A 41,354-nucleotide genomic window follows, 5' to 3' on the forward strand; every position below is an offset into this window, starting at 1 on the left:
ATTCGAACCTCTGACCCTCTGGTCCCAAACCAGATGCGCTACCAAGCTGCGCTAATCACCGAGTTGTAATTTACAGTTTACTTCTGTTTGTTTAAATGGTGCGGAAAGAGAGACTTGAACTCTCACATCTTACGATACTAGAACCTAAATCTAGCGCGTCTACCAATTCCGCCACTTCCGCAACTACTTAAACAGGTCAAACTTAAGATTTAAAAAGATGGGGCGAATGACGGGGTTTGAACCCGCGACAACCGGAATCACAATCCGGGGCTCTACCAACTGAGCTACATCCGCCACTAAACTTTTTAAAAATGGTACGCCCTACAGGATTCGAACCTGTGGCCTACGGCTTAGAAGGCCGTTGCTCTATCCAGCTGAGCTAAGGGCGCAAAAGCAGGATTAATAACTTATAACTATTTGCTGTCTAATTACTAACAACAAATAAAATGTGGTCGGTGATAGAGGATTCGAACCTCTGACCCTCTGGTCCCAAACCAGATGCGCTACCAAGCTGCGCTAATCACCGAAATTTTTGTTTGTGCTTTAGGATCAAGGGTCAGAACCCTCTGGTCCAACTCTCTTCCAAAACACTGGAGATGCGCTACCAAGCTGCGCTAATCACCGAGCATTTAGTATATAGCACTTTTACTGTGTTATTTACTAAAATGTTAATAGGCGAAATGTTTAATGCTTATCAACGAGGCGAGATATTACTGAGTTGCTCTGTTATCGTCAAACTTTATTTACATATAATGTGTTAGCTGCTGAATAATTAGTCGCATTGTCTAATATTACTTCAAGCGATTGGAGTATTTTTGGAATATAACCAGTTTTTAACTCACAATAGATTTATTATATAGTACTATGCCCTTTTATTAGAACAGATACTTACCAATTCAAATGGAGCAAATTTTCCATGGCTAACCCAGATAAAAATCAAGATAGTTCTTTTTCTTTACTTAATATCATCATTATTCTAATTGCTGTTATAACAGTTGGTTATATTGCTTATACTTATTTCAATCCTCAGGTGGATGGAAAAAACACTCGAACAGATTACTTCGACAACTTACTTGGCGACACGCCTGAAGTTGTCACTCAAGAAGTGCCTGATACAACAACGACTGAGGCGAGCCCCCTTGTTGTCGAAGAAGATAAACCTATAACTTTTTTCAATGATCAAAGCACCAATACGGATGTAGCACCAGAAGTCGTTGTAGATGAAAACTCTGAAAAATTAACGCCAGTATTATTAATTGATACCACTGAAGACATTGAAGATAATGACACTGATGTATTACAAGCTTCTGACCAACGTATCTATTCTACTCTTGCAGAATTTAGCCAACAAACGGCAGCTGTAAGAGCTTTATTGCATGATGATATGCTTAGAAACACGGTTGTGTTTGTTGAGAACTTTAGTAAAGGTTATTTTATTTCAAAATTTAGCCCTATGACGGCACCTGAGAAAAAATTTAGTGCGCGCCGCCAAGGCCGCAACCTGATTATTGATCCTCGTAGTTACCAACGTTATGACGACTATGCTGACTATATTTATTCAGTAGATAGTAAAGCGTTTGTTCAATACTACTTAAGCTTAAAACCTTCTATTGATGACTTTTATGCTGAAATAGCTCGCCCCAATACAACTTTTGATGATGCGCTAGATAAAGCAATTGCAGTCGTAATGGCGACGCCAGTTATCTATAAAGAAATTGAAGTGAACTCCCCTTCTGTTATGTACCTTTATAATGATCCAGCATTAGAAAACTTAAATGACGCACAGAAGTTATTGTTAAGAATGGGGCCACAAAATTTAGCAAAAATAAAACATAAGCTAAGAAGTATTCAAGCTGAGTTGGCGATTGCAAAAAACTAGTCCTTTTAATTATCATCCTTCCTATTAGCCACTTACCGTTATTAGCAATAAGTGGCTTTTTTTACTTTCCAATCAATATCTAACTAAAAGCAGTTATTTTAAAATGACTTATACTGATCCTTTTGTTACGTATTTAAGGTTGTCAGAAAGTGCATGTAAAGTTAATACCACTGGTTTTCATATTATTCATAAATACGAACGCGTTAGCGCTTTCACTTGAGTTAGCATTAGGCGAGACCGAACAAGCACCTCTGATTGCTGGAAACAGTGGGGAAAAAGTCACAGAGAACACATTTACCTTTAAAGCGTCTTATGAGTTTCATCCTACTTGGAATATTGAAACGGCTTATGAATATTATGCACAAGGAGCTGACACTTACCTTACCGACTCAGAAGGAATTATTAATGAGGCAGTCACCTCTTCTGCTATTTTTTTAGGGTTAAGGAAAAGCTATATACTCACGGATCGTTTTGCGGTTAATGTTCGCTTAGGTTATTCCACTTGGAATATTAATTACGATATTGAATTTGAAGATCATGCGGCAGATTTTTCTTACGCAGATAGTGGAAGTACTTTGTATTGGGGATTAGGCGCAGAATTTTATTTCACTCCACGGTTTTATATCACTGCAGGTTATACTCAATTAACCATGGAAATACGACAGCCAGAGGAAAGCATTCAAAGTGACAATATAAGTAATTTAGTGTTAAACGTGGACAGTGATAGAGAGAATGAAATTGGCAACCTGTCTTTTGGAATCGGTTATATTTTCTAACCTGTTTATTGAAAAAAGCCCATTAACATAGCAGTCATGGGCTAATAATTACGCTAAGTAGTTAATTATTCAATAATTCTATTGGTTAGCCATAATGTTTGATACGGTTTCATCATGATCGTTTCTTGATGCATTTCTAATTCAACACCTTCAATTAATTCAAACCAGTTATCCGTCATCACTAAGTTAAGATCGTTAATGGATAATTCCATGTCCTGATCGGTAATATTACTGACACAGAAAATACTTTGTTGTCTATCTTGACTTTGTCTCCAGAAACCGAAGAGTTGTAAACCTAAATGAAGCGTAAACTGTGTTGCATTGGGATGAAATGCGGGTTGTTTAATACGTAATTCAAGTAACTCTTTCAAGGATGCTAAAACGATAGCATGGTGATCTTTTGGTTTACCAAGATGTTTTTGTAGTTCATCGTAATCCCAACGATGACGATTGATAGAGCGATTTTGTTGCGTATTCGCCACCTTGTCATAGTCATTTTGCGTTCCAAGTAAACTATGAATATAAACACCTGGAATACCTTCTAAACCAAACATAATGGCATGAGCACAAATAAATCGTTGTAATCCTAACTCGTCTTTTCCGCGTGTTGTCCCCTGCAATGCATCAAACAAGGCAATATTAATTTCATAGGCTTTTTGCTGACCTAATTCAGTATTACGCCATGACACTTTACCGCCGAAGGTTTGCATTGTTTCAACTAAGGTTGTTAATTCGTAATCGTTTAATAAGCCTTCCGCAGGTCTTAAGCCAATACCATCATGCGAAGCAATAAAGTTAAAATAAGTGGTGCCGTTTTGTGAAGGAGGCATACTCATTAACCAACGTTTAAGATACAAACAATCTCCGGTTACCAAAGTATTAATTAATAATGGTGGTAATGAGAAATTATAAATAGCGTGAGCTTCGTTGGCATTACCTAAATAAGTCAAATTTTGAGAATTAGGAATATTGGTTTCGGTAATGATAATCGCGTCGGACTGTGCATGCTCAATAAGGGTTCTTAATAAACGTACTACTTCATGGGTCTCAGGCAAATTAATTGAGCTGCTATTTAGCTTTTTCCAAAGGAAAGCAACGGCATCAAAACGAAATATTTTTACCCCCATATCCAAGTACAAACGAATAATAGACACAAAGCTTTTTAATACTTCTGGATTTCTAAAATCAAAATCCACCTGATCATGACTAAAAGTACACCAAACGTGTTGTTTACCTTTACCGGTTTCAGTTTCTCTCAACAGATCTGACGTTCTTGGTCTTACTACTTCTGATAAATCATCTTCTGGTGAAGCGGTATAGAAAAAGTCGTGTCCAGGTCCTTCTCCGCGGATAAAGTTTTCAAACCAAGCACTTCGACTTGAACAATGGTTGATAACAAGATCTGACATTAAACGACGACTCGATGCGATTTCTTTTATTTCATCCCAACCGCCTAATGACTCATTCACACTTGAATAATCAATAACAGAAAAACCATCATCGGAACTGTAAGGGAAAAATGGCAAGATATGTACGCTATTCACACTTTTTTGAAGGTACTGATTCATAAAGTGCTGTAGTGTCACTAATGGTTTTTCATCGGCTTTTACAATACTGTCACCATAGGTGATCATTACAACATCTTTTTGTGTCCAATGGTTTTTGTGAGGCGCAGGAGATTGACAACTTTCCTCAATACGCATTAATGCTATCAACTCATCACTAAGCAGGTCAGAATTTGTCGATAACTCAACTTCGTTGTAAATGAAGTTGAGTTGCTGCATTACTTTATTTTTTAACACTAAAAAATCACTACTTCCGGCATTCAGATCTGTCATAAGATCCCCCTTTTGATTATTTTTTATCGACAAAATATGACATCAATTAATTGAATTTATTTACCTCAATGTAAAACCAATTAGCATGACTCGCTGAATTCTTGGTAATCAAGCTCAACCGCTTCTTTTAGTTGTTCTAACACGTCCGGCATTGCACTTATTACTCGATTCCATGATGGAATAAAAGGCGTATCCATTGGTTTATCTAAAAAGACTTGCCCTGCAGTCATTACATTTTCAGCAAACATTTCAATGGCTTTTTCTTCGTTATGAATATCTAAATCTAAACCATTCATTAATGCATCACCACGATACATTTCCAGATAATCTAACGCGATACGGTAGTAAGTTGCTTTTAAAGTACGGATGCTTTCTGTACTGAAAGTTTCACCTTGAGTTGCTAATTTTCGAATAAAAGCTTTGGTAATATCGATAGACATTTTAGACAAACCACCTTCCGTGTTATCTAAAGAAAGGTCTTGGTGTTTGTGATCATAAGCATCGGCAATATCAACCTGACAAGTACGGTTGCTTGCATAGTTACGATGCATTTCCGATAACACACCAATTTCTAATCCCCAATCACTAGGAATACGTAAATCGCTTAATACGTCTTTTCTAAAAGAAAATTCGCCCGCTAGTGGGTATAAAAAGCTATCAATGAACTCTAAGTATTCATTATGGCCAATGGTTTTTTTCAATGCTTTAACCAAAGGTGTTACTAATAAGCGAGAAACGCGGCCATTGATTTTTCCACCAGCAACACGTGCATAAAATCCTTTACAGAATTCGTAGTGAAGCATTGGGTTAGCAACAGGATAAATAAGACGCGCTAATAATGAACGGTCATAAGTTACTATGTCACAGTCGTGTAAAGCGACAGCTTCTGTTTTACCTGATGCTAAGGTGTAACCCATGCAGTACCAAACATTACGGCCTTTCCCTAACTCTTTAGGTGCCACGCCTAGCGCTTGTAGTTTTGCATCTAATGCTTTTAATCTTGGACCTTCATTCCATAATACACGATGATGTTGCGGCAGCTTTTTGAAAAATTTTAAAGCATGTCGATATTCATCTTCGTTTGCACGATCTAATCCGATAACCACTTCTGTCAAATAAGGCACTTCAGCGAGTTGATCAACAATTGCAGGTAATGCATCGCCTTGTAGTTCAGAAAAAAGTGACGGTAGAATCAATCCCATTGGTCTTGATTTAGAAAATGAATTAAGTTCAGATTCTAGATTCTCATTGCTACGTTGACCTAAATTATGCAAGGTTGTCACTATGCCATTCTGATAAAAATCAGCCATGATTTAATCTCCTATTTAACCTAATTTGTTATTAATTTTTGTTATTAATGCTTACGAATAATGTTTGCAATTAACGTTTTGCCGATAAAATATCGTCTAAGCATTCAGCCCAACCAGCTGGACCGTATTCTTCACTTTGATAAACATTGTTTGTTCTATTTAACTGCGGGAAGTCGTGCACCGGTGAACGCACTTGCACAGCAATCGAAGCTTGCTCCAACATGGCGATATCATTCTTTCCATCTCCTAATGCAATAGTTTCAGTCTCTGTAATATCAGGGTTCGATTCATTATGTAAATATTGTTCTGCTAACCAAGATTGTGCCTTGCCTTTATCACATGCACCACTGATATGAAGAAAACGCCCACCCTGTAAGACTTGCGCACCTAATAAATCCATTTTTTTAATAAATTCGTTTTTTAATGTTTCATCGCCTAGCCAGTTAATCGGTTCTCCATACTGACGTTGCTTTGCCATTGCTGCATTTTCAATACTTAACCCTGTTAACTCTGCAAGCTGAGAGTCACTCATTTCTGTGAAACCTTGAAAAGCATTGGTAAATAGCTCGCCAGAGTCGCTAAGTAGTTTTAACCAATGATCTTTATCTTTACAGAAAGCTTTAACCCAAAATCCATTTTCAAGATTGGTATCCTCGGGTTGTTGTTGGAAATAATTGACTGGGATATAAACGGCGGCGCCATTTTCGATAATGAAAGGAGTAGTTAACTTTAATTGTTCACGAATTAATAATATTTCGGGTAAGGTTTTGCTGCTGTTAGGGATAATGGGGATGTCATTTGACGCCAGCCTTTCGATCATCTTTTCTGCGGGGGCAGTTTGATAGTTGTAATGATCTAACAAGGTGCCATCTAAATCGGTAAAAATGAGAATTTTTTTGTTCATTTACATTCCGTTTCTTAATTCAAAGCGACTGTATCTGTTTTATTTTTCTATTTACTTCTTTATAAGTATTGCCTTTTAAACTCTCAAAAAACAAATAGTAAATCTGTTTCATGAAAATATGATGTTCCATTAACAATACGTTAATTAAAAGCATTTCGCTATAGGCATGTATCTTAAAATGAAAAAATCACACTAACCAAGTATCTGATTAATGTGATTTAAAATAAAGCAGTTAAATGGTGAGTTACTTATAAATCATAGTTTGATAATACACCCGCTACTTCATTTTTTTCCATTTCGTTATTGGTTAAAGGCTCATTACCTAATACAACAGTATCATTTATTGTTTGCTTATCTAATACCTTCGCACCAGTTGCTGAATCTAAAACAACAGATGTTTTTTCGTTGCTATTTTTGTCATTCTGTAATGAAAATTGAACTGTTTTTTCATCGCTTTGGTTATCAATGGATGCATCGTTTTTCACCTTATTGATTTTAGCTAGCTGCTCTTTATCAATGCGTTGTTGCTCTAATTTTTCAAAGCGTTTTTGTAATTTAACCGCTAATGCATCGACTTCAGGCTTATATTCTACAATTTCTACTCTTCTAAGCCCTTTATTGTAAGTGCTATTCGTTGCTACTTGAGTCGCTTCGTATTCACCAAGCGTAACTAGTTTAAGTTGCTTCTCATCCACACCTTGTTCGATGAGAAAATTAGCCACATTTTGAGCGCGTTTTTTTGCAAGCTGTAAGTTATATAAAACATGTCCTGATTTATCTGTGTGTCCTATTAACTGCCATGTTTTATTATTATCTTGGTTTTTAATTTGCTCAGCCATTTTAGACAGCGCTAATTTATATTCAGGTGTAATGGCTGCTGAAGATAAACCAAATAACACATCAACATTGGCTACTGTTGTAAGCGATTCAGGCTCTTTATTTTGCCCTTCAATAACTTGATTAACCGCTGAAGTCTCTTTTTGCGTTACAACAAGGATAGGCGAATCAACGGCGACATTATATTCGGCGATTTTTGCTAATTGCTCCGCATCCGTGTTAGAAAAGCTATTGTCTTCAGTATTAGCAAAGTAACCCTTTTGCTCTAGCGAATCACTGTAAGATTTAACGGGCGCTTTATAATGACTTAGCTCTTCGGTAAATTTAGCCACGGCTTGTTCTTTACGATAATTTTCTAATAAAACTAATCCCCCCGTTACTGCTGAAATAATAACAATACTTAACATTGTTTTGTTGTAGTTTGAAAGTTTACTTTTTGTGTTTGTGCTCATAATGTATTCTCCATTTAAATAGTCGTTTGTTTTGTGTGTTTGTTTTTGATGACGCTATTAAAACAAACCTAAATGGCAGGATGAGGGAGACAAAAGGGCAAACTACTTATCAATTATGTTCAAAAAATGGCAATTCTATATTTACCCTTTTAAGCTTTTTATTGAACGTAACTTCATATATTAGGTCTACTTTTAACAAACAATTCGAACATTAGTTAAAAGAGGAAGAGTGTAAGCATGAAGCGCATTGCAATCATTGAAGATGAGCAAACCATTAGAGAAAACTATATCGACCTAATGAAACGCTATGGCTATCACGTCGATGGTTATCAAGATCGTGAACAAGCAATCAAGGCTTTTTCTTTGCGTTTACCTGATTTAGCCATTATTGATGTGGGTTTGGGCCATGAGTACGATGGTGGCTTTTTATTATGCCAACAGTTACGTCAACTTTCCGCAACCGTTCCTATTATATTTTTAACTGCACGAGATAATGATTTCGACACGATTTCTGGATTACGTTTAGGTGCCGATGATTATTTAAGTAAAGAGATTGGACTTGAACATTTAATGGTGCGCATTAGCGCTCTATTTAGGCGTGCTGAATTAAGCCAAACAATGACAGCCTCTCAACTAGCAGTGATTGAACGAGGAGATTTAACCATTGATAACGACAAAATGCAGATCTGTTGGAAGAGTCAACTATTAGAAATTACTATCACGGAATTTTGGATCATTCATGCCCTAGCCAATAAATCAGGTGTAGTAAGAAGTAGACAACAATTGATGACAGATGCCAATATGGTGGTTGATGACAATACTATTACGTCACATATCAAACGTATTCGTAAAAAATTCTTACAAGTAGATCCGACTTTTGATGAAATAACGGCTATCTATGGAATGGGTTATCGTTGGGATATTCACTCAAACGAGCAGGTAGCCAAGCAAGCATGATCAAGATTAAATGGGGATTACGCAGCAAGGTATTAACCTTAAGCAGTTTATTATTACTTCTTCCTTGGTTTGCCTATCAATTCGTTAATGAAATGGAGAACTTCCTTCGTTTAGGCCAGCAACAAACTTTATTAGGTACCACCAGCGCAATTGCCACCGCACTACATGAAAGACCGACTTTATTTAACGAGCATGCAAGCTTTTTACCCGATGTAAAAAAAGGCCACGACTTGTATGTTTACGACCTAACAAACCCTATCGAATTAAACGGTGATAATAATGATTGGGGTGAGATAAAAAACTTTAAGAACAGTTATCCAGAAAATACAGCTCAAGCCGCTAACTCGTCGACGACTAATCAAGTTCATTTTAATCAGTTATTAGGTAAATACTCGGGTTATTTATATGCTCATTTTGAAGTCTTTGATCAACATCCAGTAAAACGCCCTATCAACAATCGCAAAGTAACACTAAATGATCACCTTATTTTTGCAATGACGGATCCTCAAGGTCACTTACAACGCTATATCATTTCAGTGACTGAAGATGGTTGGTTTAACGCCTATCAATATCCTAAGAATAGTCTCAAAGCTGAAAAGCTAACCCGCATTAAAACGATTCAAGGTATCTGGAAGACAACAGATCAAGGTTATAACATTGAGTTTCGAGTGCCATTAACGTTATTGGGTGACCGATTAGGTTTTCAGTTAAATACAACCTCTGACAGAGAGACAGGAAAAATAGACAATGTGATCAGTACTTCTAATTTATTAGATATCGATAAACTAGGCAGTGTTTTGGTTCCATCCCCTGAGATAGAAAAAATACTACAAGCGATGACCCATACTCGTTCAAGGCTTTGGGTTGTTGATAGACACCAACGCGTGATTGCTAAATCAGGTGATATTCATCAAGCAACCGGTGCTTGGCCTATTGAAACCTCTGAAGAGAATCCTTCTTCCAGCTTCTGGTCAAGTATTGAAGATACTTTGATAAGCCCTGTTTACAATTTTATATTAGACACCCCCGATAATTCTTTTAATGATGCAAATAAAAACATTACGCAACTCAATTACGCGTTGGTTGATCAGGCATTAACTGGTAAATCAGTCACTCAATGGCGTTTGAGTGACGATAAGAAAGTATCTATTTTAAGTGCTGCTCATCCTATTTTTATAAGCGATCCTGAAACGGGTGAGCAAGTAATGGGAGCCGTGGTTGCTGAAGAAACTAACCATGGAATTTTAACCTTACGCAATCAAGCGCTACAAAGTCTATTTAATGTTTTATTAGGCGTGATTTTAATTGCCGGTATTTTATTATTTATATTTCTTTCTTCTATGGTGAATCGTATTCGTAAATTACGCGATCAAAGTGAAAGAATTATTGATGAAAATGGACGTTTACATGGCAACTTTAAAGCCAGTGACAATACTGATGAAATTGGGGATTTGTCTCGCGGTATGGAGAATATGGTAAAACGTCTAGGACAATATCATCATTATATAGAGCAACTTTCTTCTCGCTTATCACACGAATTACGTACTCCTGTTGCAGTAGTCAGGTCCTCTTTAGAGAACTTGGCTTTGCTACCTGCTTCTACGGAGCAAGAAAAATATATTCAACGCTCTCAGCAAGGTATTCAACGACTTAATAAAATATTAACCAATATGAGTGATGCAAGTCGTATTGAACAAAGCTTACAGCAAGGTGATAAACAACCCATTCATTTAGGTGAATTGCTCAATAGATGCTTACAAGGTTATGAAATGATTTATCCGCAATCGAGTTTTAACCTGCAACTTGCAGACAAAACCATGAAAGTTAATGCCGATCCTGACTTTTTAGTACAATTGCTTGATAAAATTATGCATAACGCCATTGAATTTTCACTGCATGAAACGCCAATAACTGTAACGCTACGCAAGAATGGCAAAGATAATAGCGCAATATTAAGCATAGAAAATAAAGGCCCATTATTAAGTAATAACAATAACCAAGACCTATTCCAGTCAATGGTTTCTATCAGGCCGACTTCGCAACAACACGATACTCACTTAGGATTGGGGTTGTATATAGCCAAAATGATCTGTGATTATCATCAAGCACAATTATCCATAGCGAATAATAGAGACTTGACTGGCGTGGAAGTAACCATTACCTTCCCTCTACTCTCAGCTTAATTAATAAAATTTCATTTATTACAGGAAAGTTCATGCGCGTACTCGCTAGCTCTAACAAAGCACAATCTACTCTGACTCAGTTAACCCAAGTTCAGCATTATTTTGTCGATAAGTTAACTCACCTTACAACGGGGACTGAGTTTAAAAGCGTCGAATGGTTAAGAGACCAAGGTTTGCATGGTGGTGGCGAAAGATTTGAAGCAGTGGGTAATGGAGTTTTTAACCGCGCTTCAGTTAATATTTCTCAAGTACAATATGAAGATAACCCAGAGAAAGCATTTTTATCAGCAACCGCCCTTTCTACTATCATTCATCCGCAACACCCTCTTGCACCTTCTATTCATATTCATGTTAGTTGGACAGAATTAAGAAACGGTAAAAAGTATTGGCGTTTAATGGCAGATTTAAATCCAGCGATTGAAGATAAAGAAGATACGCAACTATTTAATAAGATGCTTGAACAGGCTTCTGGTGAATACTATGCAAGTGGCGTGGAACAAGGTAATCAGTATTTTTATATACCAGCTTTAAATGAGCATCGTGGAGTCAGTCATTTTTATCTTGAAGGCTTTACAGGTAATGAAAATACGCCAGAAAGCTTTGCTATTGATTTTGCAACTCAGGTCATCGATTGTTATATCAATATTCTAGAAGATAAACTAAACCGTTTACCGCCTCCATCAGATACTGAATTGCAACAACAATTGGATTATCACACGCTTTATTTATATCAAGTATTAACGCTTGATAAAGGTACCACTGCAGGACTATTAATTCACAATCAAAATGATGTGGGAACATTAGGCTCTTTGCCTGCTTATATTAATCGCCATTTATTAGAGAACTGGATTGAACAAACACCTTCGCCAACGAATAAACTAGTAAAAGCCTTGGTTCAACTTTTCCCTGATCAGAAGTGCGTTGCCGTTGATGCCCAAATTAAAGCGAAAATCGCTTCAGTAATACGTGAACATTATCAATCAATAGAATAAATCATTAAAATCCTATTAGCTTAATTCAAGCTAATAGGATTGTTTCTTATATAAGCGCTGGATCCACAACTACTCCTTTACTTCACCTTTTTATACTTTTAAAATCAGCCATCTTTCCTTCCCCTTATTATGTGGAGCACCTTATGAGCAGCAAACTAACGATCACCCGTCCAGACGATTGGCACGTACATTTACGCGATGGGGAAGTGCTTAAAGATACAGTCCGCGATACTAGCCGTTACATGGGAAGAGCAATCGTAATGCCAAACTTGGTGCCGCCAGTTATTGATACTGATGGCGCATTGGCTTATCGAGAACGAATTTTAGCAGAGCAACCTAAAGCTAGCTTCACACCGTTAATGGTGATCTATCTAACCGACAATACAAGCGCCGAAGAAATTAAAAAAGCTAAAGCTTCTGGTCACGTTTACGCAGCTAAGCTTTACCCTGCTGGTGCAACAACAAATTCTGATTCAGGCGTTACTAACGCAGATAATATCAAAGCGGCTTTACAAGTAATGCAAGAAGTTAATATGCCTTTATTGGTTCATGGTGAAGTGACTACGCATGATGTCGATATTTTTGATCGTGAAGAAGTGTTCTTAAAAGAAGTGCTCGCGCCGATTGTTAACGATTATCCAAACCTTAAAATTGTCCTTGAGCATATTACTACAGCTAACGCAGTTGAATTTGTAAACCAAGCTAACGAGAACGTGGCTGCAACAATTACTGCACATCATTTAATGTTTAACCGTAATCATATGTTAGTGGGTGGCATTAAACCGCATTTTTACTGTTTACCTATTTTGAAGCGTAATACACACCAAGCGGCTTTAGTAAAAGCGGCAACAAGTGGTAGTCGTAAATTTTTCTTAGGTACTGATTCCGCACCTCATGCAATAGGAGCAAAAGAGTCTGCTTGTGGTTGTGCAGGCTCATACACAGCTTTTGCTGCTTTAGAGTTGTATGCTGAAGTGTTTGAAGCAGAAAACGCATTAGATAAACTAGAAATTTTTGCTAGTTTTAACGGCCCTGATTTCTATAACTTACCGCGTAACACAGATACAGTGACATTAGAAAAATCAGCTTGGCCTGTGCCAGCGACATTAACCTTCGGTAATGATGTAGTTGTGCCAATTAAGGCCAATGAAGAAATGACTTGGAAAGTACTTTAATTTTTCAATAAAAACGAACGAGTGCGCTAACAAAAAAGGCCGATATTACTTTTTGTAATATCGGCCTTTTTATTGTCATTTAAACAAGAACAGCTAGTGTTCTAATTTAGATTAGTATTCAGAGATATTGCCTTTATACATCTTACTTGTATCTGCAGGGATTCGCGTGTTATTTGAAACGCGCGTCTCACCTTTTATACTACTTTTAACAACCCAATGCTCAGGTTTTTTATTTTTAGTCGTTTCAGACGTTTTTGCTTTACCCTTTGAGCCTAGCGCAAGAGTCATTGTCACAGAAACACCTTTACTGTAATACTCATCGTTAAAAGTAAGTACGTTATCATGAATGTTATTGTAGTAACCCCAACCTGGCGATTTAGTGTTGACTTCAAAGGCATTTTCGAAATATTTATTACCGTTCTGGTTACCTTTATTGTAAGCCGTTTCGCTATAATTTCCTTTAAAGTCAATGTAACTTAATCCGCCATTTAGGATATCGTTCATACCAGCCGCATCAAAGGTATTACCAATAATATAAGCGTAAGAAGAACCTTCTTTAATATCAATATGCTCTGCAGTTACATTTGGACCGATTGTGTTATTGATAATCTGCGCGTAATCAACTTTAGGATCATATTTAGACTTACTGCTACCGCCCGGCCATTTTTTATAATCAGATCCAATATAAACACCTTCGCCATATTTAACGTTATAAAGGCCTGTATCATGAAGATAAGAATTCTTAACGATGTTGTATTGACTACCATCTCTTAAATGAATAGCAGCTTGACCTACGTTATAAACTTCTACACCATCGATAGTGACATAGTCAGCATGGTCAACAGTAATACCACCACGGCCATTTGTTACTTTAATATTTTGAACATAAATATAACCAATGCCCTTCGTATCGCCATCAATTGCAAAAGTCGTACCGTTATCATAATCGCCGCCATCTAGCACAGGCATCTTAGAAGCATCTTCAGCAACAATCCAGATTGGCTTATCCTTAAAACCACCTTTATTTAACTTGAATTTACTAGCATAAGTGCCAGCAGCAATAACTATTTTGTCGCCAGGTGCAGCTTTAGAAAGTGCGTTTGAAAGTTCTTTTACAGTACTTACTTTAACAACGTTCCATGAAACACTAGCAAAATCCAGTGTCATTTCATTACCTGTTAAAGCATAATTTGCAGCATAACCTGTTGATGATTCAATCCCTTCAACCACGGCTGCATTAACAGCAGTAGAGTATGAAAATACAGAGAATAACGATAGCGTAATTAATGAATGTTTAAACTTCATATGAATCCCTTCTTATATTGTAAAATAAATCTTTTAAAAATTTAGTTTTAAAGCTAAATAAATCAAGCCGATAATTAATAATATCAAAAGCTTGAACGAAAAAATATAACCGTGTGAGTAAGACCTTTATTATAAACAAAACCGTAAAATAATAAGAGCAACCATTTCAGATTTACAAAAAATAAAATATAGATAGTTTTTTATTTTTAATATTATAGATAAAAACAGCAACTTTAGCGTAAAAAATTACGTTTATTATCATTATTTAAATATTAATTCTTTTATTCGATATGTAAGTTGTTGTAGAGCAAACGACCATAAATAATAAATATCTTTATTAATAGAAAATAAGTCGTTAATAAGTAAAGCCTCCTTCATGGGTCTAGCCATTTAGTTAAAATCTACAAAAGACTTTTATTTAACACATTTTTAACATAAGCTAAATGAACTTCACAAATTGAAGTTTAAAGACTTTTCATCTGATTTAAATTTAGATTTCAGAGGAATTAACCTTTAAAGCTCATAAAATCCAAAGAAAACAGTTAATAAAACCAATTTAAAGCATGTAGACTTATTTTCCGTAACATTCTTTGATTTAAAACAACTCAATTATAAATAAAATAAGAGGAAGTAAATATGAGAAAAACACGAGAGTTAATGTCTCTATTTCTATTAGCCTTTAGCACAAGTGCAATGGCTGAAGAAATGAGCGCATTTAGTAAGATGATTAACGGTATTAGTGAATCTGTAGATGGATTTTTTAATGATTATACTGGTTGGTTTGTTGGTTTAATTTTTAAAAGTGTCCCAGTTGGTGAAGCAAGCTTCCCAATTATTGTAGGCTGGTTATTATTAGCAGCTATCATCTTCACTGTATATTTTGGTTTTATACAATTTAAACGCGCTGGAATGGCAATTAATATTATAAAAGGAAAGTATACCGATCCTAATTCCAAAGAAGAAGGTGAAGTTTCTCACTTCCAAGCTTTAACAACAGCCCTTTCAGGTACTGTTGGTTTAGGTAATATCGCAGGTGTTGGTGCAGCATTGGCTATCGGTGGTCCAGGTGCAACTTTCTGGATGATCGTTTGTGGTTTATTAGGCATGGCTTCTAAATTCTGTGAATGTACACTAGGTGTTAAATACCGTACGGTTTTACCTTCAGGCGCAATTTCTGGTGGTCCAATGTACTACTTAAGCCAAGGTTTAAGTGAAAAAGGTTTCGCAGGTTTAGGTAAAGCATTAGCAATTGGTTTTGCATTAATGTGTATTTTAGGTTCATTGGGCGGCGGTAACATGTTCCAAGCAAACCAAGCACACGCAATGTTAACTTACGCGTTTGATGTACCAAGTGAATACGGCATCATTACAGGTATCGTAATGGCTTGTTTAGTATTCTCGGTAATTGTTGGTGGTATGCCTTCAATTGCTTCAGTAACTGAACGTGTTGTTCCATGGATGGCAGCTCTATACATTGGTATGGCGGTGATTGTTATTGGTGCAAATATCGGTCAAGTTATTCCTGCATTTGCTTCAATCATTGATGGTGCTTTCACTGGAGCAGGTGTTGCTGGTGGTATCGTTGGTGCATTAATCCAAGGTTTAAAACGTGCAACATTCTCTAATGAAGCCGGTGTTGGTTCTGCTGCAATTGCCCACTCGGCAGTTAAAACAAAAGAGCCAATCACTGAAGGTTTAGTGTCTTTATTAGAACCTTTCATTGATACTGTTGTAATTTGTACAATGACAGCATTAGTTATTACGATTGCAGGTCTAAATGTTGCTCCATTTGATGGTAGTGGCTTAACGGGTGTAACACTAACTGCTGCATCATTTACAGCAACAGCTGGTATCTTTAAATACCTACTAGCATTAGCAGTAGTTCTATTTGCTTTTTCAACAATGATTTCTTGGTCTTACTACGGCTTGAAAGCGTGGACTTACCTATTCGGTGAAGGCAAGAAAGTTGAATTAGTATTTAAACTTATCTTCTGTGTGTTTGTAGTAGTTGGTGCAACAATCCAATTTGGTGCGGTAATTGACTTCTCTGACGCAGCTATCTTTGCAATGTCTATCTTTAACATTATTGGTTTATACTTCTTAATGCCAATCGTTAAGAAAGAGTTACAATCTTTCATTGCACGTATAGATTCTGGTGAAATAAAAACTTACGATACTAAATCGAAGTAATTAATAATCAGAATACGACTTCATTATGGCTGTGAAATACTATTAGCGGCCATTATTGAATCAAAATATCAATGAATGTTTATTTATTTTTAGGCTATTGTACTTAAGTACTTTAGCCTTTTTTATGCCTTACATTTTATTAGTTTCATTTCTATTATTTATATCAATAACAATCTATACTCATGAGACTTAAAGAAGTCTCAGTGAAATAAAAATAACAAAAACAATAATCACTTTAACATCGTAAATTTCACAAATAACGATAAGATGAAATTCGATTGAAAGGACAAATATGGATAATACAGAACGCTTTACTATCGATCTTAATCGCCCATTACTAAAAGATGGCCCTAATTTTTTATCCCATACAGTCGTTATAAAAAGACATATAGCCTATTTAAGACCCACTATCACTTCTATGTTATTTTGTATGGTCTATATCGTTGTAGGAAGCTTTTTAATGGCACTTGCAGCACATCTTATAATGGAGGCACATAAGTATGATCTTATTATATTTGTTGGTGCTTTTGGCGTCGCGATTACCACTTTCGGTGTTTTGCTCATCCGCCCTTTTTTACAACGTGCAAGTTTTAACAAAAAATCAGGCGTCTTTGATAACAAAAAAGATAGAGATGTGAAATTACATCACATTGATTCCTTGCAGATAAATAACAAAATCATTCAACGTAAAAATGCCTTAAGTTACCAGTGTTTTGAGTTAAACATGCTCACTCAGCATGGCCGAAGAATTAATATACTTAACCATAATAATCAGCAACAATTAATGCTAGATGCCCTACTGTTAAGTACTTTTTTGAAAGTAGAAATTCAAGATTATCGTCGCGAAATTATACTTTGAAATAGCTTTAATTTAATATTGCTGGACGGTTCATAACTAGTAAGAATAGAAAGTTTTAATAAATCACTCATCTCAATAAATCCAACTAAAATAATGCCAAAAAAATGAATAAAGAATGTAATAAAATTGAAAAAAAGCTCAGCGACTATTTAAATACTTTATATAAAAAATCGTTCAAAAAATTAAATACTATTATAAATATTGGGTTAATTATATTAACTATGATAATACTTATGATGTTTATATCTCAAATTGGTGGCTTTCATAATCTTCAGCACCACTTATTAAATGTTTTATTCATTTTGCTATTAATGATTGGCATTAAAATAGTGATAACATTCATGAATAAATGGATATTTGGAAGTAAGTACAGTGTTATTGACATTGTAGAAATTTCTGGATATATCAAAAAGTACAATGAAACCATGTATATACCTAACATAGGTTCAACTACTTTAACTTATTACTACTTTGATCTTGTTAATAGCAGTGAAGTTCCAACAACATTGATTATTTCACCTCTTCAAAATCACGCAATTCAGCGGATGTTAAACAATAACCCATCACACAAAATATACACATATAAAGTTGCTATTCTTGAGCCTAAATCAGCAGAGCTTATTAATAAGACTTTAAGAGATGGAACGCTTCTATTACTCCCACTTGAAGAATTTTTTACCAAGGAAAATGGCCTTGATGAAGAATTTAACTCAGATGCAACCTTTGAAGATGACACAAATTCAGATCCACATATTAGTTATAACTCTGAATATCGATTAAAAATAAAGAATAAAGACACTTGGTATGCACCTGAACAATATAATCACCAACCAAGTTTTACTGTTTCAAGAAGCGAAATTAAACCAGATAAACAATATCATTTAATATGTGAAGATAAAATTTCGCATAAAATGGACTTTATCCCTTTCAAACCATCGAAAATAATAAAGGATGTTAACCTTATAAACCAGTTTGATGAGCCTGAATATGAAGATATGAATATAGAAGATGTTGTTTATTATGCACATGAAGAGTTTCATGACTTTCAAGATTTTCGTACGCGTTCAGAGCCAGTAAAAAATGTTAAAGGACCAAATTTTTTGGGATTTTGTCTAATTTCATATGCGATTAATTGTTTTTTATTTGGCTTTTTATTGAATGAGCAAACTCCAGGTTTTTTCTTCGCGTTAAACCTATTAATAACTGCGACATTATTCATTGCTATTATTAAAGTTACATTCTTTCCTCTGTTTGTAAAAACCCCGGTTCGTTTCCATAGAAAAAACAAAGAAATATATGTTCATATAAATAACAGTCTATATAAAATACCGTGGGAAAAAAGTGATATTTCAATTATTGTAAAACAAAACAAAATCACAACCAATTATTATCTCACATTATGGTTAGACCCCAAGTATGACGTAAACAACAATAGTGAAGTAGTAGTCCCATTTACATTATTTTCTTCAGAAGATATACATGGAAAAGTTTATTTTTTTTGGGATTATATCAATCGCTATATGAAGTATGCAGATCCCTTTTCAGTAAAAAAACAAAAGAAACAATTGAAAGCACCAGAGAAAAAAGAAAACAAAACAATTAGCTCCCAGCTATTTGATTTATTGATATTTATTATTTTTCTTCCTATTCTGATTATGATTGTTTTCTCAGATCACAATGAACTTAGAAGAGTATTAAACCCTTTCAAACAAAAATGGCCGAGTAAGGTACATGAGTGGACAGAAAAAGTATGTAATTGGCATTAATATGTTTTGTTCTGAAATGAGTTTACGCAAGGGGTACATTATATATCCTTGGTCACAGGTGCTTACGGCCGAAGGATAATGGGCTATGAATTGAGTAATGAAATGAAAGCGACAGAGATGGTTATGACTGTTATCAAAATGCTTTCGCTGAACGAGTAGACGAAATCTTAAAACAAGAATTTTTACTATATGAATGTCGAAATATTGATGAGTTAAAACAGTTCGTTGAAGAATCAATATTCATATACAATGAAATGTGACCGCATATGAGTTTGGGAATGAAAACACCAAATCAAGTGCATAAAAAAGATCAGGATAAAGTGCTACTGGCCTTCCATTAAAACCGTCAACCTATTTCAGGACGGGACAACTACTTAATCTGATCATATTTATCTTGCTGACTTGCTATCTTTCGGTATTATAGGATGACTATAAAAAGTCTACTTTTAATTAATATTTCATCTATGCTAATAATAAAAATTAAATAGCACTATACCTATCTACCTTCTTTCTCTTTGTCATTTTAGACGTTTACTGAGGACTCATTATGCTAACCATTTATGATTTAAAGCCTAAATTCCAACAACTATTACGCCCTATTACAACCTGGTTAGCGAATGAAGGTATTACAGCAAATCAAGTTACCTATGCAGCAATGTTGTTATCATTGATAACAGGCATCATTATTTATGTCAGTGACGCAAACATGTGGTCATTATTGTTACTGCCTTTTGTTTTATTTTTACGCATGGCGCTTAACGCTATTGATGGAATGTTAGCACGTGAACATAATATGAAAACGGTTAAAGGTGCCATGCTTAATGAGATGACCGATGTGATGTCTGATATCGCGATTTACCTTCCATTAGCCATTGCAACCAATGTCTCTGCGATTTTATTGATTGGTTTTGTTATTATTGGTTTACTAACTGAAATGGCAGGTGTAGTTGCACAGGCTGTCAATAACGATAGACGTTATGATGGCCCAATGGGAAAAAGTGATCGTGCATTTGTAATGGGGCTATTAGCAATCTTACTCGCTTTTGATTTGATTTCAGCAGCATGGGTGGTTGTTTATTTGGCTGTTATTACATTATTTGCTCTATTAACACTTTATAATCGAATGTCTAAAGGCATTGTCATTGCTAAAGAAAGCTAAACCATATTCTGACTAAATAAATTCAAGCTAGGAAATAATAAATATGCAAACAGGTACATTTAATACATTTGATGGAAAAGCTCTTTTTTATCGATGTTGGAAGAATGAATCAAATAATAATGGCAAAGTACTTTTATTATTACACCGTGGTCATGAGCATTCTTTACGATTAAATAATATTGCAGAAAATGCCGCTTTTGAAGGTTACACCATTTATTCTTTTGATAATCGTGGTCATGGTGAAACTGAGGTTGAAGCAACTTTTGAATTTATGAATTTAGTTCGCGATTTAAATTCATTCGTGACTTTTGTTTGCACTAAAGAAGAAAAGAAAAGTGAAGATATTTTTGTTATTGCAAACTCTGTTGCAGGTGTTGTTGCCTCCACTTGGGTGCACGACTATGCGCCTAAAATTAGTGGCATGGCATTAATTGCACCCGCCTTTGAAATAAAGCTATATGTCCCTTTTGCTAAACCTTGCTTAGATTTTGCACTCAAGTTTAAACCTAAGATGAATATTACATCCTATGTAAAATCTAAGTTTCTTACCCATGATCTTATTGAACAAAAGAAATACGACGCGGATCCTCTTATCACACCTAATATTCCAGCAAGCCAACTTACCACGTTATTAGATACAGGTAAGCGAATTGTCGCCGATGCAGCTATGATAACCTTGCCAACGTTAGTTCTTTCTGCAGGGAAAGATTATGTGGTGAACTCTAAAAAACAAGGCGACTTTTACGCGAATTTATCAAGTCCATTAAAACGTTTTGTTGAATTTGAAGACTTTTATCATGGCATGTTATATGAACAGAATGCACAGTCTGCTATTGATGAAATCGCTCAATTTATTGATCAATCTTTTGCTTATCAAGCTGAGTCAATGACTGAGCAACTTGTTAAAATAACCCAGCAAGAGCACGATAAAATTAGCTATGGCACTTTACCTTTATACAAAGAAATCAATTACTTCACTCAACGTTTATTAATGAAACGATTAGGTTTTATGAGTAAAGGCATGCAAATAGGACTAACTTACGGTTTTGATTCAGGTGTCACTTTAGATCATATTTATAAAAATCGACCTGAAGGTGTCGGTTACCTAGGAAAAGTAATTGATAAAGGCTATTTAAATAGTATTGGTTGGCAGGGAATTCGCCAACGTAAAATCAATAGTATCGCGACTATTGAACAGAAAATTGCAGCATTACAAGCTGCAGGCAAAACCGTTAACATATTAGATATTGCAGGTGGCCCGGCGAGATACCTTATTGAAATAGCGAATAAACATCCCGACGTAAATATTCAAGTTAGAGATTATCAAATGCAAAATGTTCTGCAAGGACAGCGTTTAGCTGCAGAACGAAGACTTAAGAATATTACCTATAAAGAAAATGATGCCTTTGATCCTAACAATTACAAAAAAGATGAATTTGAACCTAATATTGTTGTTATCTCCGGTGTCTTCGAATTATTCACAGATAATGAATTGATCAGTCGCGCAATTAAGGGAGTCGCTTCAATTATACAAGATAATGGTTTCCTTGTTTATACAGGGCAACCTTGGCACCCTCAGCTTGAGCAGATTGCAAATGTATTAGGTAACCATCAAGATACTAAGTGGATAATGCGTCGTCGCAGCCAGTACGAACTTGATAGCTTATTTGCACAGTATGGCTTTGCTAAAGATAATATGTTGATAGACAACTGGGGAATTTTTACGGTTTCATCTGCATTATTCCAAGGCCCAGCGAAAGCAAAACAGAAAAATGGATAAACAATCGGCCTACTTATCGCAGTTTGATGCATCACTAGACGCTCCTGCTACGTTAAAAGAACGGTTTGTGTGGTTAGTGTTTATGGGAATTGTATTTTTCCTATTATATGGCGCAGCAAATCAGTTTGCTGCCAATACTGCTCCCCACTTTTCTTTTCTGTTTGACTGGGAAAATAACATCCCCTTTATTCCGGGTTTTATTGTTCCCTATATGTCTTCGGACATTGTCTTTGTGTTTGCGTTTTTATTAGTTCAAACACGCTTAGCACTGCGAATTTTAGCAGTTAGGGTGTTATTTATTGTTTTAGTATCAGTAAGCATTTTTATCCTGTTACCTCTACAATTTTCTTATGATAAACCGGCCATCGATAGTTTTAATTTTTTATTCAAATTATTAGAAGCAGACAAACCGTTTAATCAGTTGCCCTCCTTACACGTGAGTTTTTCAATTGTGTTTTGGTTTTGTATGAAACAGCATATACCTAATAAATGGATAAAAGCTTCTCTGGGTATTTGGTTATTACTTATCATTATTTCAACGCTGTTTGTTTATCAACATCACTTTATAGATTTACCTACTGGTTTACTTGTTGGTTTCTTGGCTGTTTATTTATTTAATAAAAAGTCAAAAAATTCAATACTCAATCAGTTCATGACACCAAGACACCTTAAAATGGGATTATATTTTTTAGCGGCCAGTATTGCGTTAATGATACTAAGCTTTTCTATCCACCCTTTGTTTATGTATCTGTTTATCACCACTTTTAGTGTTAGCTTGGTTTATGCCTTTGGCATGAATAATTTATTGGTTAGCACTAAAAAGAAACCAAACCTAGTACAGTGGATTGTCTTTTTTCCTTATTTTTTAGGCACTCGACTTTCATGGCATTTCTATAAGCGTTCTTTGCCACTTATGGCAAAAGTTGATGATGGGTTTTATATTGGCCGTTTCCCTACTCTGGACGAGTATGATGAAATCTCTGAATTAGGGATCAAACGTGTTGTTAATCTTGCAATTGAATTACAACTCAATCAAACAACGCTAAAACAAGACCAATTTAATTTTTTAGATCAAACTATTCAAGATCCTGCTTTATTGCATCAAGCGGTTCTACTTGTTAAAAAACACAAATCTCAAGGTGTTTATGTCCATTGTGCTTTAGGCTTGTCTCGTTCGATTTTAGTGGCTTCTGCTTGGATGTTGTATAGTGGAAAAACAGAGCAAGAAATTGCACTGCATTTGAAAACAATTCGTCCGCGTTATATTCAATCAAAATATATGCAAGTTAATATAAATTTATACAAGAGCTATCTAAAAACTCTTAAATAAATTAGAAGTGAATACAAAAATGCCTATCAGTTTTTAATTGATAGGCATTTTATAGACAACATATTATAGGGTTGTGAATATTACGATTCGTTATACATTTCTAAGTTAGCAATTTCTTCTTTTTGCTCTTGGATTTTTTTAGCATCTTCACTACGTAAACTTGCTAAATAATCAAAGTACTCTTTATCAACATCTGCAGTTACGTATTTGCCATCAAACACCGAACATTCAAATTCTTTGATCGCTGGGTTTTGTTTGCCTACGGCATCTTTTAAATCTTGAAGGTCTTGGAAGATTAACTTATCGGTTCCAATACAATCATTGATTTGTTCAACATTACGAGAATGTGCAATTAATTCTTCTGGTGTCGGCATATCGATACCATAAACATTAGGGTAACGTACTTCAGGAGCTGCAGAAGCTAAATAAACTTTCTTTGCCCCTGCTTCTCGAACCATTTCAATAATTTGTTCTGACGTTGTTCCACGTACGATTGAGTCATCAACTAATAATACGTTTTTACCTTTAAATTCTGCCGCGATTGGATTTAACTTACGACGAACAGATTTACGACGTTGAGTTTGCCCTGGCATAATAAACGTACGACCGATATAACGGTTTTTAACAAATCCTTGACGGTATGGTAAACCTAACTCAACTGAAATTTCTAAAGCAATATCATTCGAAGTTTCAGGAATTGGAATAACAGCATCGATTTCTAAATCCGCCCATTCACGTTTAATTTTTGCGCCTAATTTACGTCCCATTTCTAAACGAGCTTCATAAACAGAAATACCATTTAGTGTTGAATCTGGACGAGCAAAATAAACATATTCAAAGATACAAGGCGTCAAAGATGTATTCTCAGCACAAAGTTGTGTATGCAATTTTCTATCTTCAGTAATATAAACTGCTTCACCAGGTTCAACATCGCGTAAGAATTTAAAACCTATGGTATCTAAGCCAACACTTTCTGAAGCAACGATATATTCTGTATCACCCTCTTCTGTCTGACGAGATCCTAAGACTAATGGACGAATGCCATCAGGGTCTCTGAAAGCAACAAGACCATGGTCAATAATTAAAGAGGTAACAGCATAAGCCCCTTTAATTTGCTTATGAAGTTGACTAACAGCGGCAAAGATATCAGCAGGTAATAATCGATCTGTCGTTACTTTTGCAAGCTCGGCAGCAAAGGTATTTAATAGTAATTCTGAGTCCGACGTAGTATTGATATGACGACGAGACTTGATAAGCGCGCTACGTAAATCTTTAGCGTTAGTTAGGTTACCATTGTGAGCTAATGATATTCCCCAAGGAGAGTTAACATAAAAAGGTTGGGCTTCTGCTGCGCTCGAACTACCTGCAGTCGGGTAACGTACATGGCCAATACCACTGTTCCCTTTTAAGCGTTGCATATGTTTAGTTTCAAACACATCTTTAACTAAGCCGTTTGCTTTACGTTGTTTAAAGTTACCATCATAAGTTGTTACGATACCTGCAGCATCTTGTCCACGATGCTGTAAAACGGTCAATGCATCATAAATGCTTTGATTGACAGGAGTTGAACCAACGATACCCACTATTCCACACATAAGTTAAAACCTTTCTGTTTTTAAGAGTGTTCACATAAAAATAAAAGTACAATGCACTTTAAAATTAAGTGAATAATTCACAATCAAGTTTTAGAAGGAGCTTGATTGTATATTTTTCAAAAAACTCGATGAGCTTTCTAAATGTTCAAAAAACCATTCAATGATGATACCAAACTCTGGGATCAAGATTGAATCTTTCCACCATGTTGCATTGTTGAAAGAAGTAAATGAATCGATAAAGAAGAGTACAGCACTAATGATGAGAACTCCCCTTACAGCGCCAAAAATCACGCCTAACAAACGGTCTGTGCCGGATAGCCCTGTAACTGTGACTAAACGATTTATGATGTAATTAATGAGAGCACCAACTAATAATGTAGAAATAAAGAGAATGGCAATAGAGGCGCTATTTCGAATAAGTTCGTCTTGGATTTGAGTTAAGAACTGGGACACTTCAGGGTAGAAATTACTTGCAATGAAAAAAGCAAAAAACCAAGTGACGAGTGATACGGCTTCTTTTGTGAAACCTCGAATCAAACTTATTAATGATGAAAATGCAATGACACCAAGAATGGTGAGGTCAAACCAATTCATATTATCCCTAAATGTTGAGAGTCTGTATTTAACGGGCGCATTCTAACAGAGATTTTTTTGAAAGGCTTCAAAAACTAAGGTTCAATTGGATTAAAAGGTACTAATTTACCATTTAAATTAGTTAAACGTTTTAATCTCGGTAATTTTTCTTCTAATGCTTTTTTAGAAACATCAGGACCAACAAATACTCTTGTAAGCTGACCTTCCATCACTTCCTTTGGGATCGTATGAACTTGGAAGCCGGCTTTATTTAATTTTTTAAGTAGTGTATTAATATTTTCTTTGTTTTGAAATGCTCCAAGCTGAATCGTCCATGCTGGATCAGCAAAAGCTGTCTTCGCTGTTTGGTTTACTGGTTCTGATTTTTCTGTTTCTGTCGCTGCTATTTGATTGATGTCTTTATCTTCAACCTCTGAAATCTCTTCAACTTTCCACTCAGATCCATCAACTTCAAGATCTGCTGTATTGTTTGTTTGCAACGCATCTTGAATTACGATCTTTTTCTCTTGTAGTGTTGAAGCGATTTGGAAATCTTTTGAATGTTCTTTTAAAGCAGGTTTAATAGGAGTTGTGACGAATTCTTGTTGATATGAGGTCTTTTCACCATCGATAATAGATGGCAAAAAGATAACAACAAGTGCAACTAAGATGGTTACTCCAACTAAACGATTTTTGAATTGAGATGCCACGTTTTACCCTTGCTCGTTATTTAAAATGTCTGAAACTGTATGAAAAGAACCGAATACGATAACTATATCAGATGCTTCTGCGTTATCGACTACCTTATTAACTGCACTGATTACATTTTCAAAACATGTCACATTATGTTGGTTATTTTCACTATTTTGATAGGCTGCTAATAACATTTCAGCTGTTGCGCCTCTGTAACAGTCTAAGTTAACAAAGTTGTAATTATCTATTTGTTGGTTCGTTGCTGTTAATGTTGCGCTCATATCTTTATCTGAGAGCATACCAACTATGGCATGTATTTTACAATTGTCACTTTTCTGTGCTTTTAAACGTGCTAATTGTGATGCTAAATATTCTGCTGATTGAGGATTGTGTGCAACATCGATATAAAGGTCACAAGCAGCATTGTCTAATTTTTGCAAACGCCCCGCTAAAGAGGCTGATTGTACGGAATCAATTAGTTGCTCTGTAGAGAGGCTTAAATTTAATGATTCGATGACAGCCAATGCAGTTGATGCATTCTGAATCGGCATTAAAGTTTGTTTGATTGGACCTATTGTGGTTTTTCCATGCCACAGCCATTCTGATTCACTGATTAACTCAAATTTAAAATCATGCCCTGCACATTTTAAATTGGCGGAAATGGCATTCGCGTGTTTAATAATAGATTGTGGAATATCTAACTCACCACAAATTGCTGGTTTAGATGGTCTAAAGACCCCTGCTTTTTCAAAACCAATGACTTCACGATCACTACCTAACCAATCTATATGATCAATCCCGATCGTAGTTACCACACTTATATTGGATTCCACCATATTTGTCGCATCCAAACGACCGCCTAAACCAACTTCTAATAAGATATAATCACATTGTTGTTGTTTTAAAATATGCAAACAAGCAAGCGTCGCAAACTCAAAATAACTTAATGAAGTTTCTAGACGCCCTGCTTCAATAACTGCAAAGGCTTCACAATGCACTTGATCATTTAATTCATGACCATTAATTCGTAATCTTTCATTGTAACGATGGATATGTGGAGAGCTATAAACGCCGACTTTAAAACCGCTATCAATAAGCATTCTCTCAAGGTAAGCACAGGTTGTACCTTTGCCGTTAGTACCAGCAACGGTGATCACTTTTGCATCAAAATTAATTAAGTTAAGTGATTCACCCACTTTAGTAATGCGAGTTAAGCCTAATTCAATTGCATTAGGGTGTAATTTCTCTAAGTGAGTTAACCAATCGGATAAATTATCTGCAGAAAAAGTAGTCGCTGTTGTTTTATTCATATCAACTATTCACATTAAATATCTAGAAATAAAGGACCACATTCGGGCCTTGGTAAATCAAATTCTTCAGGGTAATCGACTTCCACAAGATATAAACCACCTGGCTTAGCTGTAGCAGCGGCCTTTGAGCGATCTTTATAGGTCAATAAAGTAGCTAACCAATCGACAGGTTGTTTACCTTGTCCAATTTCAATCAAGCTCCCCGCGATATTACGTACCATATGATGCAAAAAAGCATTCGCTTTAATATCAATCACAATAAAATCTCGGTGACGCGATACATTCAGATAATGAATAGTGCGGATTGGGCTATTCGCTTGGCAATGCAATGCTCTAAATGAAGTAAAATCTTGCTCACCAACTAATAACTGCCCTGCTTGATGCATAATATCAGCATCTAAATCACAGTGGTAATGACTTAAACCTTTGCTTAAAATGCCTGGGCGATAAACGCCATTATAAATAATGTAGCGATAGCGTCTCGCTGTTGCGCTAAAGCGAGCATGAAATGATTCATCAACTTGTTTAACCCATCGCACCGCAATATCATCAGGCAATTTAGCATTCACGCCTAAAGTCCAAGCGCCAATATCGCGTTTTGCATTTGTTTCAAAATGAACAACTTGACCTGTTCCATGAACACCAGAATCAGTTCTGCCTGCACAATTAACTGTAACGGTATGATTGGCAATGTTAGACAAAGCTTTTTCCAGTTCTTCTTGAACTGAATTGACCTCTTTTTGTCTTTGCCAACCATAATAATTGGCACCATCGTATTCAATACCTAAAGCAATGCGCATCTTAAAACCACCTTTCTTAAAAAACGCTAGTATATACAAGTGTTTTGAAAATAAAACCAACTAGATAACGATGTGTATTACTGAGAGAACTAGTTGCAGAAAAAACAATCAAAATAAGCAGATACAAAAATGGCAACCAAGGCTGCCATTTTTAATCTCTACGTTTATTTTTTAGCTTTGGCTTTCTTAGCCACTTTCTTTTTAGGAATTTCTTCAACCCATTTATTATCAATGTATTTGGCTGTCCATCCCGTTGCTTTTTTATCGATTTCCGTCATCACATATTGTTCTTTATTTTTACGGCTGTAGCGAACAACTGCTAGGTTTCCATCTGGATCTTTTTGCGGAGCATCGGCTAAATAATAAAATTTTTCAGAAATTCTATCTCTAAACTTAGCTAACTCAGCGACCTTAGGCGCACGAGTTTCTCTAGAACGAGGGAATGTACTTGCAGCCAAGAAAATACCAGCAGCACCATCCCGTAGAATAAAGTAAGCATCACTTTGTTCACATTCAAGCTCAGGTAGGTGCACAGCATCTTCTTTAGGAGGAGCAACTTCACCACTTCGTAGTATCTTACGGGTGTTTTTACATTCTTCACTCGTACAGTCCATGTATTTACCAAAACGACCGTCTTTTAATTGCATATCAGAGCCACACTTGTCACATTCAACAACCGGGCCGTCATAACCTTTTATTTTGAACTCACCGACTTCAACGGTATGTCCATCACATAGCGGGTTATTACCACAAACATGAAGCTTACGTGTTTCATCAATGAGATAGCTATCCATCGCAGTATCACACTTAGGACAACGGTGTTTAGCCATTAAAGCAGCCGTTTCTAAATCTTCTGAACTTAGAATATCTTCAACTTCTTCACCATCAACTAAGTTGATTGTTGTTTTACAACGTTCTTTTGGCGGAAGCGCATAACCAGAACAACCTAAGAATACACCTGTACTTGCTGTACGAATGCCCATAGGACGATCACAAGTAGGACAAGATACTTCGTCAATAACCACAGGATCATTAAGACGCATTCCGCCTTCTTCTTCAGGTAATTCCGCTTTGTCTAATTGTGTTGTCAGCTTTTTATAGAACTTATCCAGCTCTTTATGCCAATCTGCTTTGCCTTCTGCAATGGCATCTAAGTTTTCTTCCATTGCTTTAGTAAAGTCATAACTCATTAAATCTGTAAAGTTTTCAGTTAAACGGTCAGTAACAATTTCCCCCATTTTCACCGCAAAGAAACGACGTTTATCGACCTTCACATAACCACGATCTTGTATTGTAGAAATGATACTTGCGTAGGTTGATGGTCGACCAATACCTTGTTTTTCTAGTTCTTTAACTAAAGCGGCTTCAGAGAAACGTGCAGGTGGTTTAGTAAAATGCTGTAACGGCTCTAAATCAACAAGCGTTAATACTTCACCCACTTCTAAATCAGGTAATTGAATTTCATCAGCTTTACTTTTGGTAACTGGCTGTGCTTTTGTCCAACCAGCAAAACGTAACGTGCGCCCTTTTGCTCTTAATTTGTAATCGCCAGCTTGTACAACTAGCGTTGATGAATCATATAACGCCGGAAGCATTTGACATGCTAAAAATTGACGCCATATAAGTTCATATAAACGTTTTGCATCTTTATCGACAACATCAATTAGCTCAGCACGTTGCGCAACGTCAGATGGGCGTATCGCTTCATGGGCTTCTTGAGCACCTTCTTTGCTGCTATAGGAAACAGCAGCGTCAGGTAAATAATTACTACCAAATTCTTTTTCAATAAATTCTCTTGCAGATTCAACAGCATCTTTACTCAAGTTTGTTGAGTCAGTACGCATATAAGTGATGTAACCCGCTTCGTATAAACGTTGAGCTAACATCATTGTCTTTTTAACACCAAACCCAAGTCGTGTACTAGCCGCTTGCTGTAAAGTTGAAGTAATAAAAGGCGCACTCGCTTTACTTTTTGTTGGTTTATCTTCACGAGAATGCAATGTAAATTGAGCTTCTTTTAAGGCATTTACTGCCACTGACGTTTCTGCTTCAGTCACTGGTGCAAAAGTTTTGTCATTATATTTGTAAACTTCTAAGCGTAATTCAGCTTTATCATTCGTTGCTGTTTGAGCATGAAGATCCCAAAATTCTACTGGGTTGAAAGCTTTAATTAAACGCTCACGTTCAACTAGTAATTTTACGGCTACTGACTGAACTCGCCCAGCAGATAACCCTCGAGCCACTTTTTTCCAAAGTAACGGAGAAAGCATGAAGCCAACAAGACGGTCTAAGAAACGACGAGTTTGCTGAGCATTAACACCATCAATGTTAAGTTCGGTTGGATGTTGAAAGGCTTCTTGAATAGCAGACTCAGTGATTTCATTAAAAACAACACGCTGATATTTACTATCATCTCCGCCTAAGATTTCTCGTAGATGCCAAGCAATTGCTTCACCTTCTCTATCCAAATCGGTTGCGAGATAGATAGTTGGTGCATCTACAGCTAGTTTTTTTAATTCATCAACAACTTTTTCTTTACCAGGTAATATTTCGTAATTGGCTTCCCAATTTTTGTTAGGGTTAATCCCCATTCGTGTTACTAACGCAGCTTGAGTACGTTTTGCCGTTTCTTTTGCTTTTTGTGCAGGTGTTAATCCTGCTAAAGATTTTTTCTTTTTAGCATCTATTGATTTTTTGGCACTACCACTTGTTGGTAAATCACGTACGTGTCCAACACTTGATTTAACAATAAAATCGTTGCCTAAATATTTATTGATCGTTTTTGCTTTGGCAGGTGATTCTACGATAACCAGAGATTTGCTCATATTGCTTTAATACCTAATAAATAGTCTTGTCTTAGAAAGAATGTTAACTCGTCCGATGAATTTCTCTTTTTTATATAATCCAAAGTTTTAACCAATAGCAACCTATTTTTTTAGATTTGGATAAATAAAAAACAAAAGCCAACAGAGTAATAGTCGGCTTTTTACTTTATTTCAAGCAAGAAAGCTATTTAAAAAGTCGAGAAATATTGGTTTGCATTAAAGTGAGCAAGCTAGATTCAACTGAACTCGCTACACTTTTACCAAATTTTTCAGCGAACTTTTTGCTTTTTTGATATTGCACTTGAACGATATGTTTTTGATCAAGATTATCTAATAAGTAATCATCACTTGTTTGAATGTTATCAACTAATAATAAGTCTAATGCTTGAGTTCCATACCAATGCTCACCTGTCGCAATTTTATCAATGTCTAATTGTGGACGATGTTCACTAACAAAGTGTTTAAATAATTGATGTGTTTCTTCTAATTCTTGTTTGAATTTTTCACGCCCTAAATCATCGTTTTCACCAAACATTGTTAAAGTACGTTTGTATTGGCCAGCCGTTAACTGCTCGAACTCAACATCATGTTTTTTAAGTAGTTTATTGAAATTAGGAATTTGTGCGATTACACCTACTGAACCGATAATTGAAAATGGTGCCGCAATAATTTTATCGGCAACACAAGCCATCATATAACCACCACTTGCAGCGACTTTATCAACAGAGATAGTTAACGGGATATTCTTATCTTTAATACGTTGTAATTGTGAAGCAGCCAAACCATAAGCATGTACCATACCACCACCACTTTCTAAGCGAACAAAAACTTCATCTTGCTCTGTCGCAACACTTAAAATAGCCGTAATTTCTTCACGTAATGAGGTCACTTCTTTGGCATCAATGCTGCCATTAAAATCAATAACGTATAATTGCGGACTCAACTTAAGATCCGTTGATCCTTTTGCTGATTTTTTTTCTTTCTTTTGTTCTTCTTTAAGGATTTTTTTATCTTCTTTAGCTTTTGACTTCAACTGTGCAGATGATAATAATTGCTCTTCAATCGACTTTTTTGTTTCTTTAATTTGCTCAGATAAATCAGTAACTTCTAATTCACCTTTTTTATTTTTTTGCTTACTAGTTAAGGCAATAATTGCAATTAATATTGCAACGACTGTGATTACAAACGTAATGGCTTTTGCTAAAAACAGCCCATATTCAAATAAAAATTCCAAAATTAATCCTCTTTAATATAAAGTTCGCGCACATAATGACAAAAAATGACTAAACCTACAAAAGAGTTTGAGTCTTTTTTTAAAAAAAAAGCTATTATTTGATTTTTTGACCAAGATGAGATGAACAATGCATTACGAGGCTCCTGATAATTTATTAGATAACAAAACAATTTTAATCACTGGCGCAGGAGATGGGATAGGAAAAGCACTAGCAATTAAATGCGCAGAATTAGGAGCAGAAGTAATTTTATTAGGCAGAACCGTTAAAAAACTAGAAGCAGTTTATGATCAAATAGCGGCACTTAATAAGAAATCTGCAGCCATTCTTCCCGTTGATTTAAACGGAGCGACAGAAGAACACTATAGTGATTTAGCTGATACAGTTTTACGCGAATATGGAAAGTTAGATGGATTAGTACATAACGCAAGTCAACTTGGTGTATTAAGCCCGTTTAAACAAATTGAAAGTAAAATGTGGAATGAGGTAATGCAAACAAACCTGACTTCTGCTTTTTTAATGACTAAGTATTTAATTCCTGTTTTAGAAAAAGCACCTCACGCGAGTACTATTTTCACTTCCTCTGGAGTTGGAAATAAAGGCAGAGCATATTGGGGCCCATACAGCGTTTCTAAGTTTGCTACTGAAGGAATGATGCAAGTGTTAGCCGATGAGTATGAAAACTCAACTCTGCGCTTTAATGCCATCAATCCAGGGGCAACTAAAACAGCAATGAGAGCAAGTGCGTTTCCAGCAGAAGATACAAGCATATTAAAAACACCCGATGAAGTTTTATCTGTTTATCTCTATTTATTGGGGGATAGAAGTATGGTCGTAACGGGCAATCGTTATAATGCGCAGGATAAATATTAAGCTTGATGAGAACCAACAACCAATATTAATAGCAATTAAATGATTAATATTGGTTGTATACTAACTAATAAATCTTTAAACCTTCTTCAGGTCTTGTTTTTAGCAACTTCAATGTCCACATATATTGCGCTCTATTCTCATCAATAACTTTCTCAATTGCAGCATTCATTAAGTCTGTATCTATTTGCTCATCACTACTTGGAATACCTGTTATCGGAGCATGACAGATCACATCCACTTTACCAGTCTTTGCATTATAAGAAGTATAAGTTGGAATCACTACCGCCCTTCCTAATTTTGCTAAGCGGCCAATAACAGGAAGCGTCGCTTTTTGCGTTGCAAAAAAAGGTGAAAATAGACTATTCGCACGGCCATGGTCTTCATCGGGAAGGTAATAGAAATGCGCTTTATCACGTAAACTTTTAATACATGGCTTTAGCCCTTCGCTACGATGATAAAGTGTCCCTTTATCATTAAGTCGACTAAAGCGGGTTCTATAATTAGTCACAAACCAATCAAAGATAGGATTTTTATAATCATTAAACATACTTGATAGGGGATAATCACGCGCAGAAATAGCTGCGACTCCAGCAAAATCAATACCATAACAATGCGGAGCTAAGAAAATAATCGCTTTATCGGCATCATGAGCTTCTTTAACAAACTCTTCGCCAATGAAGTTAATACGTTTGTGTAGGAAAGATTTGCTGCGGAAAGCAATTTCACCCAAAGAAAGTGATATTTGCGCAACTGAACGAAAGTTTTCACGCATTAATGCATCTTTTTCACATTCAGTATAATCAGGAAAGCAAAGCCCTAAATTAACAAATGCAATTTTTTTACGCTTGTTTAAAAATTTTGCGTTATAAAGTCTATCTGCAATCCATGCGGCAAATTTATCTCTAAAACGAATGGGAACATAGCTGAAAACAAAAAGTAAACCTAATAAAAACCAAGTACCCCAATATTTAGGTAAAAAGTGTTGTGCTTTTAAAGAGGTATCGAAACGGGAATTGTACTGATTCATAATTAGGCCTTTGGAAGCTAATAATGATTGTAATTAAAGGTGGGTGGTAGACTTCCCAGCAAACTCTCGGCACTTGATTTACTTACTATGGCTGCTGCCTTCCGGCTCTGACCTGGTTAATAAGTTATCAATGCGAGAAACCAAGAAGCCCACCATTGTCACTACATCAAGCTCTAACACTTGATGCCGAAGATTATACGTAAGCAAAAACATAATTCAATCAATAATTACCTATTTAACGCTAAGTGATTAAATAAATAGCAGTTAATTGAATTAAGGTTGTTAAATTATAAAATTATATAATCCCTTTGATGATTTTATCTGCTTTGATACGCTTTAATCGTGATAATAATTGTTTCACTTTATCAGGGTAACTTTTAAGATCATCAATTTCTTTATAATCATTAATTAATCGAGTGTGTTCAAGAATATTAGCTAACTCTTCATTCATCAAGCCGCTTAATTCTTTATGTGGATCTTCAATCAATAAACCATTTTCTAAATCTAAACGCCATGCTCTAGGATTTAAATTATGACCTGTTAATAAAGAATAGCGCTGGTCGGAATACACACCTTTTAAATGAAAACTATTGCTATCATGTTTCCACAAATGTAGTTTCAAATTACCATTCAAAATAGAAGTATGATGTTTTTTAGCAAAATTACGTAAGTTCACTTCATACAAATAGGGCAACGCTGCAATAGTTTTGAAGGGTTTATCTTCTGGAATATAAAAATCATTTGCTGTTTTATCACCAACTACAATGGTTATTTTAACATTACGTTTTAATAACGAAGAGATGTCTCTAGATAACACTGTCGGCAAGTTAAAATAAGGCGTAAATAGAATCAACTCTTTTTCTGTGGAATGGAAAATAGAACGAATAACCTTATTGAGAATATTTTTCTTAGCACCGATACCAGTAAGCGGTCTAATGCCTAAACCTCCTTCATTATTTGGTCCCTCAAAACGATATCCACAACGTTTGAGATCACGGCTTAAACTTTTATGGTGTTTTTTTAATTCATTGAATGCAGGTATAACATCAGTATTTAACTGTACAACAGCATCACTACTGACAATAACTTGTTGCAAATACCCTACCATTGAATCTGCTAATTCATGGTTTTCTATTAACCAATAGCGATCAAAACGATAGCGTTCTTGTTGATGTAAATAAATATTATTAATGCTGGCGCCACTGTAAAAAACGACACCATCAAAAATAAAACCTTTGAGATGTTGCACACCAAACAACTCTTTTCTTTTTACTGGCAAACCAAATATTTTGACGCCATGGCCTCGAAGATCAGCAACTTTTTGATACCAAGTTGTATTCGTATCTCCACCTTTTTCTGCCCCGATTAAACCTCTTTGTGCTCGATGAAAATCGATACAGATTGAAATATCCATATCAGGATGACGTGATTTTGCATCATATAATGCATCTAACACTTCACCGCCAGCTTCATCAGCTTCGAGATATAATGCTGCTATATAAATACGTTTTGTCGCTAATTGTATTTGATTAAATAACTCAGTTTTAAAGGCTTCTGTTGTAAATAAACATTTAACCTTATCTGAAGATATTGGCATTTTTTTCATTTTATTTAAAAATGAAAGGTTTTGATTAATTTTTTTACTCATAAATCTCTATTATATTATTAAGCCTTATCGCAAACACGATAAGGCTTAATTACTTAGAAAAATAACAGGTTAAATAACTTTGGCTAACGCATCACATAATGGCTGCATGTTATTTTTAGTCATACCAGCAACTGAAATACGTCCAGATCCTACAATATATACAGCAAATTCTTCTTTAAGTCGATTTACTTGCTCAACAGTTAATCCAGAGAAAGAGAACATACCTAATTGACGACTGATGAAGCTAAAGTCACCTTTCACGCCTTTCTCTTTCAATGTTGCAACAAATAAGTCACGCATTTCTTGGATACGAACACGCATATCTGCAACTTCTTGAACCCATTGCTGATAAAGTTTTTCATCATTAAGAATAGTGGTAACGATTGCTGCACCATGTGATGGAGGATTAGAATAATTGCTACGAATACCTGCTTTAATTTGGCTAAATGCAGCTTGTGCAATATCACTTGTTTCTGCAACAAGTGTTATACCACCAACACGTTCATTATATAAACCGAAGTTTTTAGAGAATGAATTAGCAATAAGTAGTTCTTTATTGTGCTCAGCAAATTTACGTAGGCCTTGTGCATCTTCTTCAACACCATTACCAAAACCTTGGTAAGCAAAATCAAAGAAAGGAATTGCGCCAAGTTTTGCGATTAATTTAGCTAATATTTCCCATTGTTCTTGAGTCGGGTCGATCCCTGTTGGGTTATGACAACAACCGTGGAATAAAACCATATCCCCTGCTTCAACAGATTGAAGAGAAGCAATCATTGCATCAAAATCAAGATCTTTAGTAGCAGCATCATAATAATCATACGCAGCGACTTCTAATCCAGCCGTTTTAAATACATTGCCATGATTCGCCCAAGTTGGATTACTTACCCAAACCTTTTTAATGCCTAATTTAGTGACAGCAAAATCAGCACCTGTACGTAATGCGCCTGTGCCACCAGGAACTTGCGCAGTGAGGGCTCGTTTTGATGTGATAATTTCAGCATCTTTACCGAATAATAATGTTTGAACAGCTTCACCATAAGCCGCTATACCTTCAATGGTTAAATAGCTTTTTGTGGTTTCTTCAGCAAGTAAACGTTTTTCAGCTTCTTTTACTGTTGCTAGAATTGGTGTTTGGCCCATTTCATTTTTATAAATCCCAACGCCTAGATTAATTTTATCTTTACGCGAGTCTTTTTTAAATGCGTCCGTTAAACCTAGGATAGGATCTGCGGGAGCCATACTTACTTGTTCAAACATACTTATTCCTTTATGAGTAATGGTAAATTGCTTTCATGTGTGTTTTATACCATTACTACTTTTTCAAGCAATCAATTTAGTAATTTTTATGACAATTTGCTGTCTAATTCGGCAATTTTTGCTTTCCAGATAGCAGGACCTTGATCATGAACATTATTTCCTAAACTATCTACAGCAACCGTAACCGGCATATCTTCAACATCAAATTCATAAATAGCCTCCATTCCAAGATCAGCAAATGCGACAACTCGAGATTTTTTAATCGCTTTAGCAACTAAGTAAGCGGCACCACCAACGGCCATTAAATAGACAGATTTATGCTTTGCAATAGAGTCAACAGTTTGTTGCCCACGTTCTGATTTACCAATCATGCCCAATAAACCAGTTTTTTCGAGCATGAAATCCGTAAATTTATCCATACGTGTCGCGGTAGTTGGACCTGCAGGGCCAACAACTTCATCACGAACAGCATCTACTGGTCCAACGTAGTAAATAAAACGTCCGTTAAAATCTACGCCTTCAGGGAGTCCTTGACCACTTGTAATAAGTTCTTGAATTCTCTTATGTGCAGCATCACGCCCCGTTAATATTTTACCTGACAATAAAATTGTATCGCCGCTTTTCCAATCACTCATATCAGCCTTGGTCAAACCATTAACATTAACTCGACGTACGTTTTTACCTGCTTCACGGGTGATTTCTGGCCATTGGTCTAATTTAGGTGGTGTTAATACAGCTTCTCCAGAGCCATCTAAAGTAAAGTGAGCATGTCGTGTTGCAGCACAGTTAGGGATCATCACAACAGGTTTTGATGCTGCATGCGTTGGACAGCTTTTAATTTTAATGTCCAATACTGTGGTTAACCCACCTAGGCCTTGAGCACCTATACCTAAATTATTAACACGTTTGAAAATAGCTAAACGTAATTTTTCATCTGTTGATAATGACTCAGGATCAGCCTTGGCTTTTTCTTGCAATTCAAAAATATCAACAGGCTCCATTAATGATTCTTTAGCCATTACCGCTGCTTTCTCTGCGGTTCCGCCTATGCCTATACCTAACATACCTGGTGGACACCAGCCTGCCCCCATTGTTGGTACAGTTTTTTCAATCCAATCTTCTATAGAATCTGATGGGTTCAGCATCGCCATTTTAGATTTGTTCTCAGAGCCGCCGCCTTTTGCAGCAACCATCACTTCAACTTTATCGCCTTTTACCATTTCCACATGGACAACAGAGGGAGTGTTGTCCTTGGTGTTTTTACGCGCACCAGCAGGGTCAGCAACAATAGAAGCACGTAAAGGGTTTGATTGATCGTTATAAGCCTGACGAACTCCTTCATCAACCAACTCTTGCACCGTCATTTCAGTATCAAAACTAACTTTCATGCCAATCTTAACAAAAACAGTGACGATCCCCGTGTCTTGGCAAATAGGACGTTTACCTTCAGCTGACATACGAGAATTAATTAATATTTGTGCAATGGCATCTTTAGCCGCAGGATTTTGCTCTGCTTGATAAGCTTTATCCATTGCCTGAATAAAGTCGAGGGGATGATAGTAAGAAATAAACTGCAGAGAATTTTTAACACTATTAATAAAATCTGACTCTTTAATGACTGTCATTCGTTGCTCCAAATAAATTGTAAACCGTTTTCTATAAAACAATGGTAATATTGATGCACTTAACTACCTAATTTTTTGTTAAAAAAATGTTGCCTAAATAGTAAAAAATGCCAAATCGAACAAGTAATATACTAATAAAACCCATTTCATTTTCTGAAAATGACATGTTCACCCTTAAAAAACACTTATCTCAACGAGATTGGTCTATGTTTTTGGAATCTGCCAGCTTAGATCATGTTGATAGCAATTGGTCTATTTATACATCAGATCCCATTGCGACTTTAACTCAAGAAAAGAATAAAGTTCTTTTTAACAATTTCAGTGTCAGTGAAACTACTGATATGGGTAATGATCCATTAAAAGCACAATCTGACATTCGCCAGAAACTATTTCATGCCGAGCTTCAATCAGAATTTCCATTTACAGGGGGAGTTATAGCTGCTTACCATTATGAAATGGGCGAAATATTTGAATCCTTAAAAAAAAGCCAACAAAATGAAGGATTGGGTTTAGGTCCCTTTCATTGCGGCTTTTATGACTGGGCTATTTTATATAACGTACAATCTAAACAATACTTTTTAGTACAACATCGTTGTAAAAATCAAGAGCTTGAACTTGATATACTGTGGGTTACTCGATATCAATGGCTAACTGAGTTAATCAATAAGCAAAGCAAGGCAGTAGCAGCCTTCCATTTATCGCAAGCCTGGCAATCAGACTATACTGAATCTGAATACCATAAAACATTTGCTACAATTCAAAATTATATTCTAAGTGGCGACTGTTATCAGGTAAATCTAGCACAACGTTTTCAAGCCCAATATGAGGGTGATGAATATCAAGCTTATCAAGCTTTATTGTTAGAAAACAAAGCCCCTTTTGCCGCATTTATTCGTTTGCCAGAGCAAGTTATTATCTCTGCATCGCCTGAACGTTTTTTACTTTCAACAAATAATCAAGTTCAAAGTAAACCAATTAAAGGCACCATGCCACGCTCTCCTAATGCAAATCATGATTTGATTAATAAAAACATTTTATTGCATTCAGAAAAAGATCAATCAGAAAATTTAATGATTGTTGACTTACTGCGCAACGATATTGGCCGAGTATGCAAAGCTGGTAGTGTTTCCGTACCACGTTTATTTGACATAGAAAGCTTCCCTGCAGTCCATCATTTAGTAAGCACAGTAACAGGTGATTTAAGCTCTCAATATAATAGTGAAGATTTATTAAGAGCTTGTTTTCCAGGAGGATCCATTACGGGCGCGCCGAAGATTCGTTCCATGGAAATCATTTGTGAACTCGAAAAATATCAACGTGAGATTTATTGCGGCAGCATTGCTTATATTAATGGCAACGGTGATATGGATAGTAGTATTACAATCCGTACATTAGTTTGCAAAAATCAAAAAATATACTGTTGGGCTGGCGGAGGCATTGTTGCAGATTCTAAAGTCGAAAGTGAATACCAAGAATGTTTTGATAAAGTAAGTAAAATACTACCAATACTTAGTCAGTTAAATAATCCAGACCAAATATAAACAGTTGTCCCATCCTGAAATAGGTTGACGGTTTTAATGAAAGACCAGTAGCACTTGCTCCTGGTCTTTTTTATGCACTTGATTTGGTGTTTTCATTCCCAAATTCATATGCGGTCACATTTCATTGTATATAAATATTGATTCTTCAACGAACTGTTTTAACTCGTCAATATTCGACATTCATATAGTAAAAATTCTTGTTTTAATATTCCATTTACTCGCTCAGCCAAAGCATTTTGATAACAGTCATAACCATCCGTCATAGAAGGTTTAATACCACTTTCATTCAGCTTTACTTGATAGAGCTCAGAGCAATATTGTAAGCATCTGTCACCAAGGATAAATAATGTCCCCCTTGCGCTGACTTCACATAGGTTATATCGCTGACAAAAACTTCTTCAGCGGACTTAGGAGTATAGTCTTTCAATAAATTAGCTGGGCTTACGCATCCAATGGTTGCTATGTGTCGTTTTTGTATAGTTTTTCTTAGGTTTTACCAGCTAGTTATTCTCTCTCAAGTAGTCAAAAAACAATCTATGCCTAGTTTTACACCTAGCTCTTCTAGTTGTGGTTTTATTAATTGGTAAAGCTTTTTACCACCAATACGGGCATAAATTTGCGCCAGTACATAACAAGATCTCTCACTGATGCTAAGTTATT

Annotated in this window: 30 protein-coding genes, 5 tRNA genes, 1 other RNA gene and 2 pseudogenes (1 of these 38 only partly in view); 15 read left to right on the plus strand and 23 right to left on the minus strand. The window is 35.8% G+C overall.

Features of this window, described 5'->3' with window-relative positions; genetic code table 11:
* The 5 genes from E2R67_RS07145 to E2R67_RS07165 form a co-directional block, all read right to left on the minus strand.
* A tRNA-Pro gene (locus E2R67_RS07145) sits at positions 1 to 61 on the minus strand (it extends 16 nt beyond the left edge of the window).
* A 35-nt stretch (positions 62 to 96) separates the two neighbouring features.
* Positions 97 to 181 (minus strand) — tRNA-Leu (locus E2R67_RS07150).
* 37 nt (positions 182 to 218) lie between these two features.
* Positions 219 to 294: transfer RNA gene (locus tag E2R67_RS07155), tRNA-His, on the minus strand.
* An 18-nt stretch (positions 295 to 312) separates the two neighbouring features.
* A tRNA-Arg gene (locus E2R67_RS07160) sits at positions 313 to 389 on the minus strand.
* Between the two features lie 60 nt (positions 390 to 449).
* Positions 450 to 526 (minus strand) — tRNA-Pro (locus tag E2R67_RS07165).
* Positions 527 to 916: 390 nt separating this feature from the next.
* On the opposite strand from E2R67_RS07165, the gene E2R67_RS07170 reads away from it, so the two are divergent.
* Positions 917 to 1,879 carry a DUF3014 domain-containing protein gene (locus E2R67_RS07170; protein ID WP_134290242.1) on the plus strand — a complete coding sequence of 321 codons (963 nt, stop codon included), beginning with the start codon at positions 917 to 919 and terminating at the stop codon, positions 1,877 to 1,879.
* A 149-nt stretch (positions 1,880 to 2,028) separates the two neighbouring features.
* Positions 2,029 to 2,655 (plus strand): outer membrane beta-barrel protein, encoded by a 627-nt coding sequence (locus E2R67_RS07175; RefSeq protein WP_134290243.1) that lies wholly within the window; start codon positions 2,029 to 2,031, stop codon positions 2,653 to 2,655.
* Between the two features lie 65 nt (positions 2,656 to 2,720).
* Here E2R67_RS07175 and E2R67_RS07180 read toward each other — a convergent pair whose 3' ends face one another.
* From E2R67_RS07180 to E2R67_RS07195, 4 genes are all read right to left on the minus strand, one after another.
* Positions 2,721 to 4,493, minus strand: coding sequence for a sugar phosphorylase (locus E2R67_RS07180; protein WP_134290244.1), 1,773 nt, complete (start codon positions 4,491 to 4,493; stop codon positions 2,721 to 2,723).
* Between the two features lie 80 nt (positions 4,494 to 4,573).
* Complete coding sequence (locus E2R67_RS07185; RefSeq protein ID WP_134290245.1) at positions 4,574 to 5,803, minus strand: glycosyltransferase family protein; 1,230 nt, start codon at positions 5,801 to 5,803, stop codon at positions 4,574 to 4,576.
* 70 nt (positions 5,804 to 5,873) lie between these two features.
* Positions 5,874 to 6,707 carry an HAD-IIB family hydrolase gene (locus tag E2R67_RS07190; protein ID WP_134290246.1) on the minus strand — a complete coding sequence of 278 codons (834 nt, stop codon included), beginning with the start codon at positions 6,705 to 6,707 and terminating at the stop codon, positions 5,874 to 5,876.
* 248 nt (positions 6,708 to 6,955) lie between these two features.
* Positions 6,956 to 7,996, minus strand: a complete 1,041-nt coding sequence (locus E2R67_RS07195; protein WP_134290247.1) for an OmpA family protein — start codon at positions 7,994 to 7,996, stop codon at positions 6,956 to 6,958.
* A 237-nt stretch (positions 7,997 to 8,233) separates the two neighbouring features.
* On the opposite strand from E2R67_RS07195, the gene pdsR reads away from it, so the two are divergent.
* From pdsR to pyrC, 4 genes are all read left to right on the plus strand, one after another.
* Positions 8,234 to 8,953 carry a proteobacterial dedicated sortase system response regulator gene (pdsR, locus tag E2R67_RS07200; RefSeq protein WP_134290248.1) on the plus strand — a complete coding sequence of 240 codons (720 nt, stop codon included), beginning with the start codon at positions 8,234 to 8,236 and terminating at the stop codon, positions 8,951 to 8,953.
* Complete coding sequence (gene pdsS / locus E2R67_RS07205) at positions 8,950 to 11,136, plus strand: proteobacterial dedicated sortase system histidine kinase (protein WP_134290275.1); 2,187 nt, start codon at positions 8,950 to 8,952, stop codon at positions 11,134 to 11,136. Before pdsR ends, pdsS begins: the two co-directional genes overlap by 4 nt.
* A gap of 32 nt (positions 11,137 to 11,168) precedes the next feature.
* Positions 11,169 to 12,128, plus strand: a complete 960-nt coding sequence (locus E2R67_RS07210) for a coproporphyrinogen III oxidase (protein WP_134290249.1) — start codon at positions 11,169 to 11,171, stop codon at positions 12,126 to 12,128.
* 143 nt (positions 12,129 to 12,271) lie between these two features.
* Positions 12,272 to 13,303, plus strand: a complete 1,032-nt coding sequence (pyrC, locus tag E2R67_RS07215) for a dihydroorotase (protein WP_134290250.1) — start codon at positions 12,272 to 12,274, stop codon at positions 13,301 to 13,303.
* 111 nt (positions 13,304 to 13,414) lie between these two features.
* Here the strand turns inward: pyrC and E2R67_RS07220 are convergent, their stop codons facing one another.
* Positions 13,415 to 14,608 (minus strand): right-handed parallel beta-helix repeat-containing protein, encoded by a 1,194-nt coding sequence (locus E2R67_RS07220; protein WP_134290251.1) that lies wholly within the window; start codon positions 14,606 to 14,608, stop codon positions 13,415 to 13,417.
* A 636-nt stretch (positions 14,609 to 15,244) separates the two neighbouring features.
* Here E2R67_RS07220 and E2R67_RS07225 point away from each other — a divergent pair.
* The 7 genes and pseudogenes from E2R67_RS07225 (at position 15,245) to E2R67_RS07255 (ending at position 23,692) form a co-directional block, all read left to right on the plus strand.
* Positions 15,245 to 16,798 (plus strand): alanine/glycine:cation symporter family protein, encoded by a 1,554-nt coding sequence (locus tag E2R67_RS07225; RefSeq protein WP_134290252.1) that lies wholly within the window; start codon positions 15,245 to 15,247, stop codon positions 16,796 to 16,798.
* A 292-nt stretch (positions 16,799 to 17,090) separates the two neighbouring features.
* Entirely contained in the window at positions 17,091 to 17,657 is a 567-nt protein-coding gene (locus E2R67_RS07230) for a hypothetical protein (protein ID WP_134290253.1), read from the plus strand.
* Positions 17,658 to 17,761: 104 nt separating this feature from the next.
* Positions 17,762 to 19,423 carry a hypothetical protein gene (locus tag E2R67_RS07235; protein ID WP_134290254.1) on the plus strand — a complete coding sequence of 554 codons (1,662 nt, stop codon included), beginning with the start codon at positions 17,762 to 17,764 and terminating at the stop codon, positions 19,421 to 19,423.
* A gap of 27 nt (positions 19,424 to 19,450) precedes the next feature.
* Positions 19,451 to 19,764, plus strand: a pseudogene (locus tag E2R67_RS07240) (integrase core domain-containing protein); the annotation flags it as partial.
* A 206-nt stretch (positions 19,765 to 19,970) separates the two neighbouring features.
* Positions 19,971 to 20,582, plus strand: a complete 612-nt coding sequence (locus tag E2R67_RS07245) for a CDP-alcohol phosphatidyltransferase family protein (protein WP_134290255.1) — start codon at positions 19,971 to 19,973, stop codon at positions 20,580 to 20,582.
* Between the two features lie 43 nt (positions 20,583 to 20,625).
* Positions 20,626 to 22,362 carry a bifunctional alpha/beta hydrolase/class I SAM-dependent methyltransferase gene (locus E2R67_RS07250; RefSeq protein ID WP_134290256.1) on the plus strand — a complete coding sequence of 579 codons (1,737 nt, stop codon included), beginning with the start codon at positions 20,626 to 20,628 and terminating at the stop codon, positions 22,360 to 22,362.
* Positions 22,355 to 23,692 carry a dual specificity protein phosphatase family protein gene (locus E2R67_RS07255; protein WP_134290257.1) on the plus strand — a complete coding sequence of 446 codons (1,338 nt, stop codon included), beginning with the start codon at positions 22,355 to 22,357 and terminating at the stop codon, positions 23,690 to 23,692. Before E2R67_RS07250 ends, E2R67_RS07255 begins: the two co-directional genes overlap by 8 nt.
* 80 nt (positions 23,693 to 23,772) lie before the next feature.
* Here the strand turns inward: E2R67_RS07255 and purF are convergent, their stop codons facing one another.
* From purF to sohB, 7 genes are all read right to left on the minus strand, one after another.
* A complete protein-coding gene (purF, locus tag E2R67_RS07260; RefSeq protein ID WP_134290258.1) occupies positions 23,773 to 25,287 on the minus strand; it encodes an amidophosphoribosyltransferase in 1,515 nt (504 codons plus the stop codon).
* A gap of 90 nt (positions 25,288 to 25,377) precedes the next feature.
* Positions 25,378 to 25,881, minus strand: coding sequence for a CvpA family protein (locus tag E2R67_RS07265; RefSeq protein WP_134290259.1), 504 nt, complete (start codon positions 25,879 to 25,881; stop codon positions 25,378 to 25,380).
* Positions 25,882 to 25,955: 74 nt separating this feature from the next.
* The gene (locus E2R67_RS07270; protein ID WP_134290260.1) at positions 25,956 to 26,570 is read right to left on the minus strand and encodes an SPOR domain-containing protein; all 615 of its coding nucleotides are present in this window, start codon (positions 26,568 to 26,570) and stop codon (positions 25,956 to 25,958) included.
* Positions 26,571 to 26,573: 3 nt separating this feature from the next.
* The gene (gene folC / locus E2R67_RS07275) at positions 26,574 to 27,863 is read right to left on the minus strand and encodes a bifunctional tetrahydrofolate synthase/dihydrofolate synthase (protein ID WP_134290261.1); all 1,290 of its coding nucleotides are present in this window, start codon (positions 27,861 to 27,863) and stop codon (positions 26,574 to 26,576) included.
* 14 nt (positions 27,864 to 27,877) lie between these two features.
* Positions 27,878 to 28,663, minus strand: coding sequence for a tRNA pseudouridine(38-40) synthase TruA (truA, locus tag E2R67_RS07280; RefSeq protein WP_134290262.1), 786 nt, complete (start codon positions 28,661 to 28,663; stop codon positions 27,878 to 27,880).
* A gap of 164 nt (positions 28,664 to 28,827) precedes the next feature.
* Entirely contained in the window at positions 28,828 to 31,488 is a 2,661-nt protein-coding gene (gene topA / locus E2R67_RS07285; protein ID WP_134290263.1) for a type I DNA topoisomerase, read from the minus strand.
* Between the two features lie 184 nt (positions 31,489 to 31,672).
* Positions 31,673 to 32,722 carry a protease SohB gene (gene sohB, locus E2R67_RS07290; protein WP_134290264.1) on the minus strand — a complete coding sequence of 350 codons (1,050 nt, stop codon included), beginning with the start codon at positions 32,720 to 32,722 and terminating at the stop codon, positions 31,673 to 31,675.
* 127 nt (positions 32,723 to 32,849) lie between these two features.
* Between sohB and E2R67_RS07295 the strand changes: the two genes are divergently transcribed.
* Complete coding sequence (locus E2R67_RS07295) at positions 32,850 to 33,593, plus strand: YciK family oxidoreductase (RefSeq protein ID WP_134290265.1); 744 nt, start codon at positions 32,850 to 32,852, stop codon at positions 33,591 to 33,593.
* Positions 33,594 to 33,657: 64 nt separating this feature from the next.
* Here the strand turns inward: E2R67_RS07295 and lpxM are convergent, their stop codons facing one another.
* From lpxM to E2R67_RS07320, 5 genes are all read right to left on the minus strand, one after another.
* Positions 33,658 to 34,620, minus strand: coding sequence for a lauroyl-Kdo(2)-lipid IV(A) myristoyltransferase (gene lpxM / locus E2R67_RS07300; protein WP_134290266.1), 963 nt, complete (start codon positions 34,618 to 34,620; stop codon positions 33,658 to 33,660).
* Between the two features lie 49 nt (positions 34,621 to 34,669).
* Positions 34,670 to 34,767, minus strand: an RNA gene (gene ffs, locus E2R67_RS07305) — signal recognition particle sRNA small type.
* A gap of 148 nt (positions 34,768 to 34,915) precedes the next feature.
* Positions 34,916 to 36,268, minus strand: coding sequence for a CDP-diacylglycerol--serine O-phosphatidyltransferase (gene pssA, locus E2R67_RS07310; protein WP_134290267.1), 1,353 nt, complete (start codon positions 36,266 to 36,268; stop codon positions 34,916 to 34,918).
* Positions 36,269 to 36,337: 69 nt separating this feature from the next.
* Complete coding sequence (locus E2R67_RS07315; RefSeq protein ID WP_134290268.1) at positions 36,338 to 37,528, minus strand: amino acid aminotransferase; 1,191 nt, start codon at positions 37,526 to 37,528, stop codon at positions 36,338 to 36,340.
* An 86-nt stretch (positions 37,529 to 37,614) separates the two neighbouring features.
* A complete protein-coding gene (locus tag E2R67_RS07320; protein ID WP_134290269.1) occupies positions 37,615 to 39,153 on the minus strand; it encodes a fumarate hydratase in 1,539 nt (512 codons plus the stop codon).
* Positions 39,154 to 39,260: 107 nt separating this feature from the next.
* Between E2R67_RS07320 and pabB the strand changes: the two genes are divergently transcribed.
* Positions 39,261 to 40,694 (plus strand): aminodeoxychorismate synthase component I, encoded by a 1,434-nt coding sequence (gene pabB, locus E2R67_RS07325; RefSeq protein ID WP_134290270.1) that lies wholly within the window; start codon positions 39,261 to 39,263, stop codon positions 40,692 to 40,694.
* A gap of 33 nt (positions 40,695 to 40,727) precedes the next feature.
* Here pabB and E2R67_RS07330 read toward each other — a convergent pair.
* Positions 40,728 to 41,354: pseudogene (locus E2R67_RS07330) on the minus strand (integrase core domain-containing protein); the annotation flags it as partial.

This window comes from Psychromonas algicola, from assembly GCF_004378355.1.
Classification (GTDB): Bacteria; Pseudomonadota; Gammaproteobacteria; order Enterobacterales; family Psychromonadaceae; genus Psychromonas.

Coding starts and splice junctions, on each gene's coding strand:
- E2R67_RS07170 (WP_134290242.1), top strand. CDS start 917: ATGGCTAACCCAGATAAAAATCAAGATAGTTCTTTTTCTTTACTTAAT.
- E2R67_RS07180 (WP_134290244.1), bottom strand. CDS start 4,493: ATGACAGATCTGAATGCCGGAAGTAGTGATTTTTTAGTGTTAAAAAAT.
- E2R67_RS07185 (WP_134290245.1), bottom strand. CDS start 5,803: ATGGCTGATTTTTATCAGAATGGCATAGTGACAACCTTGCATAATTTA.
- E2R67_RS07190 (WP_134290246.1), bottom strand. CDS start 6,707: ATGAACAAAAAAATTCTCATTTTTACCGATTTAGATGGCACCTTGTTA.
- E2R67_RS07195 (WP_134290247.1), bottom strand. CDS start 7,996: ATGAGCACAAACACAAAAAGTAAACTTTCAAACTACAACAAAACAATG.
- pdsR (WP_134290248.1), top strand. CDS start 8,234: ATGAAGCGCATTGCAATCATTGAAGATGAGCAAACCATTAGAGAAAAC.
- pdsS (WP_134290275.1), top strand. CDS start 8,950: ATGATCAAGATTAAATGGGGATTACGCAGCAAGGTATTAACCTTAAGC.
- E2R67_RS07210 (WP_134290249.1), top strand. CDS start 11,169: ATGCGCGTACTCGCTAGCTCTAACAAAGCACAATCTACTCTGACTCAG.
- pyrC (WP_134290250.1), top strand. CDS start 12,272: ATGAGCAGCAAACTAACGATCACCCGTCCAGACGATTGGCACGTACAT.
- E2R67_RS07220 (WP_134290251.1), bottom strand. CDS start 14,608: ATGAAGTTTAAACATTCATTAATTACGCTATCGTTATTCTCTGTATTT.
- E2R67_RS07225 (WP_134290252.1), top strand. CDS start 15,245: ATGAGAAAAACACGAGAGTTAATGTCTCTATTTCTATTAGCCTTTAGC.
- E2R67_RS07230 (WP_134290253.1), top strand. CDS start 17,091: ATGGATAATACAGAACGCTTTACTATCGATCTTAATCGCCCATTACTA.
- E2R67_RS07235 (WP_134290254.1), top strand. CDS start 17,762: ATGAATAAAGAATGTAATAAAATTGAAAAAAAGCTCAGCGACTATTTA.
- E2R67_RS07245 (WP_134290255.1), top strand. CDS start 19,971: ATGCTAACCATTTATGATTTAAAGCCTAAATTCCAACAACTATTACGC.
- E2R67_RS07250 (WP_134290256.1), top strand. CDS start 20,626: ATGCAAACAGGTACATTTAATACATTTGATGGAAAAGCTCTTTTTTAT.
- E2R67_RS07255 (WP_134290257.1), top strand. CDS start 22,355: ATGGATAAACAATCGGCCTACTTATCGCAGTTTGATGCATCACTAGAC.
- purF (WP_134290258.1), bottom strand. CDS start 25,287: ATGTGTGGAATAGTGGGTATCGTTGGTTCAACTCCTGTCAATCAAAGC.
- E2R67_RS07265 (WP_134290259.1), bottom strand. CDS start 25,881: ATGAATTGGTTTGACCTCACCATTCTTGGTGTCATTGCATTTTCATCA.
- folC (WP_134290261.1), bottom strand. CDS start 27,863: ATGAATAAAACAACAGCGACTACTTTTTCTGCAGATAATTTATCCGAT.
- truA (WP_134290262.1), bottom strand. CDS start 28,663: ATGCGCATTGCTTTAGGTATTGAATACGATGGTGCCAATTATTATGGT.
- topA (WP_134290263.1), bottom strand. CDS start 31,488: ATGAGCAAATCTCTGGTTATCGTAGAATCACCTGCCAAAGCAAAAACG.
- E2R67_RS07295 (WP_134290265.1), top strand. CDS start 32,850: ATGCATTACGAGGCTCCTGATAATTTATTAGATAACAAAACAATTTTA.
- lpxM (WP_134290266.1), bottom strand. CDS start 34,620: ATGAATCAGTACAATTCCCGTTTCGATACCTCTTTAAAAGCACAACAC.
- pssA (WP_134290267.1), bottom strand. CDS start 36,268: ATGAGTAAAAAAATTAATCAAAACCTTTCATTTTTAAATAAAATGAAA.
- E2R67_RS07315 (WP_134290268.1), bottom strand. CDS start 37,528: ATGTTTGAACAAGTAAGTATGGCTCCCGCAGATCCTATCCTAGGTTTA.
- E2R67_RS07320 (WP_134290269.1), bottom strand. CDS start 39,153: ATGACAGTCATTAAAGAGTCAGATTTTATTAATAGTGTTAAAAATTCT.
- pabB (WP_134290270.1), top strand. CDS start 39,261: ATGCCAAATCGAACAAGTAATATACTAATAAAACCCATTTCATTTTCT.